Below are 56,455 nucleotides of genomic sequence, written 5' to 3' on the forward strand. Positions count from 1 at the left end.
CAACAACCGCGGCAATGCCTACCGGATTTATCTGGAACTCGAGCAATCCCAGTTCAAAGCTGATAAACCCTGACCGACAGACTTTTCGCATCAGGCGGGGCTGATATGGCTGACTATGTCGTGGAATTCGGCAAGGACGGCCGGCGGGTCGAACCCGACGGCCGTCTCGACGCGCCGGCCTTTCACCGCAACCATCAGGCGATCCGCGCGGTTTTATTGCGGTTCCTCGCCGATAAATCGGGCGACGTGGTCGAGGCCGGCAGCGGCACCGGCCAGCATGTGGTCGATTTCGCCCGTCAGATGCCCGGCATGACCTGGTGGCCGAGCGATTACAACGAACAGCATCTCAAGAGCATCGCGGCGTGGCGCGCGTATGCGGAACTGCCGAACATCCGCCCGCCGCTGCGGATCGACCTGTCCGATCCGGCGTGGTGCCCCGAGATGCATGACGGCAGCGGACCGAAAAACCTTGAGGCGGTGTTCTGCGCCAATGTGATTCACATCGCGCCGTGGCGGGTCGCGCAAGGCCTGTTCGCCGGCGCCGGGCGCTATCTGCCCGCGGACGGGCGGCTGTTCCTGTATGGGCCGTTCAAGCGCGACGGCAAGCACACCGCCATCAGCAATGCGGTGTTCGACACCAGTCTGCGCGAGGGCAACCCCGAATGGGGCGTGCGCGATGTCGAGGCGCTGGAGAAGCTGGCTGCTGGCGCCGGCCTCGCGCTTGTCGAAATCGCCGAGATGCCCGCCAACAATCTGATTCTGGTGTTCGAGCGCAAGCCTGCCGACTGAGCTGCGGGTTACGCTGCCCGGTCCGGCCAGCCAATCTTGTTCCTCAGGAACGTATAGCCGAGCGCGGTGAAAGCGGCCCGCTCCTTGTTGTCCTTGCCATAGCCGTGACCGCCGGCCGCGGGCTCGTAAAAATAGGCTTCATATCCCATCGCCTGCAGCTTGGCTGCCATCTTGCGGGCGTGGCCGGGATGGACGCGGTCGTCCCGCCGTGTGGTGGCGATCAGGATCGGCGGATATTTCTGACCGGGTCTTGCGGTGTGGTAGGCAGAATAGGTTTGCAGCCAGGCCCACTCTTCCGGTTTGTCTGGATCGCCGTATTCGGCGATCCAGCTTGCGCCTGCGAGAAGCTTCGTATAGCGGCGCATGTCGATCAGCGGAATCGTGCAGAACAGCGCGCCGAAGCGTTCGGGATAGCGCGTCAGCATGTTGGAGATCAGGATGCCGCCGTTCGATCCGCCCTCCGCGGCGATCCGGTCCGGCCGCGTCACGCCACGCCACACGAGGTCGGCGGCGACCGCGGCAAAATCGTCATGCGCAAGCCGCTTCCCGGCAAAGCGGCCGGCGTCATGCCAGCGCGTGCCGTACTCGCCGCCGCCTCGGATATTGGCCTGGACGCAGGTGCCACCGCGCTCCAGCCACAGCTTGCCGAGCGCTGAATTATAGTAAGGGCGCACCGCAAGACCGAAGCCGCCGTAAGCGTTCATATAGACTGGCGCATACCCGGTTTCCGCAGCAGGTCCGGTTTGCACATACGGAATGCGTTCGCCGTCGATCGAAATGGCCTCGTGCTGGGTGATCACGAGGCCGTCCGAGGCGAACGTCCGCGGTGCCTGTTTCAGCAGCGTTGGGCTTTCGAAGCCCTCGATCAGCATCAATGAGGACGGCGTCAGCGGATCCTGGATGTTGGCAAGCAGGTCGCCATTGCTTTCGGATTCGTAGGTGTCGAGCCGCCAGACGTCGACGACGCCGATCTCGGGCAGTCCGGGCAGCGTGGTGCGGGCCCAGCCACTTGTTGATGGTGTCAGGACCTCGAATAGCGGCCGCAATTCGTCAAGAACCGACAATACCAATCTGCCGGCACTCCAGAAGAAACCCTGCAGCGCGCGCCGCGGTCCCGGTTCGAAAACAATACTGAAATTGCGATCACCCTTGATAAAGGCCGAAAGCGAAATGCCGAGGACGAGGTCGGGCGCGAAGCTCCGGCCGCCGATTGTCCACTCCGTTCTTAATTTGACGGCGAGCCAGTCGCGATGGGCCTCCAGCCAGATGTCGGACGGAAGATCGAGTTTTGTTTGGGCCCCGGTTTCGTCGCCAAGCCAGATGTGATGATTGAAGAAGTCGAGCCGCTCGACGAACCATACTCTTGGAACTGCGCCGGTCCTGTCGATGTCCGAGTATACCGCCATGTTGTTGGCGGCCGTCTCGAAAACCACCGGCGCCATATTCGCGTCCATGCCGCGCCGCCACAGACGCACGGTTCTGGCGTAACCGGACGTCGTCGCCAATCCCTCGCCAAATGCGCTTGAAAGCAACAGCGTGTCGGCATCGATCCAGTTGGCGCCGCTTTTGGCTTCCGGCAATGCGAAACCACCGGCGACGAACGTCTTGGTCTCGATGTCGAACTCGCGTAACGTGACGGCGTCGCTGCCGCCGCGCGAAAGAGCCAGGATCCCGCGCGGATCGGCTCCTCCCGGCAGCGTCTGGACCCAGCTCAAAATCCAGTCCTGGCCCTCTTCAAGGGCGAGCTTGTCCACATCCAGCAGGATCTCCCATTCCGGGTTCGGCCGCCGAAATTCCTCAAGGGTCGTTCGTCGCCAGAGGCCACGCGGATTTTTCGCGTCCTTCCAGATGTTGTAGAGGAAGCCGCCGCGCCGCGTGACGTAAGGGATGTTGTCCGGCCGGTCATAGATCGCCGCCAGCGTGTCGCGATCGGTAATGAATCCGGCGCCGCCGAATTTTTGCAGCGTCAGCCTGTTTTGCTGCTCGACAAAATCAAGCGCGCGGTCGCCCTCTATTTCCTCCAGCCACAGATACGGATCGTCATCGGGGGCGGCAGTCGTAGGCCTGTCGTCGATCGGCATGGTTTTAAACCCCACGGCTGCCGTTCCATCGTCAGGAAAACCGCATGAAAGGCAGGCTTTCAATTTACGCGGCTGCCTCGGCCCTGTCCAATGTGCCGTGTTCGCATGGCCCGCGCCCGTTTGCGTCGGTTGATCGGGCGAAATCCCCGCTCCATAGTGCCGCGAATCGTGGGGCCAGGCTCAACCGGCCGCATTCGGGCGGAAACCTGAGATGATCGACGTCACCGCAGCCGACGAGATGTCCGACGATGCCCGCGCCCGCTCCAACGTGCTGCGGCTGGCGGCGGCGCAGGCGCTGACCGGCGCCAACTCGGCCGTGATCTTTGCCACCGGCTCGATCGTCGGCGCGACGCTGGCGCCGGATATCTCGCTCGCGACCGTGCCGCTCTCGATGTACGTGCTGGGGCTAGCCGCCGGCACCTTGCCGACCGGCGCCATCTCGCGCGCCTATGGCCGTCGCACCGCGTTCATCATCGGCACCGGCTGCGGCGTAGCGACCGGCCTGCTCGGGGCGTTCGCCATTCTTCACGCATCATTTGCGCTGTTCTGCTGTGCGACCTTTCTCGGCGGACTCTATGGCTCGGTGTCGCAGTCCTATCGCTTCGCTGCCGCCGATGGCGCCAGCGCCGCGTTCCGTCCCAAGGCGGTGTCGTGGGTGATGGCCGGCGGCGTGTTCGCCGGCGTGCTCGGACCGCAGCTCGTGCAGTGGACCATGGACATCTGGCCACCATATCTGTTCGCCTTCTCCTTCGTCGTGCAGGCGGGGGTCGCGCTGGTGGCGATGGCGGTGCTCTGGGGCGTCGATGCGCCGAAGCCAGCGCCGTCGGATCTTCACGGCGGCCGGCCGCTGTTCGAGATCGTGCGGCAGCCGCGCTTCATCGCGGCCGCGATCTGTGGCGTCGTTTCCTATCCAATGATGAATCTGGTGATGACGTCGGCGCCGCTGGCGATGAAGATCTGCGGGCTTTCCGTCAGCGATTCCAATTTCGGCATCCAGTGGCATATCGTGGCGATGTACGGGCCGAGTTTTTTCACAGGCTCGCTGATCGCGCGGTTCGGCGCGCCGAAGGTGGTCGCGACCGGCCTGTTGCTCGAGGCGGCCGCCGCGACCATTGGCCTTTCCGACATCACCGCGCTGCATTTCTGGGCTACCCTGATCGTGCTCGGGATGGGCTGGAACCTCGGCTTCGTCGGTGCTTCCGCGCTGGTGCTGGAGACGCACCGGCCGCAGGAGCGCAACAAGGTCCAGGCTTTCAACGATTTCCTGGTGTTCGGCATGATGGCGATCGGCTCGTTCTCCTCCGGGCAGCTGCTGGCGAATTTCGGCTGGTCGGCGGTCAACATGGTGGTGTATCCGCCGGTGCTGCTGGGGCTGACGGTGCTGGCCTTTGCGTCTTTCGCCCGGCGGCGCCGGGTGAGGTTGCAGACGCTGTCCGAATTTCCCGATCCGAGCATCTGATCGGATCGGCCCCTGAGCCATGGAGGATTCATGCCGACGCGCGAACGCCTGAATGAATTTATCGCGGTCGTTGAGTCCGGCGATCACGCCGGCGCCATCGAGCGCTATTACACCGAGGATTCCAGCATGCAGGAAAACGCCGCAGCCCCACGCCTCGGCCGCGACGTGCTGGTCGCCCATGAGCGGGCCGTGCTGGCGCGCATGTCGCAGGTCTATTCCAAGGCGATGTCCTCGGTTGTCGAGGGCGACCGCGTCACCATCCACTGGAACTTCGAATTGACCGACAAAACCGGACAAGTGCGCCGGTTCGACGAGGTGGCACTGCAGGAGTGGCGCGGCGACAGGATCTTTCGCGAGCGGTTTTTCTACGATCCGTCGACGGTGAAGGCCTGACGACGATGGCTTGACACTTCGACGTGACTCGAAGCATCACGCCTGCGCTTCTGCTAACTATTATCGTCATGGCCGGGCAAAAGCGCGAAGCGCGTCTTCGCGCTAGATGCCCCGGCCATCCACGTCTCAAGCTCCCATCGAGAAGAAAGAACGTGGATGCCTGACACAAGGCCGGGCATGACGGCGCAAAGACCAGAGAGACGAACCTTGGACGCGTCCAATCATGCCGCGATCGACGAAACCTCTGCCCGTTACGACGGCTGGCGGATCGTCGCGGTGTGCTTTTTGGTGGCGACCTTCGGCTGGGGGCTCGGATTCTACGGCCAGAGCGTCTATCTCGCCGAGCTGCATCGCCTGCACGGTTGGCCGGCCTCGCTGATCTCCTCGGGCACGACGTTCTTCTACCTGTTCGGCGCAGTGCTGGTCGCCTTTGTCAGCGAGGCAATGCGGGCGCTCGGCCCGCGCAACTGCCTGCTGGCCGGTATCTGTGCGATGGCGGCGGCCGCCGTGATGATGGGGCAGGTGGATTCGCCCTGGCAGCTTTATCTTGCAAACGGGCTGTTGGCATTCGGCTGGGCCGGCACCAGCCTTGGCGTCATCACCAATACGCTCGGTCTCTGGTTCGACAGGAAGCGCGGCATGGCGATCAGCCTCGCGCTCAACGGCGCCAGTTTTGGCGGCATCGTCGGCGTGCCGCTGCTGGTGATCGCAATCGGGCATTTCGGGTTTCCCGGCGCCATGATCGCGGCGGCGACTGCGATGCTGGTATCGCTGATTCCGGTGATCCTGATCTTTGTCGGGCGGCCGCCCCAGCTTGCGAGCCTCGCCGCGGGATCGCCGGCCGCCGAGGCGCCTTCCGCCGCGCGCATCCGCGCACAGGCGTTGCGCGACCTCGGATTCCTGACGGTGTCGATCGCGTTCGCGCTGGTGCTGTTCGCGCAGGTCGGCTTCATCGTCCATCTGATTTCGTTTCTCGATCCGCTGATCGGCCGAAACAGCGCCGCGACCGCGGTGGCGCTGTTGACGGCGATGGCGGTGGTCGGGCGGGTGCTGTTCTCGACCGTGATCGACCGGCTCAACCAGCGGCTGGCCTCGGCGATCTCGTTTGCAAGCCAGGCGCTGGCGCTCGTCATCATCATCAACTCGCGCAACGACGTCGTGCTGATCGCGGCGTGCGCGCTGTTCGGATTTTCGGTTGGCAATCTGATCACGCTTCCGTCGCTGATCGTGCAGCGCGAGTTCGATCCGCGTTCGTTCGGCGTGCTGATCAGCCTGATCACGGCGATCAACCAGGTCACCTATGCGTTCGGCCCGGGTGTCATCGGGCTATTGCGCGATGCGTCGGGAAGTTATGCGCTGCCGTTCTACGGCTGCATCGGGCTGCAACTGATGGCGGCAGTGTTGATCATGGTGCGGGGGCCGAAAGGCGTGTAGCCCGGTTGGAGCCAACGGGTCGGCGCGAAGCGCCGCCCGATGACAGGCTCCGCGCAATCCGGGGCCGGTCCTTCGTTCATCCCGGATTTTGCTTCGCTCCATCCGGGCTACGATTCTACGCTACTCGCTGCCGCAGCAGATCCTCGAGATCGAGCCGGCGGGTAAACATCGCCAGCGATCCGTCGTCCTTGCGTGGCCATTGCTCTTTCGGCCGGTCCCAGTACAGCTCGACGCCGTTCTCGTCGGGGTCGCGCAGATAAAGCGCCTCGCTGACGCCGTGGTCGCTGGCGCCGTCGAGCGGAATGCCGGCCTGGATCAGCCGGTGCAGCGCGTCGGCCAGCGCGGGCCGCGTCGGATAAACGATCGCGGTGTGAAACAGCCCCGTGGTTCCCGGCGGCGGCGGATGGCCGCCTTTGCTTTCCCAGGTGTTGAGCCCGATGTGATGGTGATAGCCGCCGGCCGAAATGAACGCCGCGCCGGAGCTCAGCCGCTGCGTCACCTCGAAACCGAGCACGCCGCAGTAGAACCCCAGCGCGCGATCGAGATCGGCCACCTTGAGATGAACATGCCCGATCCGGGTGCCGGCGATGATGGGTGGGTTGTCGGGCATGATGTTTCTCCGCTTGGGCTTCTTCACCTCGCCCGCTTGCGGGGAGAGGTCGGATTTTAAGCGTAGCTTAAAATCCGGGTGAAGGGGTACCGGTCTGTCGTGAGGCTCAACTTGTTGAGAGAGCCCCTCACCCCAGCCCTCTCCCCGTGAAGAACGGGGAGAGGGAGAAGTCCGCAGCGGCGTTCACGCCAGCTCGGAAATCTCTCCGGCCGGCAGATCGAATTCGAACGTATTTAGTGTCATCGACACCATGGTGTAATAGCCGCACAGTCCGATGATCTCGACCAGTCCGCGCTCGGTGAGCACTTTCACAGCCTCGTCGTACAATGTCTTCGCAATTCCGTGGCCCTCATGCAGCGATTTTGAGACATCGTAGATCATCTGGCCCGTCGGATCGTCGAAGCGCGGCGCGCGGCGGTCCCTGATGTCGTCGATGATCTTCGGATCTAATCCGCCTTTCAGCGCCAGCCGCTTGTGGGCGTACCATTCATAGTGCGAGGTCCAGTGCCGCGCGGTGACGAGAATGGCGATCTCCGACAGTTTGGCCGGAAAGATCGTGTCGAAGCGCAGCACGGCGCCGAGGCGGGTGGCGTGGCGCGCCATCTCCGGGCTGTTGAGCCAGGCCATCATCGGCGGCGGCGGAGCGCCGCGCTTGCCCGCGATCGACTCGTCGTAGGTTTGTTTCTGGTCCTCGTTCATTTCGCCAGGCGAAAGCAACTTCAGCCGCATCTCTGTTTCCTCTTGTTTTTCAATCATTATCGACTTTGCGAATACACCCGATCAAGGGTCATTGCCACCGCCGCGGCTGCATGGGCTCAAGCAGAGACATATTGAATTCCGCAATGCGATGGCTAAGGTCGATCCGGAAATCACGCATCAATCGCCGGGTAACCGGCTGTACTCCCAGGAAACGCCGATGTCCGATCTGGAAACATTTCGCAGCGAAACCCGCGCATGGCTGGAGGCCAATTGCCCGCCGGAGATGCGGCGGCCGATGGCCTCGGAAGCGGACACCTTCTGGGGCGGCCGCAATACAAAATTCTCCTCGGAGCCGCAGCGCGTCTGGTTCGAGCGGATGCGCGACAAGGGCTGGACCGTGCCGCACTGGCCGAAGGAATATGGCGGCGGCGGCCTCGATCCGGAACAGACAAAGATCGTGCGGCAGGAGATGGCCGCGATCGGGGCGCGGCAGCCCCTGACCTCGTTCGGCATTTCCATGCTCGGGCCGGCGCTGTTGAAATACGGCACCGAGGCGCAGAAGAAAGAGCACCTGCCGAAGATCACCGCCGGATTGATTCGCTGGTGCCAGGGCTATTCCGAACCGAATGCCGGATCCGACCTCGCTTCGCTGCAGACCCGCGCCGAAAGCGACGGCGACGATTTTGTCATTACCGGTCAGAAAATCTGGACCTCCTACGCCAATTACGCCGACTGGATTTTTTGTCTGGTCCGCACCGACGCGTCCGCGAAAAAGCACGACGGCATCAGTTTCATCCTGTTCGACATGACCTCGAAGGGCGTCTCGACCAAGCCGATCCTACTGATCTCCGGCTACTCTCCGTTCTGCGAGACCTTCTTCGACAATGTGCGGGTGCCGAAATCCCATGTGGTCGGCACCGTCAATCGCGGCTGGGATGTCGCCAAATATCTGCTGCAGCACGAGCGCGCGATGATCTCCGGCATGGGCGAGCGCGGCGTCGGCCGGCCGCTCGGGCAGGTCGCCGCCGACTCCGTTGGCACCGACCTGCAGGGCCGACTGGAAGATCCCATCCTGCGCGGCCAGATCGCGAGTTTCGAGATCGACGAAGCGGCGCTGGCCTGCGCCGCCGAGCGCGCGGTCGACCTCGCCAAGGCAGGTCAGGCGCATCCGGCGTTTACCTCGGCGATGAAATATTACGGCACAGAGCTCAACAAGCGCCGCTACGAGATCCTGATGTCGGCGGGCGGCATCGACGCGCTGGAATGGGAAAGCGAGCGCTCCAGGGGCGGTGCGAGGCCGCGCGCGTGGCTGCGCACCAAGGCCAACTCGATCGAGGGCGGCACCTCCGAGGTGATGCTCGGCATCGTGGCGAAACGAATCCTCGATCTGCCGGGGGCTTGAGGCTCCCGCGCCGTCATTCCGGGGCGCGCGAAGCGCGAACCTCAGATGTGCAATTGCACATCGGGGAATCTCGAGGTTCCGGGTTCGACGCTTGGCGTCGCCCCGGAACGACAACTTCAAATTACTTCGTTCCAAACGTCTCTGACTCGGAAAACCACAAATGGCCCTCGTCCTCACCGAAGAACAATCCATGCTGCGCGACAGCGCGCGCGGTCTCATCAGCGACAAGGCGCCGGTGTCGCATCTGCGGCAGCTGCGCGATACCAAGGACGCAAGCGGGTTTTCCCGCGAACTCTGGAAGACCTTCGCCGAGATGGGATTTTCCGGCCTGCTGGTGCCGGAGGAATTCGGCGGCTCAGGACTCGGCTGTGTCGAAGCCGGCGTGGTGATGGAGGAAATCGGCCGCACCTTGATGCCGTCGCCGTTTCTCTCGACCGCCGTGCTGGCGGCGTCCGCGCTGGCGCGCGGCGGCAATGCCGCGCAGAAAACCGAGCACCTGCCCAAAATCGTCGACGGTTCGCTGCTTGCCGCACTCGCGATCGACGAAGGGGCAAAACATCGCCCCTTGCACACAACCATGCAGGCAGTGCGGTCCGGCAATGGTTTTAGGCTGAACGGCGACAAGGCGTTTGTGGTCGACGGGCACACGGCTGGTCTCGTCATCGTCGCGGCCCGCAGTGCGGGCGCTGCCGGCGAGCGCAACGGATTGACGCTGTTCCTGGTGGATCCCAGGACAAAGGGCGTCGAGACCGAACGCACCGCGATGGTGGACTCGCACAACGCGGCGCGAATAAAATTCGATGATGTCGAGGTCAACGCCGATGGCGTGCTCGGCGAGGTCGACCAGGGGTTTGCGCTGCTGGAAGGCGTGCTCAATATCGGCCGCGGCGCGGTCGCCTCCGAAATGGTGGGTCTATCCGAGGAAGTGTTCGGACGCACCGTCAGGTACCTGAAGGAGCGCAAGCAGTTCGGCAAACTGATCGGCGAATTCCAGGCGCTGCAGCACCGCGCCGCCCAGCTCTATATCGACATCGAGATCACCCGCGCCGCGGTGCTGAAGGCCCTGCAGACGCTGGATGCCGATTTTGCCAATGCTGGCGCGGCGGTCGCGGTCGCGAAGGCGCGCGCGGGAACGACGGCGACGCTGGCCGTCCAGGAAGGCGTGCAGATGCACGGCGGCATGGGCATGACCGACCAGTTCGACATCGGCTTCTTCATGAAGCGCGCGAGGGTGTGCCAGGAACTGTTCGGCGATGCCAATTTCCACGCCGATCAGCTGGCGCGGATGAAGAGCTATTGAGAACGGATTTACCGACGACGGCTCATAATAACAGGTCGTCATCGCCCGGCTTGACCGGGCGACCCAGTACGCCGCGGCCTCTCGATATTACTACACCGGCTCTGGAATACTGGGTCACCCGCTTTCGCGGGTGACGACGAGTTTGGTGTGGCGGGCTTACGGGTTTCGCTCTGAAACCCTACCGTATCGGCGGCGCGTACTGGATGCCGCCGGCGCTCCAGAGCTGGTTGAGGCCGCGCGGAATCTTGAGCTTTGATCCGGCCCCGACATTGCGCTCGTAGACTTCGCCGTAATTGCCGACATGGCGGATGATGCGCACGGCCCAGTCCTTGGTGAGGCCGAGATCCTCGCCATAGGTGCCTTCGGTGCCGACCAGCCGCATCACGTCGGGTTTCTTCGACTTCAGCGCCTCGTCGATGTTCTTCGAGTTGACGCCGAGTTCCTCGGCGTTGATCATCGCGTACAAGGTCCACTTCACCAGCATCATCCAGTCGTCGTCGCGCTGCCGCACCACCGGCGCCAGCGGCTCCTTGGAGATGACGTCGGCCAAAATGACGTGGTCGTCGGGCTTTGCCAGGTTCAGCCGCAGCGCATAGAGCTGGGAGACGTCGGCGGTGAACGTGTCGCACTGGCCGGAATCATAGGCCTTGATGACATCCTCCAGCTTGGCGAATTTCTTCTCCTCGTACTTCATGTTGTTGGCGCGAAAGTAGTCGGCGAGGTTGAGCTGCGTGGTGGTTTCCGCCTGCACGCAGACCTTGCTGCCGTTCAGCTCCAGCGCGGAATCGATGTTGCGCGCCCGCGGCAGCATGAAGCCTTCGCCGTCATAATAGGCGACCGCTGGAAAATAGAGATCGTAATTAATCTCGCGCGCCATGCTCCAGGTCGAGTTGCGCGACAGGATATCGACCTTGCGGTTCTGCAGTTCCTTGAAGCGCTCGCTGGCCTCCAGCGGAACGAACTTTGCCTTGGTCGGATCGTCGAAGATGGCCGCAGCAACCGCGCGGCAGAAGTCGACGTCGAAGCCGGTCCAGTTGCCCTTGTCGTCGGGAATCGAGAAGCCGGGCAGCCCCTTGTTGACGCCGCACAGGACCTCGCCGCGCCGTTGCGTGCGTTTCAGCGTCCGCGTGTCGTATCGTTCATAGGTGATGGCGACGGCCGCGACGACGACGGCGACCGCCAGCCCGATCAGGAGCCCGCCTCGGAATGTCCGCATGTTATTTTCTTTCGCAATAATCGGAAAAATGGATCGGCGGTGAGGGCAGGCGCCGCGATTACAAGGCCGGTTCCTGCCGTACGATGACCTTGGTGCCGACGGGAACGCGATCGTAGAGATCGGCGACGTCGGCATTGACCAATCGGAAGCAGCCGGACGAGACCTTGGTGCCGATCGTGTCCGGCCGGTTGGTGCCGTGGATGCGGTAGACCGTGGTGCCGAGATACATCGCGCGTGCGCCAAGCGGATTGCCCGGCCCGCCGGCCATGAAGCGCGGCAGATAGGGCTGGCGCGCGATCATCTCAGGCGGCGGTGTCCAGTCCGGCCACTCCGCCTTGCGCGTGATGCTCAAAAGCCCCTGCCACTGGAAGCCGTCGCGGCCGACGCCGATGCCGTAGCGGATCGCCCGGCCGCCCGGCTGGATCAGATAGAGATGACGCTCCGCGGTCGAGATGATGATGGTCCCCGGCGCCTCGCTGGAGCGGTAGTACACGACCTGCTTGCGGTATTCCGGATCGAGCTCGACGGAGTCATCGGGCAGCAATCCCGGTTGGTCGCCGACATCGGGCTGCTGGGCATAACCATGCGAGACCGACAGCATCAGGCCTATGGCCGCAACCATCATCCAGATCAGGTGCCGAAATCTTGTCATTCAGGGGACTCCCGGTCGCGCGGTGGTTGAAGCTGCCCGGCGCGCATCATCGTTTCGCAAGACCATTGGAACCATCAAATCCCAGGGACGGCGCAATGGCAAGCAAGCCGGATATGCCGCTGGAATAGCTGCGATTTTGGCGACGCCGGGCTGTGTCCCAAATGCCTCACGTCGGCGCGAGCCACAGCCGTAAGCCGAAAGCGACGACGGCGACCGTGCCGACCCCGCCTAGCCAAAGGGCCAAAAACCACAGCAGGCGCTGCTTGAGCGGCCGCGGTCTTTGTTCATCTGGCATCAGTGATAGCCGCTCCCGGCCCTTACCTTGCCGCGGAAGACCCAATAGGCCCACGCGGTATAGCCGAGAATCAGCGGGATCAGCACGGCAACGCCGGCCAGCATGAAGAGCTGACTGTTCTCGGGCGAAGCCGCCTGCCAGATGGTGATGCTCTGCGGCACGATATAGGGAAACATGCTGATTCCCAGGCCAGCATAGGACAGCGCGAACAACGCCAGCGACAGGAAGAACGGCTGATGGTCCCATTTGTTGGCGAGGCTGCGCAGCAACAGTGCGGCGACGGCGGCGACCGCGATCGGCACCGGCGCGGTGAGGATGATGTTCGGCCACGAGAACCAGCGCTCGGTATAGTGCACGTGCAGGAACGGCGTGGCGATGCTGACCACGCCGATCGCGCCCAGCATCACAAACAATAGCGACCAGCTCAGGCGGTAGGCCTTGTCGCGCAGCGCGCCCTCGGTCTTCATAACGAGCCACGTCGCCCCCAACAGCGCGTAACCGACCGCCAAAGCGAGGCCGGTCAGGATGCTGAACGGCGTCAGCCAGTCCCACCAGCCGCCGGCATACTGCCGCCCCTCGACGTGTATGCCCTGCAGGATCGCGCCGAGCGCAATGCCCTGCGCCAGTGCCGCCAGCAGCGATCCGCCGGTGAATGCGACGTCCCAGCGATTGCGCCCGCCCTGCGTCGTGCGCCAGCGGAACTCGAAAGCGACGCCGCGAAAGATCAGGCCGATCAGCATCGCGACGACAGGTGTGTACAACGCCGGCATCAGCACCGCATAGGCCAGCGGAAACGCCGCCATCAGGCCGCCGCCGCCGAGCACCAGCCAGGTTTCGTTGCCGTCCCACACCGGAGCCACGCTGTTCATGATCACGTCACGCTCGGCTTTTTCGGGAAACAGCGGAAACAGGATGCCGAGGCCAAGATCGAATCCGTCCATCACCACGTAGACGAAGACCGCGAAGGCGATGATGAACGCCCATATCGTGGCGATGTCGAAGGCGAGCAGCGATGAACCGACCGCTAGCGCCGCCAGCGGCGACGCTGAATCGGCCGTGCGGAGCACGCCATAGACCGTAAAGGGTTGGCGGCCGACCTCGGTCGTGAACCAGCCGACCAGCACCGCGGCAAAACCCGCAGGTCCCATCGCCAGCGCGAACCACTGTAATAGCCGGGATTGGTAGAGCGAGCCGCGCCAGCTGCCCACAGGCTCAACAGGCCAAGCCCCAGCATCAGAAAGCCGAGCCCGACCATGATGCGGAACGTCCAGAAAATGATCGGCACCGGCGGCCAGTTCTCGCGTGGCACGGTGTCGAGCCCCGCCAGTGGCGCATCGAGGGAGTGCTTCAAGACCAGCGACGACAGTTTCGGAATTTCGATCGCATATCTGACCTCGCCCGCGGCCTGATCGGGCAGGCCGAACAGGATCAGCGGCGCACCGTCTTTGTGGCTCTGGTAATGACCTTCCATCGCCATCACCTTGGCGGGTTGATGCGCGAGCGTATTGAGGCCGTGCTGGTCGCCGGCGAGAATCTGGATTGGCGCTACCAGCGTCGCCATCCACATCGCCATCGAAAACATCATCCGCGGGCCGGGCAGGTTTTGGTCGCGCAACAGGTGAAACGCGCCGACCGCGCCGACCACGAGTGCGGTGGTGAGATAGGCCGCCAGCACCATGTGCACGAGGCGGTAGGGAAACGACGGATTGAAAATCACCTTGAGCCAACTGGCAGCGACGAACTGGCCGTCGGCGTTGACGGCATAGCCGGCCGGCGTCTGCATCCAGGAATTGGCGGAGAGAATCCAGAACGCCGATATCAGCGTCCCGATCGCGACCATCAAGGTGGCGAAAAAATGCAGCCGGTGACCGACCCGCTCAAGGCCGAACAGCATCACGCCGAGAAAGCCCGCTTCGAGGAAGAACGCGGTGAGCACCTCATAGGCCATCAGCGGGCCGACAACAGGTCCGGTCTTGTCGGAGAATGCCGACCAGTTCGTGCCGAACTGGTAGGACATCACGATGCCCGAAACCACGCCCATGCCGAACCCGACCGCGAAGATCTTCAGCCAGTAATTGAACAGATTGATGAAGACCTCGCGCCCGGTCCACAGCCACAGCGCTTCCAGCACCGCAAGGTAGCTGGCAAGCCCGATCGAGAAGGCCGGAAACACGATATGAAACGACATCGTGAACGCGAACTGCGCCCGTGCCAAGCCTACCGCATCCCAGCCCTCGAACATAGCAGCCACCATCGTCATTCCGAGCGGAGCCTATCACGCGGGATATGACGATGGTACTGCCTCTTCGCGGAGCTGTTCAGCTCGAGGCGTTCAGCAGGCGTGCGATGGTGCGCTCGATCTGCTCGTACTGGCCCTCGCCGTCGTGCTGGAACACGATCTTTCCGCTTTGATCGATGATGTATTGCGCCGGCCAATACTGGTTGCGGTAGGCGTTCCAGGTCTGTGAGTCGTTGTCCTGCGCGACCGGATAGGTGATGCCGTGCCGCTTCAGCGCGGCCTGCACGTTGGAGACCGATCTCTCGAACGGGAATTCCGGCGTGTGGACGCCGACCACGACCAGGCCGCGGTCTTTGTATTTCGCATAGAGTTCGGTGACATGCGGCAGCGTGTTGACGCAGTTGACGCAGCCATAGGTCCAGAAATCGACCAGCACTACCTTGCCGCGGAGATCGCCGAGGTTGAGCGGCGCGGAGTTGAACCAGTGGCTGATGCCGGCGAAGTTGGGCGCGCTGCCCTGCGCCTCCGCAACCGCGAACGGAGCGCTCGGGGCGTGCGCAAGTTCTCCGGTGATGCCGGGGCGGGTTGCGCCGATCACGCAAAGGGCGAGTAACGAGGCCGAGATGGCGAGCGATCGTAACGTCATGATGTTCTCCCTGGGTTGTAGATTGATTACAGGCCGATCTGGCTCTGCGGATAAAATGCGGTCAGCCACGCCACGATCAGCGTGTCGTATTGGAAGTAGGAGAGAACTGCGAAGGCGATCACGACCAGCCCAAATCCCTGCTGCAGTTTTGGGGAAATCCGCGCGATGCTGCGAACGCGGGTGGTGACGGCCTGGCCGCCATAGGCAATCGCCAGCATGGGGATCGCGGCTCCGATCGCGTAGACCACCAGCAGCGCGCTGGCCCAGCTCGTGTCTTTGGATGTTGCGACCACCGTGAGGATCGAGCCCAGCACGGGGCCGGCGCACGGGGTCCAGACCAGACCGAGCGTGGTGCCCAGCACAAAGCCGCCGAGATTGCCCTGGCGCGACCCAGCTGCGCCGGCGGCGCCGGTCGTGAGTCCATTGAGCCGGATCGACAGCCATTCGAACGGCGCCGGCCACACCATCAGCAGCCCGAACCCGAGCAGCAGGACCGCCGCGCCGGTGCGCAAGGCGTTGGGATCGAAGTCGAAAATATCGGTGACCGCGCTGAGCAACAAGGCGGCCGCGGAAAACGAGATGACAAACCCGAGCGCGATCATCGCGGGGCGCAGTTTGCCGGTCTGGCCGACCGAGGCACCGAGCAGGATCGGCAGCATCGGCAACGTGCAGGGCGCAGCCACCGTGACGATGCCGGCGAGCAGGGCAAGAACGAGACTAAGCATCACAGCACCCATTGAACTTAAGGGCCTGGTGGCCGCGCGTGAAGGTCAATGGTCCTTCGGAGGCGGGGGGTGCTGTGTTACGGAGCCGGCGTCACGTGTTCGTGACATATCGCCGCGCTCACTCAGGCCCAAATACAGAGCGACCCGGAAGGGGGGCATCCCGTCCGGGTCGTTGGAGGTCATTTGGGAGGTGAAGATCGGTCGTCAGAAATATCGTCGGTCAGAAAACTCGGTTCAGCGGATCACGCAGACCTCGCTGAGGCTCTTGCTGCTGCAGTCGACCACCTGCTCGTGCACCAGCATCGAACCCCGGTCGCGCTGCGCGCGAGGGGCGGTGTTCTGGGTAGACAGAGAGGCCAGGGTGCAGATCGCGCCGAGCGGAATGATGAAGAAGCGGAAGGGCGGTCTTGTCATTTCTCTCACTCCTCTCTCGGCGTCGCGGTTCGATTCGGTAATTATTGGTTTAAAGAGTCAGTTTTTCCGCATGATTTCGTCGATTGTTTCATTTGTTTCGTGAGTTACATCCTCTGGCGCGGCCTTGCCGTAAACAGCGCGACCCATTCAATTTGCGGTCGTTTCCATCACGCCGCGAGGCTGTCGATGCCGGCGCCCCTGAGCAGCTCGGCGAGCTGCTTGCGGGCGTAGAACATCCGGGTCTTCACGGTGCTCTGGGGGATGCCGATGATCGTGCCGACCTCTTCCACCGACTTCTCATGATAGTAGACGAGGTTGATGATCTCACGATGCGCCGGTGACAGCTTTGCAACACAGGCGCGCAGAATCGCCGACGTGTTGCTGCGATCGAGCGAGGCTTCGGGCGTGTCGGCCTGGTCAGCGATCTCGAGCACGTCTTCCTGCTCGATGTCTTCGTGCCGCCGCTGACGCAGCGCGGTCAGCGCCTTGAAGCGGGCGATCGACAGCAGCCAGGTGGAAACCTGCGAACGGCCCTCGAACTGCTTGGCGGTACGCCACACGTCGAGGAAAACCTGGCTGGTGAGGTCTTCTGCCATGGAGCCGTCGCGCACGATGCGCAGAACGAAACGATAGACCCGGACATTGTGACGCGAGTAAAGGATGTGCATCGCGGTCCGGCCGCCATCGGCAATGCTCTCCAGAAGCATTTCGTCGGAGGTCGCCTGGGCAGCAATGATGCCTTGGCGGGCTGCGGCATTGATGGCGATGACGTTCTGCATGACAGGCTCCCACTGACCGCTACGGTACGGCGCTTCGTTGGGGCAAATTGTTAATGAGCCAACGTTTCGGGACGTCTGCACGCCGAGGGGAAAATGGTTTCGTGATCGGGAGAATTGTTTCGTCGCCACCTTCGCGACGAAACAATTGGACATCAAAAGCCAGCAATTTGAACGAGATGCCTTTTGCATCGATCCGGCGCTATCCGGGGCCGTGACCTGCCTTAATTGGCCTCCGGGTCGGAACGACCGCGTTATTCGGGCGTTTTGGCCCTTTTGGCCTGGTCGACCCGGTCTGATTGGTGTTCTATTTGCGACCTGTGCAGGCCGAAAGACAGAATTCGCGGCCTGCACGATCAGTCCGGAACGATTCGATAAATCCGCCCTGTCGCTGCGTCGCGAAGACGGTTTTGCCGTCAATGCCGCCGAAAGCGAGGTTGGTCGGCTCCTTCGCCTTCAGTTCGATCTCCCGCGTCAGCATGCCCGCAGGCGTCAGCACGGCGATGGTGCCCCTCAATATCCGCGCCACATAGAGATTGCCAGACGTGTCGGTGCGCAGACCGTCGATGTTGAAATCGGCGAACCGCTTCACGAGCCTCGGCGACAGCAGACGGCCGCCGTCGATCCGGTACGACCAGATCTCCCGTGTGTCGGATTCGCCTACATAAAGCGTCTTGCCGTCGGGACCGAGATCGATGCCGTTGGTCGTGCTCATTTTCCGCGTCGCGGTCATCTTTTCGCCGATGATGGTGCCGTCGGCCGATTTGGCGATCCGCCAGACCTGCCCGTCGTGGGTTTTCCAATGCGGGTCGCTGGCGTAGATCGTGCCGTCGGCCGCGATGGTCAGATCGTTGGGCTGATTGAACTCGTCGGAATGGAAGTAGGTTTCGACCTGTTTCCCGTCCGGACTGACCAGGAAGATCTTGTGCTTCTTGTAGTCGGCGACGAACATCCGCCCCTCGTGGTCGAAGCGGATCGCGTTGCCGACGCTGCCCTCCGGGAGCATCGCGAATAATTCCGACTGCGAGGCGTCCACGGCCAGTTTTCCGATCGTGCCGGGCTTGCCGAAATTGACGACGTACAAATTTCCCTTCGCATCGACCGCCGGCCCCTCGATGCCGAAGGTGTATTCGCCCGCCGGCGTGACTTGCCTGCTCTGAAAGGGCGCTTCCTGGGCGATCGCGGAGGACACGATCAGCCCTGCGACGGCGAGCTCACAAAGGATCCAGATTGTTCTGCTCGATATAATAGCCGTTCGCATCCGTGCACGTGCCATTCAAATAGAGGTCGGCCGGACGGTAGATGCGGTAGCTCGGCTTTTCCTTTGGGTGTCGGTCGACGACGACCACGACCATCTTGCTGGGAATTGCGCCGCATTCGTGTCCCGCGCGATCGCGGAACTCGCGGTCGATCCGCCCGGGCCGGATGCGCATCCGCTTTCCCGGCACCATCCTGTCGACGAAGAGATCGGCCGCCGCGAGCAGCGGCTTGTATCCCGCCTCATGCGCCATCAGCTCCCGGCCGTCGGGCGGGTCGGGGGGCATGACCCGATCGGCGCCGATGCCGTAGAGGCGGGTATGCAGCCGGCCGGATTTTGAATCGCCGGGGAACAACCAGCCGTCCTGCGACAGCAGGAAACGAAGCGCGGTCTCGTCCTTCTCTTTCTCGCTGAGACCGGGCTTCAGACCAAAGCCCGAATGGCAGCTTTGACAGTGCTTTTCGATCAGCCCGGTGCGGATCGTCGTCAGCCGCTGGCGCTGCGAAGAATCGCCCTGGACGAATTTGACGAGTTCGTCGATCGCCTGCGGCGACCTGACGTCACATGGCAGGGCGTCCGGTGCTTGCGAAGCCGCGGCATCGATGCGGAGGATCGTCTTGTTGTGATCCTCGACCAGCCAGATCGCGCCGTCCGAGGCCACCGTCATGCCGACCGGGGCGCCGCGTGGCCGGATGCCGTTGACCTTGTGCCATTCGGTGACGAGTTCGGTGAACGGCGCCGCCGCGACCTCCGGCTTTTGTTCGGTCTGGAATGCGCGGCTCGGATCGGCGGCGCAGCTGACACGGTAACGGACCGGCGGCGGACTGGTTTTCGGAAAGCCGAAGGCGTCGACGTCGTAGAAAATAACGCGGCTGCCGCTCGGCCGGTAACCATGCAGTCCGACAATGAGCTTGCCGTGCAGTTCCGCGAATTTGCTGCCGCTGTAATAGAACATGGCAAGCGGCGCGGCGTGCGGCGGCAGTAGCGAAAGCGGCTGGCGATATCGCGCCGTATTGGCGCAGAAATTCCTGTAGCGGGGATCGGCGAGCAGGAACGGCTTGAATTCCGGGCTTGGCGTCGAGAGGTCGTAACAATAGGGCCAGCCGTAATGCTTGCCCCTTTCGATCGCGTTGAGCTCCTCGTTCGGCTCCAGCGGATCGAGCAGATCGCGGCCGTTTTCGCCCTGCAGAAATGCAAAACCGTCGGCCGGGAAATCGGGATGTACCGCCAGCGCCATCGAGTTGCGCAAGCCGCGCGCATAGATGTCGCGCACAGGATTTGGGTCGCCCGGCTTCAGCGTGGGAAAGATCCCGCCGGGCGGCGGGGTGAATAGCCAGATGGCGGCGAACGGCGCGGGCCCTTCCCCGGCGACGCAGGGTTTCGAGATCGGTTTGAAGCAGCTGTCGGTGGGGGCGCCGACATTGATGAAGATGCGCCCCGTCTTGTCGAAGACGAATGGCTTGAGCGGATGAACGCTTTCCTCGACCACGCTTCCGTCCGAAAGCGTGACTTTCCGGCCCGGCAGCTTCTGGACGACCGTCTCGATCGTGCTCTTGGGATTGCTCGCCAGCGGATCGAAGCGGAAGATCGTCTCCGACGTGGAGGCGTAGACCTTGCCGTCCGGTCCGACCTGGAGCCCGAACGGAAAGTCCAGTTTGTCGATCAGGACCGATATTCGCTTGCCTTGCGCAGCGTCAGGGTCAAGCAGCAGCAGCCGCCCCTGGCCGGGATTCCAGCTGCCCATGTCGGCGATCACGAACTGGCGATGCCCCGGGATCTGCACGATCGATCGCGGAAAGATCAGGCCGTCCTCCTCGCTGGCGACGAGGCCCGCGCAATAGCCCTCACGCAGGCCGATGCGAAGTTTCGGATAGGCGTCCGGCGCCTCGCCGCAGCGCTGGTCCGTCAGCGCGTATCCGCTTTTGAGCACGGTTTCGGCGCCGGCCTTCGGCCATCCGATGGCGGTAGCCCACAGCAACGATCCGAAGAGCAGAGCGCCAATTCTCAACGATGAACGCAAAAGACCCCCGCACGAATTGTCACAATGCTTCCCCGAGCGATGTATAACATGCATCCGAAGTTGGCGGCCGCGATCGAAGGAGCTTTGTCGTGAAGAATTCAGTTTTCGGGATAGTGGCGGTCCTCCTTCCGCTCGCAGCCTTCGGCCAGTCGGCGTCCGCGGCGCCGGCGACCGTGTCGGGACCGACGGCGCTCGCGGTCGCCGCCGTGGTCGCCCAGTATTCGCCGGTCCTGAACCCCGGCGAGAGGAAAGTCATTGCCGGCCTGTTCGACGGCAACATCAGGATGAGCTATCCCCTGAAGAAATTATCGGTCGACGCCGATAGCGTGATGTGCCGGATCAGCAACGTCGCTATCGCCGATCGCAGCTGCGAAATCACGTTCAAGAAGGGCAAACGCTCCCTCAAGGGCCATGCTGCCAATGAAGTCTACGCCACGCTCGCTTCGGCCGGGATCACCGCGGAAGGCGCTGCCGGCTCCATGATCCAGAACATCTCGAAATTGAGCTGCACGCTCAATCTCGGCGAGATCAAGCAAAATGCCGGCGGCGGGGCGGACTGTTCGTGGCAGGCCGGGCCGTAGCTTATATTTTCTTACCCCGCCACGCTTGCGGGGAGAGGCATAGGCCGCCTTTGGCGGCCATTCTTGGAAAAGGACGCCGAAGCGGAGCTTCGGCTATGTCGCGCTTGCGATCCGGGTGAGGGGGACTCTCAACGTTCGTTATCTATCGAATTTGCGGAAGCAGCCCTCACTCCAACCCTCTCTCCGCAAGGGCGGGGCGAGGGAGCTACCATTCGCCCGGGTCAGCCGCTCACGCCTTCTCGCCGGCGGGCGAGAACAGATAGCCGCCGCCGCGGATGGTGCGGATCACCGCGGGCTTGGTCGGATCGATCTCGATCTTGCGGCGGATCCGCATGATGCGGAGATCGACGGCGCGGTCGAAGGCTTCGGCGTCGCGGGCGTTGGCGAGCTCCAGAAGCCGCTCGCGCGATAGTACCCGCTTCGGATTGGCCGCGAACACCTTGAGCAGGCTGAATTCGGACGCAGTCAGCGGGTGTTCATTGCCTTCGTCGTCGCGCAGCGCCTGCGCCTCGAGATCGAGCCATTTGGTGCCGAACCGCACCAATCGGTCCTTGGCGGCTTTGGCGTTCGCGGCGTCCGGCGCGGGCGCTGCCCTAGCCGGTGCGCTCCGCCGCAGCACCGAGCGGATCCGCGCCATCAATTCGCGCAATTCGCAAGGCTTGGCGATGTAGTCGTCGGCGCCGAGTTCGAGGCCGACCACGCGGTCGATCGGGCTCGCGGTCGCCGTCAGCATGATCACGGGAACGTTGATGCGGCTTTTCAGGTCGCGGATGATGGAAAGCCCGTCTTCCTCCGGCATGTTCAGGTCGAGCACCACGAGATCGGGCACGCTTGTTTCGATCGCGCCGCGCAGGCTCCGGCCGCCGTCGCACAGCGTCACGGTGAAGCCGTGCATCTTGAGGTAATCGCCGACCATCTCGCGGGCCGGGGCCTCGTCGTCGACTATGACAATATGCTGGCTCCGGCTCATGACAACTCTGTTGCAGGCAAGATAACGGTAAAGGTCGAACCCTGACCGGGCCCGGGGCTGTTGGCTTTCACCTCGCCGCCATGCATGTCGATGATGCGCTTGACAATCGACAGGCCGAGCCCGGTCGAGCTTTCGCCGGCGGTGGGTTTGGCGGAGAGCCGCTGGAAGCGGCCGAACAGGCGCCCGAGATCCTCGGGCGACAGGCCGGCGCCTTCGTCGGCGACGCGGATGATGGTGTTGTTGCCCTCATGCGTTACCACCACCGTGATCTTGCCGCCGATCGGGCTGTATTTGATGGCGTTGCTGATGAGATTGTCGATCGCCTCCCGCATCCGGTCGGCATCGCACATGGTGACGAAGTTCGGCGGCGCCGACACCGTGATGGCCTGCTGCTTGTTCGCGGCCAACGGCTGGTTGGCGTCCGCGACTTCGCTGACGAGCCCCGCGACATCGACCGCCTCGCGGCGGATCGAGATGTCGAAGGCATCCGCCATCGCGTCCGAGATCAGGTGATCGACCATCGAGGTCAGGCGCCTGGTGGCGTCGCGGATGTGCTCGACCTGGGCGGTGACGCTCTCCTTGGAGGCGCTGGCGGTGATCAGCTCCACCAGCATTTCGGTGCGGCCGAGGATCACCCCCAACGGATTCTTCAGGTCGTGGGCGACGGTGCCGAGAATCTCGTTCTTGAAGCCGTTGGCGCGCTGCAGCCGCAGCCATTGCGACGACAGGCGGCGGTTCGCCTGCATCAGCGCGCGGGTGCGCTGGGCGACGCGGTCCTCGAGCTGGGTGTTGGCCTCCTGCAGCTGCTGATAAAGGATCACATTGTCGAAGGCGATCGAGAGCCGGCTGCCGAAAATCTCGACCAGCGCCCGGTCGGTCTCGGACAATTGCCGCTCGGCTTGCAGCAGCACCACGACTTCGCGCCCGCTGCCGGTGCGCAGATAGAGCACGCTGCGCTGATCGGAGAACTCGTTCTTGCGGCGCTGGAATGCCGCTTCGACCATCTGGCGCAAATCCGGATCGAGCGACCGCGAACTGGTGGTGCCGATGAAACGGCTGTAGCAGCCGGAGCCGGCAAGCACCGAAAAATCCGAACCCGAAGGGCTGCCGTCGTCGCGCAGCACCAGGATGCCGGCGCAATCGACGTTGAGCAGCGACGCGAGCTGGGTCAGCACCCCCTCGGCGAGCCGCTGCATCGATTTGAAATCGTACAGGGTGGAGGCGGCGTCGATGATGATTTCCAGCCCGCGCCGGGTCTGCATCATGCGCTCGAGCTGCTGATAGCTGCGCAGCGCCGCGGTCAGCGAGGTGAACAGCCTGTCGGCGGTCAGTTCGGTCTTCGCCTTGTAGTCGTTGATGTCGTACTGGACGATGACGCGGCGCTCCGGCGCCTGGCCGGGCTGGCCGGTGCGCAGGATGATGCGGACGGTTTCGTTCCGGAGGTCGTTGCGGATGTATTCTACCAGGTCGAGCCCGGCGGCGTCGGTCTCCATGATGACGTCGAGCAGCACGGCGGCGATGTCGGGATGCGTGCGCATCAGGGTGCGGCCCTCGGCCGCCGAATAGGCCGAGAGGATCTCCAGGCTCTGGCCGTGCAGGCTGTAGTCGCTCAGGGCGAACCGGGTGCCTTCGTGCACGGCCGGATCGTCGTCGATGACGGCGATCTTCCACTTCCGCGCGGTCGAGGTCTCCGGAACCGTTCCGGTGTCGTCGATCAGGTGGAGGACATCGTCCTGTTCGGCCATTGAGGGGTCCCGTCGCTTGCCTGGTCTGCGGTTTCCGAGCCGCCCCTGGCGGTCCTGGGTATGATAATGCGAAATGTGGTGCCTTGTCCCAGCCTTGAATCCAGCATCATCCGCCCGCCGAGCTGCTGAGTGACAAGATTATAGACAATATGCAAGCCGAGGCCGGTGCCGCCCTCGTTGCGGCGCGTGGTGAAGAACGGGTCGAACGCCTGCCGCTGCACGTCCGGCGTCATTCCGGCGCCGTCATCGGCGAAAATGATCTCGACATCCTCGGTGCCGCGCGCCCTCCCGGAAATCGAGATGGCGCCGGCGCGCCCGTCGGCAAACGCGTGATTGGTGGCGTTGAGAAACAGATTGGTCAGGATCTGGCCGTAGGAGCCGGGATAGCCGTCGATGATCAGCCCTTCCGGCACGTCGACCGAAAGCGTGATCGGCGACCGCTTCAGCACCGGCTTGAGGCTCGCGATGATCTGGTCGGTCGCCTCGCCGAGCGAGTACTGGCGGCGCTCGGCATGCGAGCGGTCGACCGCGACCTGCTTGAAGGACTGGATCAGCTCGCCGGCGCGATGCAGGTTCGCCACCAATTGCCCTGCTGCATCGCGCGAGGTCCGCACGAATTCCTCGAGCTGGGAGCGGCGCAGGGGCGAATCCGATCTCAGTTCGGCCTCGAACATCTCGGCGCGGCGCGAGAAGCTGGAGGCCACCGTCAGGCTGATGCCGATCGGGTTGTTCACTTCATGGGCGACGCCCGCGACCAGCCCGCCGAGCGCCGCCAGCCGTTCGGCATCGATCAGGTTTTGCTGGGCGGTGTTGAGCTCGAGCAGGGCCCCTTCGGCCTTCTCCTTGGAAGCGCGCAACTCGTCTTCGGTCTTGCGCTTGGCGATGGCGTTCTCGCGGAACACTTCGACCGCGCGCGCCATCGCGCCGATCTCGTCCTTGGCGGTGGTGCCCTGCACCTGCCGGTCGTAATCGCCAGAGGTGATGGCGCGCATCGCCAGCATGATCTGCTGCAGCGGCAGGCGGATCGAGAGCGCGATCAAGACGCCCACGGTGATGATGATGCCGAGGAAGATCACCGCGATCGACAATACCCTGCGGGAAATGTCGCCGAGCGTCCGGTCGAACGTCTCCTGCGCCTTCTGCTCGCGCCGGCGCATCTTGACCGAGAGATCGTCGATGGCACCGATCGCGTCGGCCTGGCTGGCGTCGATGGTGTTGCGCAACAGCTCGGTGCGGTTGGCGAGCTCCTCGGTCAGTTTCGCAAAGCCCTCCCGCAGCGCCACCGTCCGTTCCTTCAGCCGGTCCAGCGCCAGTCGCTGCAGGTCGTTGTCGGCGAGATCGGCCATCACGGGGATGGTCTTTTCGATGGTTTCGGTATTGCGGCGCGCCTCCTCGGCGGACGCGGTGGCCAGCGAAAGATAATAGGCATTGGCGGCGACCAGCATTCCGGTGAAGGCCTCGCGGGATCTTCCGAGCGACGGCCAGATCTGGGCGTCGCGGTGGCCGGTGGCGCCCTCGATGACCGAGTAGAGCCCGGCCATGTCGCGCGCCGGGGTCAGGACCTCCTGCTCGTAGGTTTTCGAAATGGTCGCCTGCACCCCGCGCAGCTCGCCGAAGCCGTTGAGGAAGCGTTCGGTAACGCGCTCGAGTTCCTCCACCGATCCCGACAGCATCGGGTCGGTCGAGGCGCGCGTGGTCAGGGTGCCGAGCACGGCTTCGCGCAGCAGCAGGATCTCGGCGAACAGCTCGGGGCTCGGCTGATTGATGTAGCGATGGATCAGGTTCTGCAGCCGGCTGGTTTCGCTCTCCAGCACCGCCAGGATCTTGTCGGATTCCCGGACCTGCCGCACGTCGTCCCACGCCGAACCGAGCACTTGGGCGCCATTCCAGATCATGGCGGCCAATACCACCACCACCGCCGAGTTCAGCGCGGCGATCGACAGAATGCGCCAGCGGATCGGCACGGCGCGGAGCAGCCCGACAATGCCGGAACGGCCCCGCGCGGCGAGGCTCGCCGGACGTTCCGCAGTCTGGTCCTGCCGGGGAACTTCCAAGCCTGATTACTCCACCTTGCGCATGAACCGGCCGGAGCGGATCGCGGCATCGCGGAATTCGTAGGCAACCGCGCTCGCCGCGGTCACCGTCAAAAACGGCACGACCACGGATGTCGCGGTCCGCGAAAGGTCGGCGCGGCTGTACACAGGCACTATCCCCTTATGATGAGGTCGGCGAAGGCACAAAAAGGTTCAATGCGTTTTCTTGGCGGGTGCTGGCGGGACCCGGCTATTGTGCCAGCGCCGCCGACGTCGTCAATTGTGCACTGCGAGCGGGGCCGTCGCGGATTGAAAGCGGGGGCTTTGGGTTCTATGAGGACGGCTGACGCGTGGAATCGCGTTTTTGAACGGCTGCTATGAATTGGAACGGGTTCGGCGGTGAAATCGGCTTTGAAATGCTTGCAGCTCGCGCTCGTGGCCGTTGTGGCTGTATCGGCGTCTCCGGCGCTCGCGGTCACCGACATCATGTGGTGGCATGCGATGTCGGGCGAGCTTGGACGGCAGATCGAGAAACTCGCTTCCGACTTCAACGCCTCGCAATCCGACTACCGGATCGTCCCGCACTACAAGGGAAACTATACCGAGACCGTGACCGCGGCGATCTTCGCGTTTCGTTCGCACAGCCAGCCCGCCATCGTCCAGGTCAACGAAATCGCGACCGCGACCATGATGGCGGCAAGGGGAGCAATCTATCCGGTGTTCGACCTGATGGCCGACCAGCAGGAGGCGTTTTCGCCTGCCGATTATCTTCCTGCCGTCACCGGCTATTATGCCGACGCCGCCGGCAATCTGCTGTCGTTTCCGTTCAACGCATCGACGCCGATCCTCTACTACAACAAGAAAATATTCCGCGCCGCCGGTCTCGATCCCGACATCGCGCCGAAGACCTGGCCCGAGGTCGGCGCCGCGGCGAAGCGGCTGCGGGCGGCCGGCGCGCCTTGCGGCTTCACCACCTCGTGGCCTTCCTGGATCAATGTCGAGAATTTTTCCGCCTACCACAACCTGCCGCTTTCGACGCAGGCCAATGGCTTTAGCGGGCTCGACGCGGTGCTGACCTTCAACAATCCGACGGTGGTGCGGCATATCGCGCAACTGGCGGAATGGCAGGTCACGAAGGCGTTCGACTACAGCGGCCGCGCGACGACGGCGGAGCCGCGGTTTTGGAACGGCGAGTGCGGCATCTTCATCGGCTCGTCGGCGACGCGCGCCGATATCCGGAAGAATTCCCCGTTCGAAGTCGGCTACGGCGTGCTGCCGTACTGGCCGGACGTTGCCGGCGCGCCCCAAAACACCATCATCGGCGGCGCGACCTTGTGGGTGCTGCGCAACCGGCCGCAGGAGGAATACAAGGGCGTCGCCAAATTCTTCGCTTATCTGTCGAAGCCCGAGATCCAGGCCGCTTGGCACGAGAACACCGGCTATCTGCCGATCACCCGGGCCGCCTTCGACCTCACGCGCGCGCAAGGCTTTTACGAGCGCAATCCCGGCACCGCAATCTCGATCGAGCAGATGACGCTAAAGCCGCCGACCGAAAATTCGCGGGGGCTGCGGCTCGGCTCGTTCGTCCTGATCCGCGACGCGATCGACGACGAACTGGAGCAGGCGTTCGCGGGCAAGAAATCCGCGCAGGCCGCCCTTGATTCCGCGGTCGAGCGCGGCAACCGCCTGCTGCGGCAGTTCGAGCGCGCCAACCCGGACCGGTAGAAACGCCCGATGCATTCACTGCCGGGCTTAAGAAATATCGAGGCCTTCCGTGCGTGGCGGGCCGATCCGTCGCGATGCTTGCCGGCGGCGCTCGACATCGCGCGCAGCCACGGACTGCCGCACGGCGATGCGCAGCTGTTTCCGACCGGCACCAATCTCGTCGTTGCGCTCGACGAGTTTTTGGTTCTGAAGATCTTTCCGCCGCTGTTGCGCCATCAGTTCGTGTCGGAGCGTCTGACGCTGTCGCTGCTGCGCGGGCGGCTGTCCGTGCCTATCCCGGAAATCGTGATCGAGGGCGAGCGCGACCAATGGCCGTATCTCGTCATCACGCGGTTGCAGGGCGTGGTGGGAGCAGAGGCCTGGCCGATCCTCCCCGAAGATCAGAAGGAGCGCGTCCTCGCGCACATTGGCGAGACGATTGCGCAAGTGCAGCATGCGCCGGTCGGCGAGCTGTCCGGTATCGAGCCGCGCTGGCCTGAGTTCATATCAGGGCAAGTCGAGGGATGCCGCGCCCGGCATGAACGTCTCGGGCTGCCGCGCAAATTTCTGGACGGGCTGGACCACATCCTTCGCGATGCGGCGTCGCTCATTCCAATGAACGCGCCGCCGGTGATCCTGACCGGCGAATACATCCCAGAGAATTTTCTGCTGAGCCAGCAAGGCGGCGACTGGCAGTTGGCCGGGCTCATCGACTTTGGCGACGTCATGACAGGGTGGAAAGAGTACGACCTGCTGGGTCCCAGCGCCTTCATGGCGGCCGGCCTGCCGCGCCGTGTCGACAGTCTCTTTCGCGGGTTCGGATATTCGAACGCCGATGTCGATTCCACGATGAAGCGCCGGCTGATGGCGCTGATGCTGCTGCATCGTGCCAGCGATCCCGTGAGGCACATCTGCATCGAGGGCTGGCAGCAAAGAGCCGCCGACCTGTTCGAACTGCAGGAATTGCTCTGGCCGATTTGACCAAGGCGTGCCCTCCAAATCCGTTCGCCAGCCCAAGAAAGCGGCGCACAAAATATCTGCACTTTTTGTGGGCAAAGATATCTCTTTGTATGCAAGTGGGTCGCGCGCCCCACCATCGCCGTACTCAATATTCGGAAGCCAAATCATGTGCTTAAAGCGCGATTAGGCTTCCGTTAAGTTCTGGCACAAACCTTGCGAAAGCTTCTCCAAAGCCTGATCCCCCGTGCGTTGGAGCCAGCCGATGAAGCGTCGCGATTTCCTGAAATCCGTCACCGGCGTCGCGGCCGGCGCCATGGTGCCGGCGCCGGCGATCTGGTCCGCCGCCAAGGCCGATGCGCGCTCAGAGACGCTCCTGATCGTCTCGGAAGGGGGTCCCAACAATCTCGACATTCACGGCATCGGCACCAACGTGCCGGGCTATGAGGTGTCGTGGAATTGCTACGACCGCTTGATCAGCCACGAGATGAAAAGCGGTCCGGGCGGCGTGCCGTATTACGACCGCGACAAGTTCAAGCCCGAACTCGCCGAGGACATGAATGTCGGCGACATGTCGGTGACCTTCAAGCTGAAGAAGAACGCCAAATTTCACGACGGCACGCAGGTCACGGCCAAGGATGTCAAATGGTCGCTGGACCGCGCCGTCAGCGTCGGCGGCTTCCCAACCTTCCAGATGAGCGCGGGCTCGCTGACCAAGCCGGAGCAATTCGTCGTCGTCGACGACAACACCGTGCGGGTCGATTTTGCCAAGAAAGACCGCCTGACGATTCCCGATCTCGCCGTGATCGTGCCCTGCGTGGTCAATTCCGAACTGGTGAAGAAGAACGCCAGCGAGAAGGACCCCTGGGGCCTCGAATACACCAAGCAGCAGACCGCGGGTTCGGGCGCCTACAAGGTGACAAAATGGACCGCCGGCACCGAAGTGATCATGGAGCGCAACGACGAGTGGGTCGGCGGTCCCGTGCCGAAGATCAAGCGCGTGATCTGGCGCATGGTGCCGCAGGCCGGCAACCGTCGCGCGCTGCTTGAGCGCGGCGACGCCGATATCTCCTACGAACTGCCGAACAAGGATTTTCAGGAGCTGAAGGCGTCCGGCAAGCTCAATATCGTGTCGCTGCCGTTCTCGAACGGCATCCAGTACATCGGCATGAACGTCACCAAGCCGCCATTCGACAATCCGAAGGTGCGGCAGGCGGTCGCCTACGCTATCCCCTATCAGAAGATCATGGACGTCGTGCTGTTCGGCCTCGCCAATCCGATGTTCGGCGCGCCCGCGGGCAAGGCCACCGAAGTAGCCTGGCCGCAGCCCACCAAATATTTCACCGATATCGACAAGGCCAAGGCGCTGCTGGCCGAGGCCGGCTATCCCAACGGTTTCGAGACCACGCTGTCGTTCGACCTGAATTTTGCCGGCATCAACGAGCCGCTCTGCATCCTCGTGCAGGAAAGCCTGGGCCAGATCGGCATCAAGACCACCATCAACAAGGTGCCCGGCGCCAACTGGCGCACCGAGTTGAACAAGAAGGAGATGCCGCTCTACACCAACGTGTTCTCGGGTTGGCTCGATTACCCCGAATACTTCTTTTACTGGTGCTATCACGGCAACAATTCCGTTTTCAACACCATGAGCTACAAGTCGCCGGAGATGGACAAGCTGATCGACGGCGCGCGCACCGCCGCGGCCACCGGCGACACCGCGAGCTACGACAGCGACGTGAAGGGCTTTGTCGATCTGGCCTTCACCGATATTCCGCGCATTCCGCTGTATCAGCCCTTCGTCAACGTCGCGATGCAGAAGAACGTCTCCGGCTATCAATACTGGTTCCACCGCCGGCTCGATTATCGGGCGCTGGTGAAGGGGTGAGCGGGCGAAATGGCGAGCGGCGAGTGGCGAGTAGCGAATAAGGGGGTAGCGAGTAATGAACGAGAATAGCCATCATCTTCCATTCGCTATTCGCCATTCGCCATTTCCGCGGAGCCTCCCATGCTGACCATGATCGGCAAGCGGCTGATGTTCGCGATCCCCTCCTTGATCGGGGTGGTGATCGTCACCTTCCTGTTGACGCGCGCGCTGCCGGGCGATCCCGCGGCCTATTTCGCCGGTCCCGCGGCCAACAAGGAGGCGATCGAGCAGATCCGAAAGAAGCTCGGATTCGACAAGCCGCTGATCGAGCAATTCTTCCGCTACACCGTCGATCTCGCGCATGGCGATTTCGGCAATTCGCTCACCACCGGCCAGCCGGTCGCGACCGAAATCCGCAATCGACTGCCGGCCTCCGCCGAGTTGACGCTGCTCGGGCTCGTCGTTTCGATCGTGATCGCCATTCCGCTCGGCATTCTCGCCGCGACGAAGCCCGGCTCCTGGATCGATCATCTCTGCCGGGTGACCACCACGGCCGGCGTCTCGCTGCCGGTGTTCTTCACCGGGCTCGTGCTGGTCTATGTCTTCTATTTCCAGCTCGGATGGTCGCCGGCGCCCTTGGGGCGGCTCGACGTGTTCTACAGCGCGCCGCCGACGGTGACCGGCTTCTACCTGATCGATGCGCTGATCGCGCGCGACTTTGAAACCTTTCGCTCCGCGCTTAGCCAGCTGATCCTGCCGGCGCTGACCCTGGCGATCTTTTCGCTGGCGCCGATCGCGCGCATGACGCGCGCGTCGATGCTGGCGGTGCTGGCGTCGGATTTCGTGCGCACCGCGCGCGCCAGCGGCCTGTCGCCGACCACGGTGATCGTCACCTACGCCTTCCGCAACGCGATGCTGCCGGTCATCACCACGCTCAGCATGGTGTTCTCGTTCCTGCTGGGGGCCAATGTGCTGGTGGAAAAAGTGTTCGCCTGGCCCGGCATCGGCTCCTATGCGGTGGAAGCCCTGATCTCGTCGGATTTCGCGCCGGTGCAGGGCTTCGTGCTGACCATGGCGGTCATGTATGTGCTGCTCAATCTGATCATCGACATTCTCTATGGCGTGATCGACCCACGGGTCAGGCTTGAAGGGTGAGGTGGTAAGCATGAGCAGCGTTGCGCCAGCCGTCGAACCCGCAGGTCCCGCGCGCACCTCGGGTCTTGCCGCGATCTTCGAGCATACCCGCTACGTGCTCGGCGAAAACCGCGTCACCGCGTTTGCGTTCGGCCTTCTGGTCGTGATCGTCTTTGCGGCATTGTTCGGTCCCTATGTCGTGCCCCACGATCCGCTGGCGTCCGATACCGCGGCGGCGTTGAAGCCGCCGTCGGCGGCGCACTGGTTCGGCACCGATCAGTTGGGGCGCGACATCTTCAGCCGTGTCATCGTGGCCACCAGGCTCGACACCTTCATCGCCGTGGCGTCGGTGGTGCTGGTGTTCCTGATGGGCGGTCTCGCCGGCATCGCCGCCGGCTATTTCGGCGGCTGGACCGACCGCATCGTCGGCCGCATCGCCGATACCATCATGGCGTTCCCGCTGTTCGTGCTGGCGATGGGCATCGTGGCCGCGCTCGGCAACACCGTGCAGAACATCATCATCGCGACCGCGATCGTGAATTTCCCGCTTTATGCGCGGGTTGCACGCGCCGAAGCCAATGTGCGGCGCGACGCCGGTTTTGTGCAGGCGGCGCGGTTGTCGGGCAATGGCGAATTCCGGATTCTGTTGGTGCATATCCTGCCCAACATCATGCCGATCATGATCGTGCAGATGTCGCTGACCATGGGCTACGCCATCCTCAACGCCGCGGGCCTGTCCTTCATCGGGCTCGGGGTGCGGCCGCCGACCGCCGAATGGGGCATCATGGTGGCGGAAGGCGCGAGCTTCATGGTGTCGGGCGAATGGTGGATCGCGCTGTTCCCGGGCCTCGCTTTGATGGTCGCGGTGTTCTGCTTCAACCTGCTCGGCGACGGCCTGCGCGACATCGTCGATCCGCAGCGGAGAACGTAAGGACTGTCCCATGACCGCGCAGCCGCTGCTCGACGTCAACGATCTTACGGTGGAGTTCGCCACAAGGCGCGGCATCGTCAAAGCGGTGCAGCACGTCAATATTTCCGTGGCCAAGGGCGAAACGCTCGGCATCGTCGGCGAGTCCGGCTCCGGCAAGTCCGTCACCTCCTATGCAGTGATGCGGATTCTCGACCGCGCCGGAAAAATCGCCGAGGGCTCGGTGATGTTCTCCGGCATCGACGTCAAGACCGCCAGCGAAGACCAGATGCGCGACCTGCGCGGCCGCGAAATCTCGATGATCTTCCAGAATCCGCGCGCGGCGCTCAATCCGATCCGCAAAGTGGGCGACCAGATCGAGGACGTGCTGCGCCAGCACGTGCAGCAGGCGACAGTGACCGACCGCGGCGAGAAGGCGATCGAGGCGCTCGAGCAGGTCAAGATTGCCCGTCCCCGCGAACGCTATCACGCCTATCCGTTCGAACTGTCCGGCGGCATGTGCCAGCGCGTAGTGATCGCGCTGGCGCTGGCCTGCAATCCACAGCTTCTGATCGCGGACGAGCCGACCACCGGCCTCGACGTCACCACGCAGAAGGCGGTGATGGACCTGATCGTCGAGCTGACCAGGAGCCGCGGTATGGCGACGATCCTGATCACCCACGATCTCGGTCTCGCCGCGGCCTATTGCGACCGCGTGGTGGTGATGGAAAAGGGCAAGGTGGTGGAAACCGCGCTGTCGGCCGACATCTTCGCCAATCCCCAGCACGCCTACACCAAGAAGCTGATGCGCGCGACGCCGCGGCTCGGCGTCTCCCTGCGCGATCTGTTGCCGGAGGAGGAGGCGGCCGCGCTTCCTTCTCTAACCTCGCCCCGCGCACCAACCGTCATGGCCGGGCTTGACCCGGCCATCCATCCTTCTTCAAAAGACTTTTCTCCAGAAGAGATGGACCCCCGGGTCAGGCCCGGGGGTGACGAAAGTGCAAAACCGCTTCTCCGCGTCGAGAAACTCGTAAAGGAATATCCTCGGCAGGGCGCCACGGCGACGTTCGCAAAACTGTTCTCGCGCAAGCCGCCGGTCGAGCCCGAACAGTTCCGCGCGGTCGACGGCATCAGCTTTTCCGTCGGCCATGGCGAGAGCGTCGGGCTGGTCGGCGAATCCGGCTGCGGCAAGTCCACCACCTCGATGATGGTGATGCGGCTCTTGGACCAGACCTCGGGCCGCATCGTGTTCGACGGCGACGAGATCGGCGCCATCCTGCCCAACGCGTTTGCGCGGCTGCCGCTGCGCAAGAGCATCCAGATGGTGTTCCAGGACCCGACCGACAGTCTCAATCCGCGCTTTACGGCGGCGCGCGCCATCGTCGACCCGATCATGCAACTCGGCGACATCAGGGGCCGCGACGCGCTGCGTGCCCGCTGCGAGGAACTGGCGGGTCTGGTCGGCCTGCCCATCAACCTGCTCGACCGGTTCCCGCATCAATTGTCGGGCGGACAGAAGGCCCGCGTCGGCATCGCGCGCGCCATCGCGCTGCATCCGAAGCTGGTGATTCTGGACGAGCCGACCGCGGCGCTCGACGTCTCGGTGCAGGCGGTGGTATTGAATTTGCTTCAGGATTTGAAGCAGTCCATGGGCATGAGCTATTTATTCGTGTCGCATGATTTGAATGTGGTGCGCCTGTTATGCGATCGTGTCATTGTGATGCGATCGGGGCGAATCGTGGAACAGGGTCCGTCGGAACGCGTATTGGGCGATCCGCAGGATGCCTATACAAAGGAGCTGCTGACGGCGATCCCGCATCCGCCGTTGCCGGTTCACTGAAGGGTACGAGTACTGGGAGAATGATGGCCGCTGATCCGCTTGATGAGTATATCGACGCCGTATCCAAGGCGCTGGCGATGCCGGTTGAGGATGCCTGGAAGCCGGCGGTGAAGGCTAATCTGGAAGTGTCGCTGCGGCTGGCCCGGCTGGTCGATGAATTTGCGCTGTCCGATGAAACCGAGCCAGCCAGTGTCTTTGCAGCGTGATCCTGCCATGACCGCGGATCGTGACGGGCTGTCGGCCGCGGAAATCGCATCCGCCGTAGCGGGACAGAGGCTCTCGGCGCTCGGCGTGACCGAGGCGGCGCTGGCGCGGATCGCCAAGTATGATCCCATCCTGAATTCCTTCACCGATGTGACCGCGGACCGCGCGCGCGCCAAGGCCCGCAGCGTCGATGCGGCGATCGCCGCCGGGAAGAACGCCGGCCCGCTCGCCGGCGTGCCGTTCGCGGTGAAGAACCTGTTTGACGTGCAGGGGCTGCCGACCCGCGCTGGATCGAAGATCAACCGTGACTTAAAACCGTCGCCGCGCGACGCCACGCTGATCGAACGCATGGAGGCGGCCGGCGCGGTCATGGTCGGCGCGCTCAACATGGGCGAATACGCCTACGACTTCACCGGCGAGAATGTGCACGACGGTCCGTCGCGCAATCCGCATGACGTGACGCGAATGACCGGCGGCTCCTCGGGCGGTTCCGGCGGCGCGGTCGGGGCTGCGCTGGTGCCGCTGGCGCTGGGGTCGGACACCAACGGCTCGATCCGGGTGCCGTCGTCGTTCTGCGGCATTTTCGGGTTGAAGCCGACCTATGGAAGGCTGTCGCGCGCCCGCTCGTTTCCCTTTGTCTTCAGCTTCGATCATCTCGGCCCGTTCGCGCGCAACGTCAGTGATCTCGCGCTGGCCTACGACGCGATGCAGGGGCCCGATGCGGAAGACGCCGCGTGCACGACGCGCCCTGCCGAGCCGGTGGTGCCGCTGCTGGCGCAGGATATCGGGGCGTTGCGGATCGCGATTGCCGGCGGCTATTTCCAGAAGAACGTTTTCCCGGAAGCCGTCGAGGCCGTCGCGCGGGTCGCCAGGGCGCTCGGCGCCACCCGCACCGTTGAAATTCGCGAGGCCGCGCGCGCGCGCGCCGCGGCCTATGTCATCACGACAAGCGAAGGCGCCTCGCTGCATCTCGACCGGCTGCGCCGGCGGCCGAACGATTTCGATCCGGCGGTGCGCGACCGCCTGATCGCGGGGGCCATGATCCCGGCGCCACTGATCGACCGCGCGCAGAAATTCCGCCGCTGGTACCGCGCCCAGATGATGGAATTGTTCAAATCCGTCGACGTCATCATCGCGCCGGCGACGCCCTGCGTCGCGCCGAAACTCGGACAGGCGACCTTCGTGCTCGACGGCGTCGAGCTTCCGGTGCGCGCCAATATAGGCATTCACACCCAGCCGATTTCCTTCATCGGATTGCCTGTTGTCGCGGTGCCTGTCCCGCTCGAGCCGATGCCGATCGGCGTGCAGATCATCGCCGCGCCCTGGCGTGAGGACATCGCATTGCGCGTCGCTTACGCGCTGGAGCGCGCCGGCGTGGTGTCCGCGCCGCCGCCAAGGGGAATTTAGCCATGCAGGTCGATCTCCCCGATGTGCTGGCCGAGGTGACCGCGCAGTTCGAGCGCTACGAGAAGGCGCTGGTCGCAAACGACGTCGCCGTGCTCGACGAATTGTTCCACGACGATGCCCGCACGCTGCGCTACGGCATCGGCGAAAATCTCTACGGCTATGGCGCGATCACGGCGTTTCGCGCGGCGCGCTCGCCGGTCGGGCTGATGCGCCGGACCGCAAAGACCGTGATCACGACCTATGGCCGCGACACCGCGGTGGCCTCGACGCTGTTCTATCGCGATACCGCGCCCGGCAAGGTCGGGCGCCAGATGCAGACCTGGGTGCGGTTTGGACAGCGGTGGAAAATCGTCGCCGCCCATGTCAGCATCATCGATGAAGCACGGGATCAGAAGACATGAGCCTGGACGATCTTCCGACCGGGACTCCCGCGCGTCCGGCCGCCGAGGCCGAGACCGTGGTTCGCCGCGTTGACCGCGCTTCGCCCTATCCGGACAAGATCACGCGCGCCGAGGAGCTTCGCCTGCAACTGGCGGACGAGATCGTGCGCGGCACGCTGCCGCCGGGATCAGCGCTCGACGAAACCGAAATCGCAAAACGCTTCAACGTGTCGCGCACGCCGGTGCGCGAGGCGCTGCGCCAGCTCGTGGCCTCGGGCCTGGTCGATGCGCGGGCGCATCGGGGTGCTGTGGTGGCGCGGCCCTCGATCGAACGGCTGACCGGGATGTTCGAGGCGATGGCGGAACTGGAGGCGATGTGCGCGGGGCTAGCCGCGGAACGAATGTCGCCGACCGATCGCCAGCGGCTGGAGGCCGTTCACGAGGAATTGCGGGTGCTGAGCTATGCCGGCAATCCGGACCGGTTTCACGAAGTCAACGAGCGCTTTCACAACACGATCTATGCCGGTTCGCAAAACACCTATATCGCCGAAATCACGCTGGCGACGCGAGTGCGGGTGCAGCCGTTCCGCCGCGCCCAGTTCCGCAATCTGGGCCGGCTGGCGAAATCGCATGCCGAACACGATCGCGTCGTGGTCGCAATCCTGCGCGGCGACAAGACTGGTGCTGCGGCGGCGATGCGGGCCCATATCGAACTGGTGCGCGACGAATACGAGATCTACGCGGTATCGGTGTAAGTAGGCGAATGGGGAGTAGCGAATAGCGAATGGGATTTTTTCTTCGCTATTAGCTACTCGCCATTCGCGTCTCGTCACCCCGCCGCGGCTTCCGCCACGAACGCGCGCCAGCCGCCGAACGCGGAAATCTCGCGGGCGCCGGCGACATCGGCGGCCTCGACGATAAAACCCTTGACGCTGCGGCCGTCGGCGAGGCGCACGGTGCCGATCGACAGCGGCGGCGGAACGGCGGCGACGAATTTCCCGAATGCCGCGGGCGGCAGCGCCCAGATCTCCAGCTCGATCGAGGATCCCGTTCCCGCTTCCACGCGAAGCATGCCGGGTTTCGGCGGCGCGGTTTTGAGCGCATAGAGTTTGTAGTCCGCAGCGGTGCTTGCGGCCTCCAGCAACCGCCCGCCGAGCGTCTTCAATTCGCCGTTCAGCGCCATGCCGGAGAGATGCGCGCCCACCACCGCGATGGCGATTTCATCGCCTCTGAGACCCGAAGGCAGCGTCGGGAGTGGCGGCTGCGGCAGGTTGTTGGCGCCCATCGGCAATCTGGTATCGGCATGAAAGACGCGGCCGATCGAGGCGAGCTGCGCATCCTGGCCTGCGGGCGCAAGCAGCGTGATGCCGAACGGGACGCCGTCGGCGCGCATCGCCGCCGGCAATGCGAGCCCGCAGAGGTCGAGCAGATTGACGAAATTGGTGTAGGTGCCGAGCCTGGAATTGAGTTCGATCGGATTGGCCAGCACCTGCGCGGTCGAATACACCGTCGGCGCGGTCGGCAGCACCAGCGCGTCGATGCCGGCGAAGGCGTGCTCGGCTACCTTGCGCAGGCCCTGCAGCCGGTACAGCGCCGCAAACGTGTCGGCGGCGGAAAGCCGCGCGCCGGCGATGGTGATCTCGCGCGTTACCGGATGGATCGCGTCCGGCGACGATGCCAAGAGATCGCGGATCACCAGATAGCGTTCCGCCACCCACGGCCCTTCATAAAGCAGCCGCGCGGTTTCATAAAGCGGTTCGATATCGAAATCGACCAGCGTGGCGCCGAGCGCAGTCCAGCGCTTCAGGGACTCGCCAAAGGCAGCCTCCGCGGACTTGTCGCCGAAGAAAATCAACTGGCCGCTGCGCGGCACGCCCAGCCTGAGATGGGCGGGAAAAGCGCCGAGCTGCGCCAGCGGTCGGTCGCGCGAATAGGGGTCGGCGGAATCCGGACCGGCCATGACCGAAAGCGCGGTCATGGCGTCGTCGACGGTGAGCGAGAACACCGAGACGCAATCCAGCGTCCGGCAGGCCGGCACCAGCCCCGCGGTCGAGATCAGCCCCAGGCTCGGCTTCAGCCCGACGATGTTGTTGAGCATCGCGGGTACGCGGCCGCTTCCCGCGGTATCGGTGCCGAGCGCCAGCGGCACCAGCCCGGTCGACACGGCAACCGCCGAGCCCGAACTCGAGCCGCCCGGAACGAGATCGGCCCGCAGTGGATTTTTGGGAATGCCGTAAGGCGAGCGCACGCCGACGAGACCGGTGGCGAACTGGTCGAGATTGGTCTTGCCGATCATGATGGCGCCGGCCGCGCGCAGCCGCGCCACCGAGGTCGCGTCGCGCGCCGGCGTATAGGCAAAGGCCGGGCAGGCCGAGGTGGTAGGCAGGCCCGCGACGTCGATATTGTCCTTCACCGCGACGGGGATGCCGAACAGCGGAAGCTGTGCCGCGTCCTTCCTGGCGGCAAGCCGCTCGGCTTCCGCCAGCGCCTGCTTCTCGTCGCGCAGGCTGATGAAGATGGCGGGATCGTTGTGATCGCGAATCCGCGCAAAACTGCGCGCCACGGTTTGCGCGGGCGACAGGATACCGGCGCGGTGCGCGGCGAGGATCGCAGTGACGGTTTCAGTCACGCGCGGCTCCGATTCGGGACCGACTCTATCGGCAGGTGCGGCATGGGCGTCTTTCGAATTCGCGGTGGGTTTGCCATACTGACTGCACTCCGGGGCAGGCGGAAATCATCGCCCAATCGAAGCAAGCGGTGTGCCATTGTGTACATGAAAATAGCACCGCCAAACCGGGATAATCATCTCGAGATTTCAGACGGTTGAGCGCATTTGAGGGAAGGGTTCGCGACGCCTGCGTCAGGTAGCGCACATCGAATTTGCTTATTTTATGAGCAGATTATCCCCGAAACCACATCGTTCCCGCGACTTCGCAACATGCGCAGCCGGCCCGTCGCCGGCAAGTGCGCTGTTCGATCTTCCGGATGCGCCCTGAGTCGATTTCGCCAGGGTCTGCTACTTCCTGGCTGCCGCCTTGACGGCCTTGGCTGTCTGAGCCGTCGCGTTCTGCGCCTGCGCGATCATGTGTTCGGCGATCAATTCGGCGGTAAAACGGCTGATCGTGTCCTGGTCGGTGATGATCGACTGCGTATTGTTCTGCGCCTTATAGCCCTTCGCCTTGACGTTGAACGCACTGCCTACCGCAGCACCTTCCCCCGACGCCGACCAGTTGGTCGATCCCTCACCCGCGACCTTGCCGTCGGCAACGAAACCCTTGGTGTGGCTGATTTGGTGCGTCAGGGACTGGCCAATGGCCACATGGGTATTGAACAGCGCGAGGTCCAGCTTTCTGTCGGCGTCCAGCAGGGCTTTCTCGTGCGTTCCGCTGGCCTGGCTCTTGTCCAGCGTAACCAGCATGGTGATGGTTTTGTCCATCGCGATCTTCTTCAGGATTTCGTTGAGTTCATCATCGTCGAAACCGAACATGTTCAAATAGAGCGAAACGCTGACCCGCGACAGCACGTGCTTGAGGATGCTGTGGACGTCATCGCGCCCGACATAGAACAAATGAAAGTCCTTGCTGGCCGTGGTCGCGTAGACTTTTTCCTGGGTGTACGGCTGCAGGTCGGTGAGGTCGAACCGCTGTAGGCTCACCGAGGGAAGGTCGATGGCATTGGTGACGGTGGATTTGGGCGGGGTCAGCTCGGCCTCAGGCGTTGCCACCACCGCCATCGGCGCTGCTGCGACCGGCGCGGCAACTGGCGGCGACACTGGCGTCGCTGCCGCGGCTGGCGTTTTTCGCGGGCTGGCTTTTTTCGGAGCGGCTTTTTTGGACGCCTTCTTGACTGCTGCTTTCTTCGCCATGACGCGGCCTCCCTCGAGGTTCCCACGCTAAAGGCGCACCGGCGGAGCTGTCAATCTGCAATTGTGAAGAGAAGAAACACACCCACCGGCGATGACGGCGGGATTTGCGCGTCAGCGCACCACCTTGCTGCTGCCTTGGGTGATCAGCCGCGCGGCGCGCTGGTCGCGGGCGTGGATCCACAGCCAGCTCAGCGCGACGCTGAGCCGGTTGCGCAGGCCGATCAGGAAATAGATGTGCGCGATGCCCCAGATCCACCAGGCAATGGCGCCGCGCAGTTTGAAGCGGCCGAAATCGATCACCGCCTTGTGCTTGCCGATCTGCGCCAGGCTGCCGGAATGTTTGTAACGGAACGGCGCCGGCGCTTCGCCGCGCAGCCGCGCCTTGATCACCGCGGCGACATAGCGGCCCTGCTGCTTGGCTGCCGGCGCGATGCCGGGGACCGGCTTGCCGTCGGGACCTTTGACAAAAACGGTATCGCCGATGGCAAAGATATCGGGATGGCCGGGAACGGTGAGATCGGCATTGACCTCAAGGCGGCCGGCGCGATCGGCGGGCGCACCGAGCCATTCGGCGGCGGGCGAGGCGCGCACGCCGGCGGCCCAGATCAGGGTCCTGGCCTGCAGGCATTGACCGCCATACACCACGCCGTCAGCCGAACATTCGGTGACCGCCTGTCCGAGCACGACTTCGACGCCGAGGCTTTGCAGCGAGCGCTGCGCGTAGGCCGACAGATCGTCGGGAAAGCCCGCCAGCACGCGGGGGCCTGCCTCGATCAGCACCACGCGCGCCTTGTGGGTGTCGATGTTGCGGAAGTCCGGCGGCAAGGTTTGTTGCGCCAGTTCCGCGATGGTGCCGGCGAGTTCGACGCCGGTCGGGCCGGCGCCGACAATAACGAAGGTCAACAGCGCCGCGCGCCGCTCCGGATCGCTCTCGCGCTCGGCGCGCTCGAAGGCGACGAGAATGCGCCGCCGCAGCGTAGTGGCGTCTTCCAGCGTCTTCAGGCCCGGCGCGAACGGCTCCCATTCGTCATGGCCGAAATAAGCGTGCCGCGCCCCGGTGGCGAGAACGAGCGTGTCGTAGGGCACGGCGTCGCCGTCTTCGAGCAGCACGCGTTTATGTTCCGCATCGACCCCGCTCACCGTGGCGAACAGGGTCGTGACCTCCTGGCGGCCACGCAGGAGATAGCGGATCGGCCAGGCGATCTCCGAGGTCGCCAGCGACGCGGTGGCGACCTGGTACAACAGCGGCTGGAACAGATGATGATTGCGCCGGTCGATCAGGGTGATCGAGACCGGGGCACCGGCAAGCCAATGGGTCGTCTCCAGTCCGCCGAAGCCGGCGCCGACGATCACCACGCGATGGGGGGGCGGCGGACGCGGCGTGTCGGTCGTCATGGGTGTTGGCCTTCGGTTGTCGGACGTCTCCATACCCTTGATTGATGTAGGCGTTTTGCGGTCCCGGTCCAAGGCCGATTGTCTAATCGAACGATAGCGAAAGCCTATCATCGGCGGTGGACATCGGCGGCACAGGCATCTCAGCCACGGTCTGGCGATGGTTCAAGCGCGAGGCGTTGCCGCACCGGCAGCCACATCCCCGCAACGGCTCCCAGCATGGACAGCGCGGCGGCAAGCAGCATCGCGGCGGCAAAACCCGCGCTGAAAGCCGCGGGCGTGTCGACCGACCCTCTCGCGGAGAACACCGTGACCAAAGCGGCGATACCGAACATGCCGCCGAGAAAGCGCCCCATGTTGAAGACGCCGGACGCCTTGCCCATTTCGGCCACGGCAACCGAACCCATGATTGCATTCTGGGCCGCCGGCATCGCCATCGACACGCCGACGCCGGCGAGGACCAGCGGCGCGACCAGGCTCGAATAGGCCACGCCTGGTGAGATGATCATCGCGATCCAGCCAAGTCCGATGGCCTGCATCGACAGGCCCAGCACGACCAGCCGCCGTTCGCCGAACTTGTTGACGGCGGTGCCCGCGATCGGCGCCGTCATGAACAGCGTCGCGGTCCAGGGCAACAGCCGCAGGCCGGCGCCGAGCGGCCCATAGCCGAGCGAGGTCTGCAGAAATTGCGGCAGCAGGAATAGCACGCCGTACATCGCCGCGTAAAACAGCAGGCTTGCGGTGATGCCCGATGAAAATGCGCTCGATTTGAATAGCCGCATCGGCACCATTGGCGCCGGCGCGCGTAGTTCCCAGGCGACGAAGGCGATCGCCAACAGCGCCCCCCCGGCGAACGCCGCGATCACTTCGCCACTGGTCCATCCCGCGGGATTACCACGCAGCAGGCCCCACACCAGCGAAAGCGCAGCGGCCGCGACGATCACGAGGCCCGGAATATCCAACGCGACCTTTGGCCCAAAACTCTCGCGAAGCCGCGCAAGCACCAAGGCGATGGCGATCGCGCCAATCGGAAGATTGATCCAGAAGATCCACCGCCACCCGAAATTCTCGGTGATGAAGCCGCCGATCGCGGGACCGATAATGAGGGCAAATCCGGTCACGCCGCTGAAGATGCCGAGCGCGCGGGCGCGCTCTTCTTTGGCAAAGGCGGCGCTGAGGATCGCCATCGCGAGCGGCATCACCAAGGCGGCTCCTGCCCCCTGAACGGATCGTGCCGCGATCAGCGCCGCCGCGCCGGCCGACAGGGCGCATGCCGCGGAAGCGACGGCGAACAGGAAAATGCCGGCGGCGAACATCCGGCGGCGGCCGAAACGGTCGCCCAGCGCAGCTCCAGTCAGGAGCAGTACCGCGAAGGCGAGATTGTAGCTATTTACCGTCCATTGCAGCGTCTCGACCGATGCGCCGAGGTCGCGGCGGATGGTTGCAAAGGCCGTGGTGATGACCTGCGCATCCAGCGCCATCATGAAGGATGCCAGCGCGGTCACGCCAAGCGTCCAGTTCTTGCTGCCCTTCGCGTCATGTTCCTGCATTCCGTCTCTCCGCTTTTGACCGCGTCATGCGGTGCCTCGCGGACAGGACGAACGGGAATTGGCGAAGGATACCGTCGGAAAATATTTCTTTGCGACCGGATCCTTTCCCGGTTGTCGAACGTCTGGGGGTCGAGAAGCAATGAAATTGCGCCACCAAACCGAAGGAGAACATGATGAAACGGACCCTGATCAGGTATAAGACCAAACCCGATATGGCCGACAGGAATGCGGAGTTGATCGCTGGCGTGTTCGCGGAGCTGAAAGCTGCGAAGCTCGAGGGCGTTCGTTATCTTTCGCTGCGCCTCGACGACGATACGTTCGTGCATTTCGTCGAGACCGAAGCCGATTCCGGCAGTGCGCTGCCGGGATTGGCCGCTTTCAAGGCGTTCCAGAACGGAATTCGCGAGCGTTGCATCGAGCCGCCGCAGCCCGGCGGCGTCACCATCGTCGGCAATTACCGGATGCTGGCCGAACCATAGGCGTGATGTCGGGAGACAGAATGGAAACGGCTCCAGATCCACCAGATATCGACGGCCTGCTCGCCGAAATGCGCCCGCAGTTGCATCGCTACTGCGCGCGCATGGTGGGCTCGGTGATCGATGGCGAGGACGTGCTGCAGGACGCGCTGATCAAGGCAGTGGAATCGTTTTCACTCCAAGGCGAAATCGGCAATCCCAGGGGCTGGCTGTTTCGGATCGCGCACAACACTGCGCTCGATTTTCTGCGCCGCCGCAACCGGCAGGAAGCGCTGCGGTCGGGCCAGGAGGTGGACATGATCGCCGACCCGGCCGACACCATCCTCAGCCGCGAGATCGCCGGCGCAAGCCTGCGCACCTTCATGCGGCTTCCGGTCGCCCAGCGCTCCAGCGTGATCCTGATGGATGTGCTCGGCTGCTCGTTGAGGGAAGTCTGCGAGGTGATGGATTTCAGCCTGCCGGCGGTGAAGGCAGCGCTGCATCGCGGCCGCGCCCAGCTTCGCGAGCTGGCGGAGCAGCCGGACGATTTGCCGCAGCCGGAATTGCCGAAGGCCGAGCGCGACCGGCTCGGCGCCTATGTGGCGCACTTCAATGCGCACGATTTCGACGCCATCCGCGCGATGATTGCGGACGATGTGCGGCTCGAACTTGTCAACAAGACGCGCCTGAGCGGCAAGACCGAGGTCTCCAGGTATTTCGGAAATTATTCCGGGGTCGCCGATTGGCATCTGGTGCCGGGCCTGGTGGAAGGCCGGCCGGCCATCCTGGTATTCGATCCCGACCAGCCGGGTGCCGCGCCGAAATATTTCATGCTGCTGCAATGGTCCGGCGGCAAGGTCGCCAATATCCGCGACTTCCGCCACGCGCCTTACGTCATCGACGGCGCCGAATACCGGATCTGACGCGCCGCTGAGCCGCCGGCGCCGGATAGCCATTCGAGTTCGATCTTGCCCGCGAGGCTGTAATAGCCGTGGCCCATTGCCGGCGGCGTCGGCTGAAAAACATTCTGCCCGTTGCGATTTCGCCGCCGGGCCGACTCCCGTTCAACGGAATTATAATTCTTGCCATCGCCAGTTCATGCGAATTATGGTGCATAAAGTGCTGCAATAGAGCCGAAGGTTCTAAGGCGGACGCTCGGTTCGGGCTTGCTGCGAGCCGGAGATTTCGCGCACAACACCGGTGAGGTGGATAGCGCGCGGCGTCGGCCGTGCTGCCTGACAGCGGATCGGCCGGCTCAACCGGATTGGTTTAGATAATGAGGGAGGGGAGACGAATATGAAGAGAGCATTTTGGCTGGCGGGCGCGATGGCGTTCGTGCTGGCAAGTCCCGCGCTGGCGGGGGATACCGTCAAGATCGGCTTTGTCTCGACGTTCAGCGGCCCGACCGCCGTGATCGGCAACGACATGCGCAATTCGTTCGAGCTCGCGCTCGATCATCTGGGCCGCAAGATGGGCGGCAAGCCGGTCGAGGTGATCTACGAGGACGATGGACAGAAGCCGGATGTCGGCAAGCAGAAGACCGAAAAACTGGTGCAGTCCGACAAGGTGGATTTCATCGCCGGCTACATCTGGTCAAACGTGCTGCTCGCCTCGCTCAAGACGGCAGTCGATTCCCAGACCTTCCTGATCTCGGCCAACGCCGGACCCTCGCAGCTCGCCGGCGATCTGTGCTCGCCTTATGTGTTCTCGACCTCCTGGCAGAACGACCAGACGCCAGCGGCGATGGGCCTCTACATGAACCAGAAGGGCGTCAAGTCGGTGTTCCTGATCGGCCCGAATTATGCGGCCGGCAAGGACATGCTGGCCGGCGTCAAGAGCACCTTCAAGGGCGAGATCAAGGGCGAGGAATATACGGTGTGGCCGAGCCAGCTCGATTTCTCGGCCGAACTGTCAAAGGCGCGTGCGTCCGGTGCGGCATCGATCTTCGTGTTCTATCCAGGCGCTGCCGGCGTGCAGTTCCTCAATCAATATGCGCAAGCCGGGCTCAAGGAACAGATGCCGCTCTACACGGCCTTTACCATCGACGAATTGTCGTTGCCGCTGCAGAAGGACAATGCGATCGGCGTCCCCGGCGCGCAGGAATGGGTGAACGACCTGCCGAACGATCAGAACAAGAAGTTCGTCGCCGATTACCGCAAGAAGTATCCCAATTTGCGCCCGACCTATTACGGCGCGCAGGCCTATGACGCCGCGCAATTGATCAACAGCGCGGTGGTGGCGGCCGGTGGCGACACCAGCAAGAAGGACGCAATGAAGGCGGCGATGGAGAAGGCCGATTTCAAGTCGCTGCGCGGCTCCTTCAAATACGGCAACAACCACATTCCGATCCAGAATTTCTATCTGCAGGACGTGGTCAAGGACGCCGATGGCGCGCTGTCGCTGAAGACGGTCGCTACCATCGTCAAGGACAATCAGGACAACTTCCACGACAAATGCCCGATGAAGTGATCGCGGCGAATGAAAATACAGCGGCGGCGCTCGCGCGCGGCCGCTGTTTTCCTTTCGGCACGTGTTTTGCAGCCCGATTTCAAGACGATGATTTCCAGTCCGGTGGCTTCATCCTTCGAGACGGCGCTTCGCGCCTCCTCAGGATGAGGTCGTCAAACCCTCATGGTGAGGAGCGCGGCAACGCCGCGCGTCTCGAACCACGAGGCCCCCGATGCCGGCTATGATGCGCCACAACCGGAAATGACCTAGAGCGTCCATGCTGCTTGTCGTCGAACAATTCCTGAACGGATTGCAGTTTGGCCTGCTGCTGTTTCTGCTGGCGGCGGGATTGACGCTGGTGTTCGGCATCATGGACTTCGTCAATCTGGCGCACGGCTCGCTCTACATGATGGGCGCCTATTTCGCGGCCACCTTCGTGGCATGGACCGGCAATTTCCTGATCGGCGTGGTGCTGGCGCTGGGTGCTACGCTCCTGCTCGGCATCGTCCTGGAACTCGTGGCGCTGCGGCATCTCTACGGCCGCGACCATCTCGACCATGTGCTGGCGACCTTCGGGCTGATCCTGTTCTTCAATGATGCGGTGCGGCTGATCTGGGGCCCGGCGGGCCTGGCGCTGCCGTTGCCGGCCTGGCTGACGGTGCCGATCCAGGTCGTGCCCGGCGTGTTCTATCCGGCCTATCGGCTGGCGATCATCGTGGTCGCACTGGTGGTCGCGCTGTCGCTCTATATCGTGGTGATGCGGACCCGGCTCGGCATGCTGATCCGGGCCGGCGCGTCGAACCGGGAAATGATCGGCGCGCTCGGCATCAACATCAAGCTGCTCTACACGCTGGTGTTCGGACTCGGTGCGGCGCTCGCCGGTCTCGCCGGGATGATGCAGGCTCCGATCCTCACCGTTCAGATCGGCATGGGCGAGAACATCCTGATCCTGGCCTTCGTCATTATCGTGATCGGTGGTATCGGCTCGATCCGGGGCGCGTTCCTGGCCGCAATCTTCGTCGGCATGATCGATACGCTCGGCCGCGCCTTCCTGCCGGACCTGCTGCGGAAAATATTGAGTTCGGCCGCGGCTTCCACCGCGGCGCCCGCGCTGTCCTCGATGCTGATCTATCTGGTGATGGCGATCGTGCTGGTGGTGCGGCCGGAGGGGCTGTTCCCGGCCAATCGTCGATGAAGGCTTCGTTCAACGTCCGCAACCTTGTCGCGGCGCTGGTGGTCGCCGGCCTGCTGCTGCTTCCGCTCTACACCTCGCTGAGCGGCAATGTGTTCGCGCTGACGCTGTTCACCCGCATCGTGATCTTTGCGCTCGCCGCCGCCAGCCTCAATCTCGTCATGGGCTATGGCGGGATGATGAGTTTTGGGCACGCCGCCTATCTCGGGATCGGTGGCTATGCGGTCGGCATTCTCGCCGCCGAGGGCATAGGCTCCGGTTTTATCCAGTGGCCGGTGGCGCTTCTCGCTTCCGCGCTGTTCGCGCTGGTGATCGGCGCGCTTTCCTTGCGCACCCGCGGCGTCTATTTCATCATGATCACGCTGGCGTTCGCGCAGATGGCCTATTATGTCGCCTCCGGGCTCGCCCGCTACGGCGGCGACGACGGGCTGACCATCTACAAGCGCAGCGATTTCGGCGGACTGATCAATCTGTCGAACAAGGTGCAGTTCTATTATCTCTGCCTGTTCTGCCTGTTCGGCGGCCTCTATTTGATCTGGCGCATCGTCAATTCGCGGTTCGGCATGGTGGTGCAGGGGCTGCGCTCCAATGAAGCACGCATGCAGGCGATCGGCTTTCCCGCCACGCGGTATCGGCTGGTCTGCTTCGTCATTGCCGGCACCATCTGCGGGTTGGCAGGCGCGCTGCTCGCCAACAATACCGACTTCGTCAGCCCGGCCGTGATGTACTGGACCCGCTCCGGCGACCTGATGGTAATGGTGATCCTCGGCGGCATGGGCTCGCTGTTCGGCCCGGTGCTGGGGGCGATCGTCTATCTGATGCTGGAAGAATTCCTGTCGCAGGTGACGGAATACTGGGCCCTCATCCTGGGACCGCTGTTGCTGTTGATCGTGCTGTTCGGGCGCGGCGGCATCGATGGCTTGCTGGGGAGGCTGCGTCATGGCTGAACCCTTGCTCCGCGTGGAAAAACTGGTGCGCCGGTTCGGCGGCATCATCGCGACCGACCACGTCTCGCTCGATGTCGCGAAGGGCGAGTTGCACGCGATCATCGGCCCGAACGGCGCCGGCAAGACCACGCTGATCAGCCAGCTGATCGGACAGCTGACGCCGCATTCCGGCACGATCAGGCTTGCCGGCCGTGACATCACCCATGTGCCGGTCTATCGCCGCAGCGCGCTTGGGCTGGCGCGCTCGTTCCAGATTACCTCGCTGCTGCCTGACTTCACCGCGATCGATAACGTCGCGCTGGCCGCGCAGGCCCGCGACGGGCATTCCTTCCACTTCTGGCGCAGCGCCCGCAAGGTGCCGCATCTGCGCAAGGCCGCGCAGGATGCACTCGACCGGGTCGGGCTCGGGCATCGCGCCGGCATCGTGGTTTCCCGGCTGAGCCATGGCGAACAGCGCGAACTCGAACTCGCGGTCGCGCTGGCGACCCGGCCGCAATTGCTGCTGCTCGACGAGCCGATGGCCGGGCTTGGCGTCACCGAATCCGCGCGCATGGTGCAGCTGTTGCAGGAACTGCGCCGCGAGGTTTCCATCGTGCTGGTCGAGCACGACATGCCGGCGGTGTTCGCGCTCGCCGACCGCATCAGCGTTCTCGTCTATGGCCGCGTCATCGCCTCCGGCACACCGGCGGAAATTCGCGCCAACGACGAGGTCAAGCGCGCCTATCTCGGCGACCAGCACGCGGTGACCAGCCATGGCTGATTTCTTGGCTGATCTCTCGGCTGATCTGGCGCCGCTGCTCGAGATCGATGGTATCGAGACCTGCTATGGCCTCAGCCAGGTGCTGTTCGGCATGTCGCTACGGGTTCGCTCCGGCGAGATGGTGGCGATGATGGGCCGCAACGGCATGGGCAAGACCACCACCATCCGCTCCATCCTCGGGCTGACGCCGGCGCGCGCGGGCGCGATCCGCTTTGCCGGCGCCGAGGTCAGAAAACTTCCCTCGTTCAGGATCGCGCAATTGGGCATTGGGCTGGTGCCCGAGGGCCGTCAGATCTTTCCGAACCTCACCGTGCGCGAGAATCTCGTCGCGGCTTCGGGCAACCGTCTCGGCAGTCCCGAGCCCTGGACGCTGGAAAAGATCCACGCGCTGTTTCCCCGCCTTGCCGAGCGCGCCAACAACATGGGCAACCAGCTTTCCGGCGGCGAGCAGCAGATGCTGGCGATCGGCCGCGCGCTGATGACCAATCCGAAGCTGTTGATCCTTGACGAAGCCACCGAAGGTCTGGCGCCGCTGATCCGAGACGAAATCTGGAACTGCCTGTCGATGTTGAAAGCCCGCGGCCAGTCGGTGCTGGTGATCGACAAGAACATCGAACACCTCACCCGCATCGCCGACCGCCACTACATCATCGAGCGCGGCAGGGCGGTGTGGAGCGGCACGTCGGAGCAGTTGATCGCCGCGCCGGATTTGCAGCATCGGTATTTGGGGGTGTGAACGGAGCCTGCCTGGTTGCAGCCCACATACCGGAATCGACGCAAGTGACCGACTGAGACATCAAGCTGGTCGCGTCTGAGGCTGGTGGGTTGCCATTTGTCCCCTCGCCGGCCGGTCGCAAAGTGGTAGGCTTTGGCAATCGCATAAAGCGATTTTTTCAGGGGGGAGCCATGAGAAGGCGCAAGTTCGTCACGCTTCTTGGCGGTGCGCTGTTGGCTTGGCCAATTGTCGTGCGGGCGCAGCGGGCAGCGAGGCTCTACCGCGTAGGCTGGTTGTTCGCCGCCGTGCCTCTCAAAGACATGGGCGGGCCTGATCCGGTCGATCCCGTCAGCAGAGCCTTCGTGCATGGCTTACGAGACCTGGGATATATCGAGGGGCAGAACTTGGTGCTCGACCGTCGCTCTGCGGAGGGGAAGCTTGAGCGGATTGGCGAGCTCGCGGCGGAGCTCGTAGCTCTCAATCCCGACGTGATGATAACGGGCGGCGGCGATTTTATGGCTCAGGCGCTGCAGCGTTTGACTAAAACGGTGCCGATCATCTCGCCCTACGGCGACGATCCCGTCGGGGCCGGCCTCGTGGCAAGTCTCGCGCATCCCGGCGGGAACGTCACGGGGTTTCTCGCCTACACCGGTCCCGAGTTTGAGACGAAACGGCTTCAGCTGCTCAAGGAAGCGGTTCCGAAGGCGACCCGCATCGCCTTTCTCGCCATGAAGGATATTTGGGAAGGCCCCGTGGGGCTAGCACTCCAAGTCGCGGCGCCGACGCTCGGGGTGACGCTGATCCATGTGGAGCATGCCCCCCATAGCTATGCCGAAGCCTTCGCTCGGATGACTCGGGAGCCGCCGGATGCGCTTTTCGTTGCGTACCACCCTGTGAACTACGCCAACAGGCAGCTCATCGTTGACTTCGCGGCCAGGCAACGAATGCCCGGGATTTACCCCTACCGGGAGGCCGTTATGGCCGGGGGACTAATGTCCTATTCGGTGAGCACGACCGATCTGTTCCGCCGCGCTGCCGGTCTTGTCGACAAGATTTCTAAAGGTACCAAGCCCGCTGACATTCCGGTCGAGCGGCCGACGAAACTAGAGTTGCTGGTCAACCTCAAGACAGCCAAGATCCTCGATCTTCAAATTCCCGATACGCTGCTCGCGCGCGCCGATAACGTGATCGAGTAACCGCGGCTAAGTCCGCCTCTGGCGCGCCATTAGCGGAAGTTGGTCACGGCACGCATGATCTGGCAGAGCTACCGCCTGCGCCCTAAGTGTCCCGGCTATATTGCTCGTACAATTTGGCGGCGTTGTCCCAGCGAATAGCTTCCATGTAGACGTCGACGTAGCGCGCGGCCGCCGCACCGTAGTCCATGTGATAGGCGTGCTCGTACATGTCGAGCACTAATACCAACGGCCCGAAACTGTGACTCATTAGGGATTCCCAAATCAGGGAAACTCTGACTCGATGCTAGCCTTTGAGAGGAGCGGCATCGATGGGAGCGGCGGTATCGATCACCCGACTTGATCTGACGGCTTCGGCGCTTCGCAAGGCGGCGAGCGGAGAGAAGGATAGCGCCGCGGCGCGTCGGATACTCGCGCTTGCGCTGGTGCTCGATGGCTCGGACCGCAAAACGGCGGCCGAAACCTGCGGCATGGACCGTCAGACCTTGCGGGACTGGGTGCACCGTTACAACGCCGCGGGACTGGCCGGGCTTCGCAATCTCAAATCGCCAGGTCCCGGATCAAAACTCACGGTGCGGCAGCAGGCCGAATTGGCCGAGCTTGTCGAGGCCGGCCCCGACCCCGCGGTGCACGGGGTAGTGCGTTGGCGGCGGGTCGATCTGCGCGACGAATTGCAGCGGCGCTTCGGTGTCACGCTCCACGAGCGTTCGGTCGGGAAGGTTCTAGCCAAGCTCGGCTACCGCAAACTGTCGGTAAGGCCCCGCCACCCGCAGGCTGACGAAGAAGCCCAGCAGACGTTTAAAAAAACTTCGCCGCGACCGTCAGGGCGCAAATTCCCGAGCACGCCAAAGACAAGCCGATCGAAATCTGGTTCCAAGACGAGGCCCGGATCGGCCAGCAGGGCACGCTGACCCGCGTCTGGGCCAAGCGTGGAACGAGGCCCCGCGCACCGCACGACCAGCGCTACGACTGGGCCTACCTGTTCGGCGCGGCCTGTCCGCAGCGTCGCGTCGCAGCAGGTCTGGTCATGCCGGCGGCGAACGCCGAGGCCATGTCGCTGCATCTCACAGCGATCTGCCGCAAGGTGGCGGCAGGTAGCCACGCCGCTCTTGTCCTCGATGGCGCCGGCTATCACATTGCTGCCGCGCTCACGATCCCCGAAAACGTCACCCTGGTGCGTCTGCCACCCTACGCGCCTGAACTCAATCCGATCGAAAACGTCTGGGAATATCTGCGCGGCAACAAACTCGCGATCACCGTCTTCGACGACTACGACGACATCGTTGATAAAACCTGCGACGCATGGAACTTCTTTGAACACGATCCAAAGCGCATCGCCTCAATCACCACACGAACATGGGCAACAGTCAATAATTAGGGCCGTTGGTATAAGACCGGACGACCGCCTGCAAGCGTCGTGGTGTGGTCGGCGGCCCATTGGTTGACGAGCCGCTTGTCGCGAGGCGAGTACGCGAGGATCACCCAACCCGAACCACCGCCTTCCGCCTTACCCATCGCTACGAACTCGGATCGCCAGCGCTCCATACTGCCGAAATCACGCGCGATGGCGTCAGCGAGAGGTCCACTGGCTCTTGCGCCACCACCAAGCCCATCAAAATAGATTTCGTGCAGGATCATCGAATTTGAGGCGACTAGTTCCTCACGCTTCAATCCGTTGACGACGAAAGTCGGAGCCTTGGCGAAATCAAGCTCTGCCAGTTGGGTGCCAATCGCATTGAGGCGCTTCACTGCGCCGACGTAGTTGTTTTCGTAGTGGCTCACGAGCACCTTTTCCGAGATGCCAGTGATGGATTTCGCATCGAACGGCATCGGTTTGGCCTGGTAAGGCATCGCCCTGGCTCCGATCTGTTGATTGCCTTGGGCAAGTGCTTGGCCGCCTGCAAGTACGGCCGTTGATGCTGCGGCCGCGCCAACGCCTGCGATGAATTTTCGGCGCTCGGTATTCATGGTCATCGGACTCTCCACCTGTTGAATAACCCCCGAGTACTCTATCGAGGCCCGCCGCCTTTCGCAGAGAGGCAGCGGGTTTGTTTCCTTGCTTTGTTAGCTCGCTCGTCCCGAAGCCATCCGAACTCCGCCCATCTGTCGTCCGGGGGGGCTTACGTTTCGAATTTGGCCCTCACGCCGCGCGCATTTCGCGAAGCCTGCTTAATGTGCCGTTCCAAAGGTCAATCCGGGCTTTGATGCTGTTACATGCGGCGTGCAGAGCACGTTGGTGCCTCTGTGGGGAGTCCGCTACCAGACCTTCGAGCAGCTCCCGCCCCATTGGACCGTGACTGTCGCCATCGAGCTCGATGTGCCGTTCGATGTAGTAGATGAAATTGCGCAAGGAAGCGTTGTCGCGCCTTGCGCTAGCAAGCGTTTTCTGAAGCCTGCTGAACATCTCCGGGATGATATCCTCGCGGCCATAAAAGAATGCCGCTAAGACCTCTTCCGTCGACCCCGACTGGGCGAGCGCCATCGTATGCGCGACAAAGGCTTGCACATGAGGCGGTGCACCGGTCCGCACCATCGCCGTTTCGACCGAAGTACCGAGCCGCGCCAGCGAGCGGAACGCGTCGAATTGGCGGGTACTGGCTCCGACGTCCGCCATGGCGCGGAGGTAGAGATCGAGGTGGCTGACATAAGAGCCCTCCGGATCGACATCCGTCTCCTCGCCGATCACGATGTCGTTGATCAGGCGCGCAGCCCGGGCGTTGTCCGCCGGGAACCACGGCACTTTGGTGCACGTCAGGTCTTGCTGCAGCCGCTTCAGGAGCGACATAAAATCCCAGACGGCGAAGACATGATCTTCCATGAATCGCTTCAGATCCTCGGCGGAAGCCACCTCCGCGTAAACGGGATGGTCCAGCAGCCGCGCGCGAAGGGTATCGAGGCAGTAACGGTCTTGTTCCGGCATGTTTGACCTCTATTTCAGCATTTCAGCATGTTTCACTTTGGCTCCGTTTGAAGTGTGAGCCCGGATTCGGCGACCTATTTTCGTCTGACCGGTGATACAAGTGTCAGTGCGCGCCGGTACCCCTCAAAGGGCGTCACTGGCGCATGAGCACCAAACTCCGGCGATCCAGGCTCATTCATGACATCAACGTCGGCGCAGCCACACGGGCCGCTACGAGCCGGTTTTTGCCGGTCGGTACCCTTACGACCCGCGCTGATCGCGCTCGCCGTTTGTCTTGCAATCCCGTGAAGCAACCCCTGATCCTTCTAGCGCTCCGGCGCCCCGGTCCGTCGGCGCTCATATAAAGATCTTAGACTTCCATTCTTCGATCCAGTGCTGAAGAGCCCAGACAGGATTCTCTCAGCCGTATTGATCAGACCGGCGACTTAGGGGCCCGGTCGACCGACTTCAAAAATCGTACCGATCACCATAGGGCTAGAGTTTTGCTCTTGGCATCCGGCCGTAGCGGACGCATTCAAAGGAGTCTCCAAACCCTTCGACGGCAAAGCCTCGGTACTCAAAACTGAAAACGGGACTGGCGGAGCGGCAGTGGTTTGTGGTCGACAGGGTCCCTCGGGTCCTATCATCCATTTGATTAGATGTGATCGCTGGCGTCCTTATTTTGGCTCATGAGCCTTCGAGGCTCGATGAGGTCAGCGGACGCAAGCATCATGCATGTTGTCACGTGCGCACCGCTCCGATCGGCAGCTACGAACGAGCGTGTCGTTTGAGAATTGGAAGTTGCGATGCCACGAGATGCGACCGGTAAAATCCCTGGCTCACCACATCTCGATTTCGAGGCGTGGAAAGACCTGATCCGCACGATGGGCGGGCGGTTCAACCCGGAAGGTATAGAACCCAACGCCTTTACCGGCTGTGTGCGCCCCCTTCGCGTCTGTGGGTTCACTGCGGCCGAGGTTGGTTCCAATGCTCATCGAGTCGAGCGGACGCATCGCGATGTTCGCCTCGATGGCGCGGACCATTATTTCACGATGTTCCAAGTCGCCGGCCAGTCAGCGATGACCCACAACGAAGAAGCCGCGCGCTTCGATGTGGGCGATGTCGTGCTCGTTGATATGGCTCGGCCCGCAACATTCTTTAACTGCAATGCAGGCGAGTCGTGGAAGTCCGTGGTGCTTCTTTTGCCGCGGCGGTCTCTGGTTTCGCATCTCGGATTCGAGCCGCGGGGTGGTCATTACCGCCGTAATGGAACGGCCGCCGGGCGTCTCCTCCTTGATCTCATACGCAATTCTGAGGAAGGCGAAGGAACAACGCCCTCGCCGGCCGATTCTTACATGCGGCTCGCAGTCTATGATCTTGTCGGCGCGCTGTTTGCACCGAATGATCCGGTGCCGTCGCGCCACGCTGACAAGCTGTTCATCCGTGTCCGCAACGTCATCAAGGACGGTTTCGCCGATCCGGATTTTGGTCCTTGCGAGGCCGCAGCGAGAGCTGGGATTTCACTGCGTTATCTCCAGAAAATGTTTACACAACGGGGCTCGACCTGCAGTGAATTCATCTATTCGTTCCGTCTAGATCAAGCCGCGCGTCTTCTGCAGCGCCGGGCCGCCCTCGACGCAAGTCAGGCCCTCAGCGAGATTGCCTACGCGTCCGGTTTTCGCGACTACAGACATTTCGCGAGAAAGTTTCGTCACCGGTTCGGTCATGCACCGGGCGGGGGCTCCCCCGAAGATAGTCGCGCCCTTTGTGACAGGAACATCAATCATTGGCTTGCCATGCTTTAATGGCCTTCGGCGACGCTCGGTACGCTGTGTTCGCGCTGCTCGGAAGCTCGCAAGGCGGTATCGTTGCGATTGCGTCTGGAGTCATAAACCGACGAACCCGACTGTGGCCCGCAACTCGAACACCGTTCGCGTATGCCGCCCCACACTGACCGCACTTAGTGCGTTGTTCGCGAGGGGCGCTCCCACATATGCAACATGGCAACGTGGCACCCTACAATTAGGTGCGACTAGACGTCTATTGCTCTTGATCCATCGCAATCTTCCTTCCCGGGAATGCGCAACCGTCGCGCCCGGAAACAAGCGCGAAAAGGAGCATCTCATGTTGGATGTCGTCATGCTGGCCCTCGGGCTGGGCTTCTTTTTGGTGGCGGTAGGTTATGCGCATGCCTGCGAACGCCCCTGAGGAGAACGCCTATGATTTTCGATTATTCACTCGCCGCGCTCGTCGCTGCCGGGTTGCTGTGTTACTTGATCTACGCCCTGCTGCGGCCTGAGCGATTTTAGCGCCAATACCGATTGGGCTTTGCACCAATGGTGCACGGCCTAGGCCCGGCGCACTTTCATATCCAGCAGCAGTGCGCCGGGCTCTCGCGCTGGCCATGTCCAGTCATGTCTGAGTCTGGCACACCTTTGAGACATGGCGACGGACGCGAACGAGGTCTGTTCATAGCGGAGGAATGGAAGTGATCGGAGCACCGTCAAACTGGCGCGATTGACCCGCAGCCGAAGTAGGGCAGGTTCCGGCGTACGGCAGACCCGATCGGCCGCTTCGCCGCAAGCATATTGATATCGGAACCAAGTTTGTTGTTCCGAACCACAAGCTGAAACACGACGCGAACAATCCGACAGGGCATGGGATCATTTTCCTGGATCCGTATGACTTCGTAATCTGCTATATTCCACCGGGCCGTGTATAGGTCAGCCGGGCGCGCTGCAGCCGACGAAGTGATCGGGTGAAACGGCGCAGCAGGCCCGGTTAAAGTGCACTAATGCCCAGGTCCATACCGACGAGCGCGCGCCTTCTCCAACGTGAGCAATCGCCATGACCACTCCGAAAGCAACGTTGCCAAACGAGGCAAGCCAGCTCGACGATTCTGATC

The 56,455-nt window shown here is 63.2% G+C and carries 53 protein-coding genes and 2 pseudogenes (2 of these 55 running past the window's edge); 30 read left to right on the top strand and 25 right to left on the bottom strand.

The genetic code is table 11. The features are described from left to right. Both B5525_RS13200 and B5525_RS13205 read left to right on the top strand, forming a co-directional pair. Positions 1–73, top strand: the end of a protein-coding gene (locus B5525_RS13200; protein WP_079566400.1) for an MBL fold metallo-hydrolase. It extends 929 nt beyond the left edge of the window; the window shows 73 of its 1,002 coding nt (coding positions 930–1,002); the start codon falls outside the window, past its left edge; its stop codon occupies positions 71–73. A gap of 32 nt (positions 74–105) precedes the next feature. Further along, a complete protein-coding gene (locus B5525_RS13205) occupies positions 106–789 on the top strand; it encodes a DUF938 domain-containing protein (protein ID WP_079566401.1) in 684 nt (227 codons plus the stop codon). 8 nt (positions 790–797) lie between these two features. Here the strand turns inward: B5525_RS13205 and B5525_RS13210 are convergent, their stop codons facing one another. Continuing rightward, complete coding sequence (locus tag B5525_RS13210) at positions 798–2,870, bottom strand: prolyl oligopeptidase family serine peptidase (protein ID WP_079566402.1); 2,073 nt, start codon at positions 2,868–2,870, stop codon at positions 798–800. 211 nt (positions 2,871–3,081) lie between these two features. On the opposite strand from B5525_RS13210, the gene B5525_RS13215 reads away from it, so the two are divergent. The 3 genes from B5525_RS13215 (at position 3,082) to B5525_RS13225 (ending at position 6,156) form a co-directional block, all read left to right on the top strand. Next, positions 3,082–4,329, top strand: coding sequence for an MFS transporter (locus B5525_RS13215; RefSeq protein ID WP_079566403.1), 1,248 nt, complete (start codon positions 3,082–3,084; stop codon positions 4,327–4,329). A gap of 30 nt (positions 4,330–4,359) precedes the next feature. Next, positions 4,360–4,722: a nuclear transport factor 2 family protein gene (locus B5525_RS13220; RefSeq protein WP_079566404.1), complete on the top strand. Its 363-nt coding sequence runs from the start codon at positions 4,360–4,362 to the stop codon at positions 4,720–4,722. A gap of 177 nt (positions 4,723–4,899) precedes the next feature. Next, the gene (locus B5525_RS13225) at positions 4,900–6,156 is read left to right on the top strand and encodes an MFS transporter (protein ID WP_172900106.1); all 1,257 of its coding nucleotides are present in this window, start codon (positions 4,900–4,902) and stop codon (positions 6,154–6,156) included. 115 nt (positions 6,157–6,271) lie between these two features. Here the strand turns inward: B5525_RS13225 and B5525_RS13230 are convergent, their stop codons facing one another. Continuing rightward, positions 6,272–6,766: a VOC family protein gene (locus B5525_RS13230; RefSeq protein ID WP_079573306.1), complete on the bottom strand. Its 495-nt coding sequence runs from the start codon at positions 6,764–6,766 to the stop codon at positions 6,272–6,274. A 183-nt stretch (positions 6,767–6,949) separates the two neighbouring features. After that, positions 6,950–7,495, bottom strand: a complete 546-nt coding sequence (locus B5525_RS13235) for a carboxymuconolactone decarboxylase family protein (RefSeq protein WP_079573308.1) — start codon at positions 7,493–7,495, stop codon at positions 6,950–6,952. A 187-nt stretch (positions 7,496–7,682) separates the two neighbouring features. Between B5525_RS13235 and B5525_RS13240 the strand changes: the two genes are divergently transcribed. Beyond that, the gene (locus tag B5525_RS13240; RefSeq protein ID WP_079573310.1) at positions 7,683–8,867 is read left to right on the top strand and encodes an acyl-CoA dehydrogenase family protein; all 1,185 of its coding nucleotides are present in this window, start codon (positions 7,683–7,685) and stop codon (positions 8,865–8,867) included. Between the two features lie 160 nt (positions 8,868–9,027). After that, positions 9,028–10,167 (top strand): acyl-CoA dehydrogenase family protein, encoded by a 1,140-nt coding sequence (locus B5525_RS13245; protein ID WP_079566406.1) that lies wholly within the window; start codon positions 9,028–9,030, stop codon positions 10,165–10,167. A 178-nt stretch (positions 10,168–10,345) separates the two neighbouring features. Here B5525_RS13245 and B5525_RS13250 read toward each other — a convergent pair whose 3' ends face one another. The 11 genes and pseudogenes from B5525_RS13250 to B5525_RS13295 all read right to left on the bottom strand — a co-directional run bounded on the left by B5525_RS13250 (position 10,346) and on the right by B5525_RS13295 (position 20,462). Next, the gene (locus tag B5525_RS13250; protein ID WP_079566407.1) at positions 10,346–11,383 is read right to left on the bottom strand and encodes an amino acid ABC transporter substrate-binding protein; all 1,038 of its coding nucleotides are present in this window, start codon (positions 11,381–11,383) and stop codon (positions 10,346–10,348) included. Between the two features lie 58 nt (positions 11,384–11,441). Next, the gene (locus tag B5525_RS13255) at positions 11,442–12,035 is read right to left on the bottom strand and encodes a L,D-transpeptidase (RefSeq protein WP_079566408.1); all 594 of its coding nucleotides are present in this window, start codon (positions 12,033–12,035) and stop codon (positions 11,442–11,444) included. Positions 12,036–12,201: 166 nt separating this feature from the next. After that, positions 12,202–12,330 (bottom strand): DUF2474 domain-containing protein, encoded by a 129-nt coding sequence (locus B5525_RS46245; RefSeq protein WP_244567889.1) that lies wholly within the window; start codon positions 12,328–12,330, stop codon positions 12,202–12,204. Continuing rightward, the gene (cydB, locus tag B5525_RS46250; RefSeq protein ID WP_425305311.1) at positions 12,330–13,277 is read right to left on the bottom strand and encodes a cytochrome d ubiquinol oxidase subunit II; all 948 of its coding nucleotides are present in this window, start codon (positions 13,275–13,277) and stop codon (positions 12,330–12,332) included. Before cydB ends, B5525_RS46245 begins: the two co-directional genes overlap by 1 nt. A 54-nt stretch (positions 13,278–13,331) precedes the next feature. Further along, positions 13,332–14,590 (bottom strand): annotated as a pseudogene (locus tag B5525_RS45820) (cytochrome ubiquinol oxidase subunit I); the annotation flags it as partial. A gap of 58 nt (positions 14,591–14,648) precedes the next feature. After that, positions 14,649–15,215, bottom strand: a complete 567-nt coding sequence (locus B5525_RS13270) for a thioredoxin family protein (RefSeq protein ID WP_079566410.1) — start codon at positions 15,213–15,215, stop codon at positions 14,649–14,651. A 26-nt stretch (positions 15,216–15,241) separates the two neighbouring features. Continuing rightward, positions 15,242–15,940 carry a cytochrome c biogenesis CcdA family protein gene (locus B5525_RS13275; RefSeq protein WP_079573313.1) on the bottom strand — a complete coding sequence of 233 codons (699 nt, stop codon included), beginning with the start codon at positions 15,938–15,940 and terminating at the stop codon, positions 15,242–15,244. 234 nt (positions 15,941–16,174) lie between these two features. Next, complete coding sequence (locus B5525_RS13280) at positions 16,175–16,354, bottom strand: hypothetical protein (RefSeq protein ID WP_079566411.1); 180 nt, start codon at positions 16,352–16,354, stop codon at positions 16,175–16,177. A gap of 167 nt (positions 16,355–16,521) precedes the next feature. Continuing rightward, positions 16,522–17,133, bottom strand: a complete 612-nt coding sequence (locus B5525_RS13285) for a sigma-70 family RNA polymerase sigma factor (protein ID WP_079566412.1) — start codon at positions 17,131–17,133, stop codon at positions 16,522–16,524. A gap of 304 nt (positions 17,134–17,437) precedes the next feature. After that, the gene (locus B5525_RS13290; protein WP_079566413.1) at positions 17,438–18,406 is read right to left on the bottom strand and encodes an SMP-30/gluconolactonase/LRE family protein; all 969 of its coding nucleotides are present in this window, start codon (positions 18,404–18,406) and stop codon (positions 17,438–17,440) included. Then, entirely contained in the window at positions 18,345–20,462 is a 2,118-nt protein-coding gene (locus B5525_RS13295) for a PQQ-dependent sugar dehydrogenase (protein ID WP_079566414.1), read from the bottom strand. The genes B5525_RS13290 and B5525_RS13295 overlap by 62 nt, the downstream gene beginning before the upstream one ends. Positions 20,463–20,497: 35 nt before the next feature. Here B5525_RS13295 and B5525_RS13300 point away from each other — a divergent pair, with 35 nt between their 5' ends. Further along, complete coding sequence (locus tag B5525_RS13300) at positions 20,498–20,989, top strand: hypothetical protein (protein WP_154073192.1); 492 nt, start codon at positions 20,498–20,500, stop codon at positions 20,987–20,989. A gap of 229 nt (positions 20,990–21,218) precedes the next feature. On the opposite strand, the gene B5525_RS13305 is transcribed toward B5525_RS13300, so the two are convergent. The 4 genes from B5525_RS13305 to B5525_RS43840 all read right to left on the bottom strand — a co-directional run bounded on the left by B5525_RS13305 (position 21,219) and on the right by B5525_RS43840 (position 25,905). Next, entirely contained in the window at positions 21,219–21,959 is a 741-nt protein-coding gene (locus B5525_RS13305; RefSeq protein ID WP_079566416.1) for a response regulator, read from the bottom strand. Continuing rightward, positions 21,956–23,704: an ATP-binding response regulator gene (locus B5525_RS13310; RefSeq protein ID WP_079566417.1), complete on the bottom strand. Its 1,749-nt coding sequence runs from the start codon at positions 23,702–23,704 to the stop codon at positions 21,956–21,958. Before B5525_RS13310 ends, B5525_RS13305 begins: the two co-directional genes overlap by 4 nt. Beyond that, the gene (locus B5525_RS13315) at positions 23,674–25,668 is read right to left on the bottom strand and encodes a sensor histidine kinase (protein WP_154073821.1); all 1,995 of its coding nucleotides are present in this window, start codon (positions 25,666–25,668) and stop codon (positions 23,674–23,676) included. The genes B5525_RS13310 and B5525_RS13315 overlap by 31 nt, the downstream gene beginning before the upstream one ends. 96 nt (positions 25,669–25,764) lie before the next feature. Beyond that, positions 25,765–25,905: a hypothetical protein gene (locus B5525_RS43840; RefSeq protein ID WP_154073193.1), complete on the bottom strand. Its 141-nt coding sequence runs from the start codon at positions 25,903–25,905 to the stop codon at positions 25,765–25,767. Positions 25,906–26,172: 267 nt separating this feature from the next. Here B5525_RS43840 and ugpB point away from each other — a divergent pair, with 267 nt between their 5' ends. The 10 genes from ugpB to B5525_RS13365 all read left to right on the top strand — a co-directional run bounded on the left by ugpB (position 26,173) and on the right by B5525_RS13365 (position 36,889). Next, positions 26,173–27,462, top strand: coding sequence for a sn-glycerol-3-phosphate ABC transporter substrate-binding protein UgpB (gene ugpB / locus B5525_RS13320; protein WP_244567891.1), 1,290 nt, complete (start codon positions 26,173–26,175; stop codon positions 27,460–27,462). 9 nt (positions 27,463–27,471) lie between these two features. Continuing rightward, the gene (locus B5525_RS13325) at positions 27,472–28,422 is read left to right on the top strand and encodes an aminoglycoside phosphotransferase family protein (protein ID WP_079566420.1); all 951 of its coding nucleotides are present in this window, start codon (positions 27,472–27,474) and stop codon (positions 28,420–28,422) included. Between the two features lie 241 nt (positions 28,423–28,663). Continuing rightward, a complete protein-coding gene (locus B5525_RS13330; RefSeq protein ID WP_079566421.1) occupies positions 28,664–30,283 on the top strand; it encodes an ABC transporter substrate-binding protein in 1,620 nt (539 codons plus the stop codon). Between the two features lie 120 nt (positions 30,284–30,403). Continuing rightward, on the top strand, positions 30,404–31,417 hold the full coding sequence (locus B5525_RS13335; protein ID WP_079566422.1) for an ABC transporter permease: 1,014 nt from the start codon (positions 30,404–30,406) through the stop codon (positions 31,415–31,417). A gap of 10 nt (positions 31,418–31,427) precedes the next feature. Beyond that, on the top strand, positions 31,428–32,327 hold the full coding sequence (locus B5525_RS13340) for an ABC transporter permease (protein ID WP_079573315.1): 900 nt from the start codon (positions 31,428–31,430) through the stop codon (positions 32,325–32,327). Between the two features lie 10 nt (positions 32,328–32,337). Continuing rightward, entirely contained in the window at positions 32,338–34,143 is a 1,806-nt protein-coding gene (locus B5525_RS13345) for a dipeptide ABC transporter ATP-binding protein (RefSeq protein ID WP_079566423.1), read from the top strand. A gap of 23 nt (positions 34,144–34,166) precedes the next feature. Beyond that, on the top strand, positions 34,167–34,349 hold the full coding sequence (locus B5525_RS13350; protein WP_079573317.1) for a DUF4089 domain-containing protein: 183 nt from the start codon (positions 34,167–34,169) through the stop codon (positions 34,347–34,349). Between the two features lie 7 nt (positions 34,350–34,356). After that, positions 34,357–35,754 (top strand): AtzE family amidohydrolase, encoded by a 1,398-nt coding sequence (locus tag B5525_RS13355; RefSeq protein WP_079573319.1) that lies wholly within the window; start codon positions 34,357–34,359, stop codon positions 35,752–35,754. Between the two features lie 2 nt (positions 35,755–35,756). Next, positions 35,757–36,155: an oxalurate catabolism protein HpxZ gene (hpxZ, locus tag B5525_RS13360; RefSeq protein WP_079566424.1), complete on the top strand. Its 399-nt coding sequence runs from the start codon at positions 35,757–35,759 to the stop codon at positions 36,153–36,155. Then, the gene (locus tag B5525_RS13365; RefSeq protein WP_079566425.1) at positions 36,152–36,889 is read left to right on the top strand and encodes a GntR family transcriptional regulator; all 738 of its coding nucleotides are present in this window, start codon (positions 36,152–36,154) and stop codon (positions 36,887–36,889) included. Before hpxZ ends, B5525_RS13365 begins: the two co-directional genes overlap by 4 nt. A gap of 74 nt (positions 36,890–36,963) precedes the next feature. Here B5525_RS13365 and atzF read toward each other — a convergent pair whose 3' ends face one another. The 4 genes from atzF to B5525_RS13385 form a co-directional block, all read right to left on the bottom strand. Next, complete coding sequence (gene atzF, locus B5525_RS13370) at positions 36,964–38,763, bottom strand: allophanate hydrolase (protein ID WP_079566426.1); 1,800 nt, start codon at positions 38,761–38,763, stop codon at positions 36,964–36,966. A 387-nt stretch (positions 38,764–39,150) separates the two neighbouring features. Continuing rightward, positions 39,151–39,999: a hypothetical protein gene (locus tag B5525_RS45825; protein WP_197687919.1), complete on the bottom strand. Its 849-nt coding sequence runs from the start codon at positions 39,997–39,999 to the stop codon at positions 39,151–39,153. Positions 40,000–40,110: 111 nt separating this feature from the next. After that, positions 40,111–41,394 (bottom strand): NAD(P)/FAD-dependent oxidoreductase, encoded by a 1,284-nt coding sequence (locus tag B5525_RS13380; protein WP_079566427.1) that lies wholly within the window; start codon positions 41,392–41,394, stop codon positions 40,111–40,113. A 140-nt stretch (positions 41,395–41,534) separates the two neighbouring features. Then, complete coding sequence (locus B5525_RS13385; protein ID WP_079566428.1) at positions 41,535–42,941, bottom strand: DHA2 family efflux MFS transporter permease subunit; 1,407 nt, start codon at positions 42,939–42,941, stop codon at positions 41,535–41,537. Between the two features lie 173 nt (positions 42,942–43,114). On the opposite strand from B5525_RS13385, the gene B5525_RS13390 reads away from it, so the two are divergent. From B5525_RS13390 to B5525_RS13425, 8 genes are all read left to right on the top strand, one after another. Further along, positions 43,115–43,420, top strand: a complete 306-nt coding sequence (locus B5525_RS13390; protein ID WP_079573323.1) for a hypothetical protein — start codon at positions 43,115–43,117, stop codon at positions 43,418–43,420. 20 nt (positions 43,421–43,440) lie between these two features. Next, a complete protein-coding gene (locus B5525_RS13395; RefSeq protein WP_154073195.1) occupies positions 43,441–44,319 on the top strand; it encodes a sigma-70 family RNA polymerase sigma factor in 879 nt (292 codons plus the stop codon). A 373-nt stretch (positions 44,320–44,692) separates the two neighbouring features. After that, complete coding sequence (locus B5525_RS13400; protein ID WP_079566430.1) at positions 44,693–45,865, top strand: ABC transporter substrate-binding protein; 1,173 nt, start codon at positions 44,693–44,695, stop codon at positions 45,863–45,865. Positions 45,866–46,121: 256 nt separating this feature from the next. After that, positions 46,122–47,039: a branched-chain amino acid ABC transporter permease gene (locus B5525_RS13405; protein WP_079566431.1), complete on the top strand. Its 918-nt coding sequence runs from the start codon at positions 46,122–46,124 to the stop codon at positions 47,037–47,039. Continuing rightward, the gene (locus tag B5525_RS13410; protein ID WP_079566432.1) at positions 47,036–47,983 is read left to right on the top strand and encodes a branched-chain amino acid ABC transporter permease; all 948 of its coding nucleotides are present in this window, start codon (positions 47,036–47,038) and stop codon (positions 47,981–47,983) included. The genes B5525_RS13405 and B5525_RS13410 overlap by 4 nt, the downstream gene beginning before the upstream one ends. After that, the gene (locus tag B5525_RS13415) at positions 47,976–48,743 is read left to right on the top strand and encodes an ABC transporter ATP-binding protein (protein WP_079566433.1); all 768 of its coding nucleotides are present in this window, start codon (positions 47,976–47,978) and stop codon (positions 48,741–48,743) included. The genes B5525_RS13410 and B5525_RS13415 overlap by 8 nt, the downstream gene beginning before the upstream one ends. Beyond that, on the top strand, positions 48,736–49,479 hold the full coding sequence (locus B5525_RS13420; RefSeq protein WP_079566434.1) for an ABC transporter ATP-binding protein: 744 nt from the start codon (positions 48,736–48,738) through the stop codon (positions 49,477–49,479). Before B5525_RS13415 ends, B5525_RS13420 begins: the two co-directional genes overlap by 8 nt. 170 nt (positions 49,480–49,649) lie before the next feature. Beyond that, on the top strand, positions 49,650–50,654 hold the full coding sequence (locus tag B5525_RS13425; RefSeq protein WP_079566435.1) for an ABC transporter substrate-binding protein: 1,005 nt from the start codon (positions 49,650–49,652) through the stop codon (positions 50,652–50,654). An 82-nt stretch (positions 50,655–50,736) separates the two neighbouring features. Here the strand turns inward: B5525_RS13425 and B5525_RS13430 are convergent, their stop codons facing one another. Continuing rightward, positions 50,737–50,901 carry a Fe-Mn family superoxide dismutase gene (locus B5525_RS13430; RefSeq protein WP_079566436.1) on the bottom strand — a complete coding sequence of 55 codons (165 nt, stop codon included), beginning with the start codon at positions 50,899–50,901 and terminating at the stop codon, positions 50,737–50,739. A gap of 61 nt (positions 50,902–50,962) precedes the next feature. Between B5525_RS13430 and B5525_RS13435 the strand changes: the two genes are divergently transcribed. Continuing rightward, positions 50,963–52,029, top strand: a protein-coding gene (locus B5525_RS13435; protein ID WP_197687878.1) for an IS630 family transposase whose coding sequence is annotated in 2 segments (ribosomal slippage) — positions 50,963–51,452 and positions 51,452–52,029 — 1,068 coding nt in all. Because the reading frame shifts where the segments join, the coding sequence is not laid out codon by codon here. 11 nt (positions 52,030–52,040) lie between these two features. On the opposite strand, the pseudogene B5525_RS13440 reads toward B5525_RS13435, so the two are convergent. Beyond that, a pseudogene (locus B5525_RS13440) lies at positions 52,041–52,502 on the bottom strand (Fe-Mn family superoxide dismutase); the annotation flags it as partial. Between the two features lie 289 nt (positions 52,503–52,791). Further along, a complete protein-coding gene (locus B5525_RS13445) occupies positions 52,792–53,571 on the bottom strand; it encodes a DUF3050 domain-containing protein (RefSeq protein ID WP_079566437.1) in 780 nt (259 codons plus the stop codon). Positions 53,572–54,356: 785 nt separating this feature from the next. Between B5525_RS13445 and B5525_RS13450 the strand changes: the two genes are divergently transcribed. The 3 genes from B5525_RS13450 to B5525_RS13460 all read left to right on the top strand — a co-directional run. Then, on the top strand, positions 54,357–55,355 hold the full coding sequence (locus B5525_RS13450) for a helix-turn-helix domain-containing protein (RefSeq protein WP_079566438.1): 999 nt from the start codon (positions 54,357–54,359) through the stop codon (positions 55,353–55,355). A 414-nt stretch (positions 55,356–55,769) separates the two neighbouring features. Continuing rightward, a complete protein-coding gene (locus B5525_RS43845) occupies positions 55,770–55,859 on the top strand; it encodes a K(+)-transporting ATPase subunit F (protein WP_154073196.1) in 90 nt (29 codons plus the stop codon). Between the two features lie 538 nt (positions 55,860–56,397). Then, positions 56,398–56,455: the 5' end (the start) of a DUF4118 domain-containing protein gene (locus B5525_RS13460; protein ID WP_079566440.1), read on the top strand. 791 nt of this gene lie beyond the right edge of the window; only the first 58 of its 849 coding nucleotides appear in the window; the start codon lies at positions 56,398–56,400; the stop codon falls past the right edge of the window.

Origin of the sequence: Bradyrhizobium erythrophlei (assembly GCF_900129505.1) — a bacterium.
Taxonomy (GTDB): Bacteria; Pseudomonadota; Alphaproteobacteria; order Rhizobiales; family Xanthobacteraceae; genus Bradyrhizobium; species Bradyrhizobium erythrophlei_D.

What these genes read in the sequence shown, in the direction of transcription:
- B5525_RS13415 (WP_079566433.1), top strand. Translation starts at nt 47,976, where the DNA reads ATGGCTGAACCCTTGCTCCGCGTGGAAAAACTGGTGCGCCGGTTCGGC.
- B5525_RS13450 (WP_079566438.1), top strand. Translation starts at nt 54,357, where the DNA reads ATGCCACGAGATGCGACCGGTAAAATCCCTGGCTCACCACATCTCGAT.
- B5525_RS13210 (WP_079566402.1), bottom strand. Translation starts at nt 2,870, where the DNA reads ATGCCGATCGACGACAGGCCTACGACTGCCGCCCCCGATGACGATCCG.
- B5525_RS13285 (WP_079566412.1), bottom strand. Translation starts at nt 17,133, where the DNA reads ATGCAGAACGTCATCGCCATCAATGCCGCAGCCCGCCAAGGCATCATT.
- B5525_RS13350 (WP_079573317.1), top strand. Translation starts at nt 34,167, where the DNA reads ATGGCCGCTGATCCGCTTGATGAGTATATCGACGCCGTATCCAAGGCG.
- B5525_RS13235 (WP_079573308.1), bottom strand. Translation starts at nt 7,495, where the DNA reads ATGCGGCTGAAGTTGCTTTCGCCTGGCGAAATGAACGAGGACCAGAAA.
- B5525_RS13295 (WP_079566414.1), bottom strand. Translation starts at nt 20,462, where the DNA reads ATGCATGTTATACATCGCTCGGGGAAGCATTGTGACAATTCGTGCGGG.
- B5525_RS13405 (WP_079566431.1), top strand. Translation starts at nt 46,122, where the DNA reads ATGCTGCTTGTCGTCGAACAATTCCTGAACGGATTGCAGTTTGGCCTG.
- B5525_RS13445 (WP_079566437.1), bottom strand. Translation starts at nt 53,571, where the DNA reads ATGCCGGAACAAGACCGTTACTGCCTCGATACCCTTCGCGCGCGGCTG.
- B5525_RS13205 (WP_079566401.1), top strand. Translation starts at nt 106, where the DNA reads ATGGCTGACTATGTCGTGGAATTCGGCAAGGACGGCCGGCGGGTCGAA.
- B5525_RS13240 (WP_079573310.1), top strand. Translation starts at nt 7,683, where the DNA reads ATGTCCGATCTGGAAACATTTCGCAGCGAAACCCGCGCATGGCTGGAG.
- B5525_RS13380 (WP_079566427.1), bottom strand. Translation starts at nt 41,394, where the DNA reads ATGACGACCGACACGCCGCGTCCGCCGCCCCCCCATCGCGTGGTGATC.
- B5525_RS13365 (WP_079566425.1), top strand. Translation starts at nt 36,152, where the DNA reads ATGAGCCTGGACGATCTTCCGACCGGGACTCCCGCGCGTCCGGCCGCC.
- B5525_RS13255 (WP_079566408.1), bottom strand. Translation starts at nt 12,035, where the DNA reads ATGACAAGATTTCGGCACCTGATCTGGATGATGGTTGCGGCCATAGGC.
- B5525_RS13340 (WP_079573315.1), top strand. Translation starts at nt 31,428, where the DNA reads ATGAGCAGCGTTGCGCCAGCCGTCGAACCCGCAGGTCCCGCGCGCACC.
- B5525_RS13215 (WP_079566403.1), top strand. Translation starts at nt 3,082, where the DNA reads ATGATCGACGTCACCGCAGCCGACGAGATGTCCGACGATGCCCGCGCC.
- B5525_RS13335 (WP_079566422.1), top strand. Translation starts at nt 30,404, where the DNA reads ATGCTGACCATGATCGGCAAGCGGCTGATGTTCGCGATCCCCTCCTTG.
- B5525_RS13330 (WP_079566421.1), top strand. Translation starts at nt 28,664, where the DNA reads ATGAAGCGTCGCGATTTCCTGAAATCCGTCACCGGCGTCGCGGCCGGC.
- B5525_RS13430 (WP_079566436.1), bottom strand. Translation starts at nt 50,901, where the DNA reads ATGAGTCACAGTTTCGGGCCGTTGGTATTAGTGCTCGACATGTACGAG.
- B5525_RS45825 (WP_197687919.1), bottom strand. Translation starts at nt 39,999, where the DNA reads ATGGCGAAGAAAGCAGCAGTCAAGAAGGCGTCCAAAAAAGCCGCTCCG.
- B5525_RS13425 (WP_079566435.1), top strand. Translation starts at nt 49,650, where the DNA reads ATGAGAAGGCGCAAGTTCGTCACGCTTCTTGGCGGTGCGCTGTTGGCT.
- B5525_RS13245 (WP_079566406.1), top strand. Translation starts at nt 9,028, where the DNA reads ATGGCCCTCGTCCTCACCGAAGAACAATCCATGCTGCGCGACAGCGCG.
- B5525_RS13420 (WP_079566434.1), top strand. Translation starts at nt 48,736, where the DNA reads ATGGCTGATTTCTTGGCTGATCTCTCGGCTGATCTGGCGCCGCTGCTC.
- B5525_RS13400 (WP_079566430.1), top strand. Translation starts at nt 44,693, where the DNA reads ATGAAGAGAGCATTTTGGCTGGCGGGCGCGATGGCGTTCGTGCTGGCA.
- B5525_RS43845 (WP_154073196.1), top strand. Translation starts at nt 55,770, where the DNA reads ATGATTTTCGATTATTCACTCGCCGCGCTCGTCGCTGCCGGGTTGCTG.
- B5525_RS13275 (WP_079573313.1), bottom strand. Translation starts at nt 15,940, where the DNA reads ATGCTTAGTCTCGTTCTTGCCCTGCTCGCCGGCATCGTCACGGTGGCT.
- B5525_RS13270 (WP_079566410.1), bottom strand. Translation starts at nt 15,215, where the DNA reads ATGACGTTACGATCGCTCGCCATCTCGGCCTCGTTACTCGCCCTTTGC.
- B5525_RS13250 (WP_079566407.1), bottom strand. Translation starts at nt 11,383, where the DNA reads ATGCGGACATTCCGAGGCGGGCTCCTGATCGGGCTGGCGGTCGCCGTC.
- B5525_RS13310 (WP_079566417.1), bottom strand. Translation starts at nt 23,704, where the DNA reads ATGGCCGAACAGGACGATGTCCTCCACCTGATCGACGACACCGGAACG.
- B5525_RS13280 (WP_079566411.1), bottom strand. Translation starts at nt 16,354, where the DNA reads ATGACAAGACCGCCCTTCCGCTTCTTCATCATTCCGCTCGGCGCGATC.
- B5525_RS13225 (WP_172900106.1), top strand. Translation starts at nt 4,900, where the DNA reads ATGACGGCGCAAAGACCAGAGAGACGAACCTTGGACGCGTCCAATCAT.
- B5525_RS13290 (WP_079566413.1), bottom strand. Translation starts at nt 18,406, where the DNA reads ATGGCACGTGCACGGATGCGAACGGCTATTATATCGAGCAGAACAATC.
- hpxZ (WP_079566424.1), top strand. Translation starts at nt 35,757, where the DNA reads ATGCAGGTCGATCTCCCCGATGTGCTGGCCGAGGTGACCGCGCAGTTC.
- B5525_RS13220 (WP_079566404.1), top strand. Translation starts at nt 4,360, where the DNA reads ATGCCGACGCGCGAACGCCTGAATGAATTTATCGCGGTCGTTGAGTCC.
- B5525_RS13345 (WP_079566423.1), top strand. Translation starts at nt 32,338, where the DNA reads ATGACCGCGCAGCCGCTGCTCGACGTCAACGATCTTACGGTGGAGTTC.
- B5525_RS13390 (WP_079573323.1), top strand. Translation starts at nt 43,115, where the DNA reads ATGAAACGGACCCTGATCAGGTATAAGACCAAACCCGATATGGCCGAC.
- B5525_RS13355 (WP_079573319.1), top strand. Translation starts at nt 34,357, where the DNA reads ATGACCGCGGATCGTGACGGGCTGTCGGCCGCGGAAATCGCATCCGCC.
- B5525_RS13305 (WP_079566416.1), bottom strand. Translation starts at nt 21,959, where the DNA reads ATGAGCCGGAGCCAGCATATTGTCATAGTCGACGACGAGGCCCCGGCC.
- B5525_RS13385 (WP_079566428.1), bottom strand. Translation starts at nt 42,941, where the DNA reads ATGCAGGAACATGACGCGAAGGGCAGCAAGAACTGGACGCTTGGCGTG.
- B5525_RS46245 (WP_244567889.1), bottom strand. Translation starts at nt 12,330, where the DNA reads ATGCCAGATGAACAAAGACCGCGGCCGCTCAAGCAGCGCCTGCTGTGG.
- B5525_RS13395 (WP_154073195.1), top strand. Translation starts at nt 43,441, where the DNA reads ATGGAAACGGCTCCAGATCCACCAGATATCGACGGCCTGCTCGCCGAA.
- B5525_RS13410 (WP_079566432.1), top strand. Translation starts at nt 47,036, where the DNA reads ATGAAGGCTTCGTTCAACGTCCGCAACCTTGTCGCGGCGCTGGTGGTC.
- B5525_RS13230 (WP_079573306.1), bottom strand. Translation starts at nt 6,766, where the DNA reads ATGCCCGACAACCCACCCATCATCGCCGGCACCCGGATCGGGCATGTT.
- B5525_RS13325 (WP_079566420.1), top strand. Translation starts at nt 27,472, where the DNA reads ATGCATTCACTGCCGGGCTTAAGAAATATCGAGGCCTTCCGTGCGTGG.